56 protein-coding genes and 1 pseudogene (2 of these 57 running past the window's edge) are annotated in these 56,343 nt (G+C 68.4%); 30 read left to right on the forward strand and 27 right to left on the reverse strand.

Annotated elements, in window-relative coordinates; translation table 11 throughout:
- Positions 1-490, forward strand: the 3' portion of a protein-coding gene (locus tag ACFXK0_RS12760) for a fatty acid desaturase family protein (RefSeq protein WP_379410279.1). It extends 533 nt beyond the left edge of the window; 490 of the gene's 1,023 nt are visible here — the last part of the coding sequence; the start codon falls outside the window, past its left edge; it ends in the stop codon at positions 488-490.
- Positions 491-498: 8 nt separating this feature from the next.
- On the opposite strand, the pseudogene hpnE reads toward ACFXK0_RS12760, so the two are convergent.
- From hpnE to ACFXK0_RS12785, 5 genes and pseudogenes are all read right to left on the reverse strand, one after another.
- Positions 499-1,862: pseudogene (gene hpnE / locus ACFXK0_RS12765) on the reverse strand (hydroxysqualene dehydroxylase HpnE).
- 44 nt (positions 1,863-1,906) lie between these two features.
- Complete coding sequence (locus ACFXK0_RS12770; protein WP_379410280.1) at positions 1,907-2,752, reverse strand: crotonase/enoyl-CoA hydratase family protein; 846 nt, start codon at positions 2,750-2,752, stop codon at positions 1,907-1,909.
- A gap of 35 nt (positions 2,753-2,787) precedes the next feature.
- Positions 2,788-3,399 carry a UdgX family uracil-DNA binding protein gene (locus tag ACFXK0_RS12775; RefSeq protein WP_379410282.1) on the reverse strand — a complete coding sequence of 204 codons (612 nt, stop codon included), beginning with the start codon at positions 3,397-3,399 and terminating at the stop codon, positions 2,788-2,790.
- Positions 3,396-4,160, reverse strand: a complete 765-nt coding sequence (locus ACFXK0_RS12780; RefSeq protein ID WP_379410283.1) for a DUF72 domain-containing protein — start codon at positions 4,158-4,160, stop codon at positions 3,396-3,398. The genes ACFXK0_RS12775 and ACFXK0_RS12780 overlap by 4 nt, the downstream gene beginning before the upstream one ends.
- A gap of 55 nt (positions 4,161-4,215) precedes the next feature.
- Positions 4,216-4,506, reverse strand: a complete 291-nt coding sequence (locus tag ACFXK0_RS12785) for a plasmid stabilization protein (protein WP_379410284.1) — start codon at positions 4,504-4,506, stop codon at positions 4,216-4,218.
- Between the two features lie 174 nt (positions 4,507-4,680).
- Between ACFXK0_RS12785 and ACFXK0_RS12790 the strand changes: the two genes are divergently transcribed.
- Both ACFXK0_RS12790 and ACFXK0_RS12795 read left to right on the forward strand, forming a co-directional pair.
- Entirely contained in the window at positions 4,681-5,307 is a 627-nt protein-coding gene (locus ACFXK0_RS12790) for a saccharopine dehydrogenase NADP-binding domain-containing protein (protein WP_379410286.1), read from the forward strand.
- Between the two features lie 105 nt (positions 5,308-5,412).
- Positions 5,413-5,772: a hypothetical protein gene (locus tag ACFXK0_RS12795; protein ID WP_379410287.1), complete on the forward strand. Its 360-nt coding sequence runs from the start codon at positions 5,413-5,415 to the stop codon at positions 5,770-5,772.
- A 76-nt stretch (positions 5,773-5,848) separates the two neighbouring features.
- Here the strand turns inward: ACFXK0_RS12795 and ACFXK0_RS12800 are convergent, their stop codons facing one another.
- On the reverse strand, positions 5,849-6,193 hold the full coding sequence (locus ACFXK0_RS12800; RefSeq protein ID WP_379410288.1) for a MarR family winged helix-turn-helix transcriptional regulator: 345 nt from the start codon (positions 6,191-6,193) through the stop codon (positions 5,849-5,851).
- A 62-nt stretch (positions 6,194-6,255) separates the two neighbouring features.
- On the opposite strand from ACFXK0_RS12800, the gene ACFXK0_RS12805 reads away from it, so the two are divergent.
- From ACFXK0_RS12805 to ACFXK0_RS12825, 5 genes are all read left to right on the forward strand, one after another.
- The gene (locus ACFXK0_RS12805; protein ID WP_379410289.1) at positions 6,256-7,182 is read left to right on the forward strand and encodes a zinc-binding dehydrogenase; all 927 of its coding nucleotides are present in this window, start codon (positions 6,256-6,258) and stop codon (positions 7,180-7,182) included.
- Between the two features lie 256 nt (positions 7,183-7,438).
- Complete coding sequence (locus ACFXK0_RS12810) at positions 7,439-7,993, forward strand: hypothetical protein (protein ID WP_379410291.1); 555 nt, start codon at positions 7,439-7,441, stop codon at positions 7,991-7,993.
- A gap of 118 nt (positions 7,994-8,111) precedes the next feature.
- Positions 8,112-8,594 (forward strand): hypothetical protein, encoded by a 483-nt coding sequence (locus tag ACFXK0_RS12815; protein WP_379410292.1) that lies wholly within the window; start codon positions 8,112-8,114, stop codon positions 8,592-8,594.
- Between the two features lie 31 nt (positions 8,595-8,625).
- A complete protein-coding gene (locus ACFXK0_RS12820) occupies positions 8,626-9,369 on the forward strand; it encodes an ABC transporter ATP-binding protein (protein WP_379410294.1) in 744 nt (247 codons plus the stop codon).
- The gene (locus tag ACFXK0_RS12825) at positions 9,366-10,157 is read left to right on the forward strand and encodes an ABC transporter permease (RefSeq protein ID WP_379410295.1); all 792 of its coding nucleotides are present in this window, start codon (positions 9,366-9,368) and stop codon (positions 10,155-10,157) included. Before ACFXK0_RS12820 ends, ACFXK0_RS12825 begins: the two co-directional genes overlap by 4 nt.
- Positions 10,158-10,210: 53 nt before the next feature.
- Here ACFXK0_RS12825 and ACFXK0_RS12830 read toward each other — a convergent pair whose 3' ends face one another.
- The 6 genes from ACFXK0_RS12830 to ACFXK0_RS12855 all read right to left on the reverse strand — a co-directional run bounded on the left by ACFXK0_RS12830 (position 10,211) and on the right by ACFXK0_RS12855 (position 15,831).
- Complete coding sequence (locus tag ACFXK0_RS12830) at positions 10,211-10,552, reverse strand: LGFP repeat-containing protein (RefSeq protein WP_379410297.1); 342 nt, start codon at positions 10,550-10,552, stop codon at positions 10,211-10,213.
- A gap of 287 nt (positions 10,553-10,839) precedes the next feature.
- Positions 10,840-12,036 (reverse strand): ROK family protein, encoded by a 1,197-nt coding sequence (locus ACFXK0_RS12835; RefSeq protein ID WP_379410298.1) that lies wholly within the window; start codon positions 12,034-12,036, stop codon positions 10,840-10,842.
- Positions 12,037-12,062: 26 nt separating this feature from the next.
- Complete coding sequence (locus tag ACFXK0_RS12840) at positions 12,063-13,304, reverse strand: sugar ABC transporter permease (RefSeq protein ID WP_379410300.1); 1,242 nt, start codon at positions 13,302-13,304, stop codon at positions 12,063-12,065.
- Positions 13,301-14,068: an ATP-binding cassette domain-containing protein gene (locus ACFXK0_RS12845; protein WP_379410301.1), complete on the reverse strand. Its 768-nt coding sequence runs from the start codon at positions 14,066-14,068 to the stop codon at positions 13,301-13,303. The genes ACFXK0_RS12840 and ACFXK0_RS12845 overlap by 4 nt, the downstream gene beginning before the upstream one ends.
- Positions 14,065-15,147, reverse strand: coding sequence for a sugar ABC transporter substrate-binding protein (locus tag ACFXK0_RS12850; protein WP_379410303.1), 1,083 nt, complete (start codon positions 15,145-15,147; stop codon positions 14,065-14,067). Before ACFXK0_RS12850 ends, ACFXK0_RS12845 begins: the two co-directional genes overlap by 4 nt.
- Before the next feature lie 204 nt (positions 15,148-15,351).
- Complete coding sequence (locus ACFXK0_RS12855) at positions 15,352-15,831, reverse strand: hypothetical protein (RefSeq protein ID WP_379410304.1); 480 nt, start codon at positions 15,829-15,831, stop codon at positions 15,352-15,354.
- A 219-nt stretch (positions 15,832-16,050) separates the two neighbouring features.
- Here ACFXK0_RS12855 and ACFXK0_RS12860 point away from each other — a divergent pair, with 219 nt between their 5' ends.
- The 3 genes from ACFXK0_RS12860 to ACFXK0_RS12870 all read left to right on the forward strand — a co-directional run bounded on the left by ACFXK0_RS12860 (position 16,051) and on the right by ACFXK0_RS12870 (position 19,431).
- Complete coding sequence (locus ACFXK0_RS12860; protein WP_379410305.1) at positions 16,051-17,280, forward strand: acyl-CoA dehydrogenase family protein; 1,230 nt, start codon at positions 16,051-16,053, stop codon at positions 17,278-17,280.
- Positions 17,280-18,428, forward strand: a complete 1,149-nt coding sequence (locus ACFXK0_RS12865; protein ID WP_379410306.1) for an acyl-CoA dehydrogenase family protein — start codon at positions 17,280-17,282, stop codon at positions 18,426-18,428. The genes ACFXK0_RS12860 and ACFXK0_RS12865 overlap by 1 nt, the downstream gene beginning before the upstream one ends.
- Positions 18,429-18,579: 151 nt before the next feature.
- Entirely contained in the window at positions 18,580-19,431 is an 852-nt protein-coding gene (locus ACFXK0_RS12870; RefSeq protein ID WP_379410432.1) for a TetR/AcrR family transcriptional regulator C-terminal domain-containing protein, read from the forward strand.
- Between the two features lie 16 nt (positions 19,432-19,447).
- Here ACFXK0_RS12870 and ACFXK0_RS12875 read toward each other — a convergent pair whose 3' ends face one another.
- Positions 19,448-19,960 carry a hypothetical protein gene (locus ACFXK0_RS12875; RefSeq protein ID WP_379410307.1) on the reverse strand — a complete coding sequence of 171 codons (513 nt, stop codon included), beginning with the start codon at positions 19,958-19,960 and terminating at the stop codon, positions 19,448-19,450.
- 222 nt (positions 19,961-20,182) lie between these two features.
- Here ACFXK0_RS12875 and ACFXK0_RS12880 point away from each other — a divergent pair, with 222 nt between their 5' ends.
- From ACFXK0_RS12880 to ACFXK0_RS12890, 3 genes are read left to right on the forward strand one after another with little or no spacing between them, the layout of a single operon-like run.
- Positions 20,183-21,298, forward strand: coding sequence for a tyrosine-type recombinase/integrase (locus ACFXK0_RS12880; RefSeq protein WP_379410308.1), 1,116 nt, complete (start codon positions 20,183-20,185; stop codon positions 21,296-21,298).
- Positions 21,299-21,302: 4 nt separating this feature from the next.
- Positions 21,303-21,626 carry a helix-turn-helix domain-containing protein gene (locus tag ACFXK0_RS12885; RefSeq protein ID WP_379410309.1) on the forward strand — a complete coding sequence of 108 codons (324 nt, stop codon included), beginning with the start codon at positions 21,303-21,305 and terminating at the stop codon, positions 21,624-21,626.
- The gene (locus tag ACFXK0_RS12890; protein ID WP_379410310.1) at positions 21,623-23,839 is read left to right on the forward strand and encodes a hypothetical protein; all 2,217 of its coding nucleotides are present in this window, start codon (positions 21,623-21,625) and stop codon (positions 23,837-23,839) included. Before ACFXK0_RS12885 ends, ACFXK0_RS12890 begins: the two co-directional genes overlap by 4 nt.
- Positions 23,840-23,934: 95 nt before the next feature.
- Here the strand turns inward: ACFXK0_RS12890 and ACFXK0_RS12895 are convergent, their stop codons facing one another.
- From ACFXK0_RS12895 to ACFXK0_RS12905, 3 genes are all read right to left on the reverse strand, one after another.
- The gene (locus ACFXK0_RS12895) at positions 23,935-24,414 is read right to left on the reverse strand and encodes a hypothetical protein (RefSeq protein WP_379410311.1); all 480 of its coding nucleotides are present in this window, start codon (positions 24,412-24,414) and stop codon (positions 23,935-23,937) included.
- Positions 24,415-24,429: 15 nt separating this feature from the next.
- Positions 24,430-26,589 (reverse strand): LGFP repeat-containing protein, encoded by a 2,160-nt coding sequence (locus ACFXK0_RS12900; protein ID WP_379410312.1) that lies wholly within the window; start codon positions 26,587-26,589, stop codon positions 24,430-24,432.
- Between the two features lie 399 nt (positions 26,590-26,988).
- On the reverse strand, positions 26,989-27,267 hold the full coding sequence (locus ACFXK0_RS12905) for a hypothetical protein (protein WP_379410313.1): 279 nt from the start codon (positions 27,265-27,267) through the stop codon (positions 26,989-26,991).
- 181 nt (positions 27,268-27,448) lie between these two features.
- Here ACFXK0_RS12905 and ACFXK0_RS12910 point away from each other — a divergent pair, with 181 nt between their 5' ends.
- Positions 27,449-30,706: an arabinosyltransferase domain-containing protein gene (locus tag ACFXK0_RS12910; RefSeq protein ID WP_379410433.1), complete on the forward strand. Its 3,258-nt coding sequence runs from the start codon at positions 27,449-27,451 to the stop codon at positions 30,704-30,706.
- A 63-nt stretch (positions 30,707-30,769) separates the two neighbouring features.
- Here the strand turns inward: ACFXK0_RS12910 and tatC are convergent, their stop codons facing one another.
- Both tatC and ACFXK0_RS12920 read right to left on the reverse strand, forming a co-directional pair.
- Positions 30,770-31,678, reverse strand: a complete 909-nt coding sequence (gene tatC / locus ACFXK0_RS12915; protein WP_379410314.1) for a twin-arginine translocase subunit TatC — start codon at positions 31,676-31,678, stop codon at positions 30,770-30,772.
- Positions 31,679-31,764: 86 nt separating this feature from the next.
- Positions 31,765-31,890, reverse strand: a complete 126-nt coding sequence (locus ACFXK0_RS12920; RefSeq protein ID WP_379410315.1) for a hypothetical protein — start codon at positions 31,888-31,890, stop codon at positions 31,765-31,767.
- Between ACFXK0_RS12920 and ACFXK0_RS12925 the strand changes: the two genes are divergently transcribed.
- From ACFXK0_RS12925 to ACFXK0_RS12980, 12 genes are all read left to right on the forward strand, one after another.
- Entirely contained in the window at positions 31,889-32,242 is a 354-nt protein-coding gene (locus ACFXK0_RS12925; RefSeq protein ID WP_379410316.1) for a hypothetical protein, read from the forward strand. The two genes, ACFXK0_RS12920 and ACFXK0_RS12925, sit on opposite strands and share 2 nt — an antisense overlap.
- Before the next feature lie 45 nt (positions 32,243-32,287).
- Complete coding sequence (locus ACFXK0_RS12930; RefSeq protein ID WP_379410317.1) at positions 32,288-34,570, forward strand: FdhF/YdeP family oxidoreductase; 2,283 nt, start codon at positions 32,288-32,290, stop codon at positions 34,568-34,570.
- A 109-nt stretch (positions 34,571-34,679) separates the two neighbouring features.
- The gene (locus tag ACFXK0_RS12935) at positions 34,680-36,053 is read left to right on the forward strand and encodes an MFS transporter (RefSeq protein ID WP_379410318.1); all 1,374 of its coding nucleotides are present in this window, start codon (positions 34,680-34,682) and stop codon (positions 36,051-36,053) included.
- 46 nt (positions 36,054-36,099) lie between these two features.
- Positions 36,100-36,759, forward strand: a complete 660-nt coding sequence (locus ACFXK0_RS12940; protein WP_379410319.1) for a response regulator transcription factor — start codon at positions 36,100-36,102, stop codon at positions 36,757-36,759.
- A gap of 16 nt (positions 36,760-36,775) precedes the next feature.
- The gene (locus tag ACFXK0_RS12945) at positions 36,776-38,206 is read left to right on the forward strand and encodes a sensor histidine kinase (protein ID WP_379410320.1); all 1,431 of its coding nucleotides are present in this window, start codon (positions 36,776-36,778) and stop codon (positions 38,204-38,206) included.
- A complete protein-coding gene (locus ACFXK0_RS12950) occupies positions 38,203-39,117 on the forward strand; it encodes a TAXI family TRAP transporter solute-binding subunit (protein ID WP_379410321.1) in 915 nt (304 codons plus the stop codon). The genes ACFXK0_RS12945 and ACFXK0_RS12950 overlap by 4 nt, the downstream gene beginning before the upstream one ends.
- 125 nt (positions 39,118-39,242) lie before the next feature.
- Positions 39,243-39,707 carry a pyridoxamine 5'-phosphate oxidase family protein gene (locus tag ACFXK0_RS12955; protein ID WP_379410322.1) on the forward strand — a complete coding sequence of 155 codons (465 nt, stop codon included), beginning with the start codon at positions 39,243-39,245 and terminating at the stop codon, positions 39,705-39,707.
- A gap of 86 nt (positions 39,708-39,793) precedes the next feature.
- Positions 39,794-40,744 carry an ATP-binding cassette domain-containing protein gene (locus ACFXK0_RS12960; protein WP_379410323.1) on the forward strand — a complete coding sequence of 317 codons (951 nt, stop codon included), beginning with the start codon at positions 39,794-39,796 and terminating at the stop codon, positions 40,742-40,744.
- Positions 40,741-41,556: an ABC transporter permease gene (locus ACFXK0_RS12965; protein WP_379410324.1), complete on the forward strand. Its 816-nt coding sequence runs from the start codon at positions 40,741-40,743 to the stop codon at positions 41,554-41,556. Before ACFXK0_RS12960 ends, ACFXK0_RS12965 begins: the two co-directional genes overlap by 4 nt.
- Positions 41,553-42,344, forward strand: coding sequence for an ABC transporter permease (locus ACFXK0_RS12970; RefSeq protein WP_379410325.1), 792 nt, complete (start codon positions 41,553-41,555; stop codon positions 42,342-42,344). Before ACFXK0_RS12965 ends, ACFXK0_RS12970 begins: the two co-directional genes overlap by 4 nt.
- 111 nt (positions 42,345-42,455) lie before the next feature.
- The gene (locus ACFXK0_RS12975) at positions 42,456-42,671 is read left to right on the forward strand and encodes a hypothetical protein (protein ID WP_379410326.1); all 216 of its coding nucleotides are present in this window, start codon (positions 42,456-42,458) and stop codon (positions 42,669-42,671) included.
- A 37-nt stretch (positions 42,672-42,708) separates the two neighbouring features.
- Positions 42,709-43,668, forward strand: a complete 960-nt coding sequence (locus tag ACFXK0_RS12980) for an alpha/beta hydrolase (protein ID WP_379410327.1) — start codon at positions 42,709-42,711, stop codon at positions 43,666-43,668.
- A 16-nt stretch (positions 43,669-43,684) separates the two neighbouring features.
- Here ACFXK0_RS12980 and ACFXK0_RS12985 read toward each other — a convergent pair whose 3' ends face one another.
- Both ACFXK0_RS12985 and ACFXK0_RS12990 read right to left on the reverse strand, forming a co-directional pair.
- Entirely contained in the window at positions 43,685-44,755 is a 1,071-nt protein-coding gene (locus tag ACFXK0_RS12985; protein WP_379410328.1) for an alpha/beta hydrolase family esterase, read from the reverse strand.
- Positions 44,752-45,375, reverse strand: a complete 624-nt coding sequence (locus tag ACFXK0_RS12990; protein WP_379410329.1) for a TetR/AcrR family transcriptional regulator — start codon at positions 45,373-45,375, stop codon at positions 44,752-44,754. Before ACFXK0_RS12990 ends, ACFXK0_RS12985 begins: the two co-directional genes overlap by 4 nt.
- 213 nt (positions 45,376-45,588) lie before the next feature.
- On the opposite strand from ACFXK0_RS12990, the gene gdhA reads away from it, so the two are divergent.
- The gene (gene gdhA / locus ACFXK0_RS12995; RefSeq protein ID WP_379410330.1) at positions 45,589-46,938 is read left to right on the forward strand and encodes an NADP-specific glutamate dehydrogenase; all 1,350 of its coding nucleotides are present in this window, start codon (positions 45,589-45,591) and stop codon (positions 46,936-46,938) included.
- Positions 46,939-47,025: 87 nt separating this feature from the next.
- The gene (locus ACFXK0_RS13000) at positions 47,026-48,045 is read left to right on the forward strand and encodes a crotonase/enoyl-CoA hydratase family protein (RefSeq protein ID WP_379410331.1); all 1,020 of its coding nucleotides are present in this window, start codon (positions 47,026-47,028) and stop codon (positions 48,043-48,045) included.
- Positions 48,046-48,047: 2 nt separating this feature from the next.
- On the opposite strand, the gene ACFXK0_RS13005 is transcribed toward ACFXK0_RS13000, so the two are convergent.
- The 7 genes from ACFXK0_RS13005 to ACFXK0_RS13035 all read right to left on the reverse strand — a co-directional run bounded on the left by ACFXK0_RS13005 (position 48,048) and on the right by ACFXK0_RS13035 (position 55,716).
- Entirely contained in the window at positions 48,048-48,890 is an 843-nt protein-coding gene (locus ACFXK0_RS13005) for an acyl-CoA thioesterase (protein ID WP_379410332.1), read from the reverse strand.
- Positions 48,891-49,012: 122 nt separating this feature from the next.
- Positions 49,013-50,092 (reverse strand): alkaline phosphatase family protein, encoded by a 1,080-nt coding sequence (locus ACFXK0_RS13010; RefSeq protein ID WP_379410333.1) that lies wholly within the window; start codon positions 50,090-50,092, stop codon positions 49,013-49,015.
- A gap of 108 nt (positions 50,093-50,200) precedes the next feature.
- Positions 50,201-51,742 carry a class I adenylate-forming enzyme family protein gene (locus ACFXK0_RS13015; protein ID WP_379410334.1) on the reverse strand — a complete coding sequence of 514 codons (1,542 nt, stop codon included), beginning with the start codon at positions 51,740-51,742 and terminating at the stop codon, positions 50,201-50,203.
- 140 nt (positions 51,743-51,882) lie between these two features.
- Positions 51,883-52,716, reverse strand: coding sequence for an LLM class F420-dependent oxidoreductase (locus ACFXK0_RS13020; protein WP_379410335.1), 834 nt, complete (start codon positions 52,714-52,716; stop codon positions 51,883-51,885).
- Positions 52,717-52,781: 65 nt separating this feature from the next.
- Positions 52,782-53,555 (reverse strand): hypothetical protein, encoded by a 774-nt coding sequence (locus ACFXK0_RS13025; RefSeq protein WP_379410336.1) that lies wholly within the window; start codon positions 53,553-53,555, stop codon positions 52,782-52,784.
- 71 nt (positions 53,556-53,626) lie between these two features.
- Positions 53,627-54,391, reverse strand: coding sequence for a DUF4239 domain-containing protein (locus ACFXK0_RS13030; protein ID WP_379410337.1), 765 nt, complete (start codon positions 54,389-54,391; stop codon positions 53,627-53,629).
- A 140-nt stretch (positions 54,392-54,531) separates the two neighbouring features.
- Positions 54,532-55,716 (reverse strand): SMI1/KNR4 family protein, encoded by a 1,185-nt coding sequence (locus ACFXK0_RS13035; protein ID WP_379410338.1) that lies wholly within the window; start codon positions 55,714-55,716, stop codon positions 54,532-54,534.
- Between the two features lie 234 nt (positions 55,717-55,950).
- Between ACFXK0_RS13035 and ACFXK0_RS13040 the strand changes: the two genes are divergently transcribed.
- Positions 55,951-56,343: the beginning of an FAD-binding oxidoreductase gene (locus ACFXK0_RS13040; protein WP_379410339.1), read on the forward strand. Its footprint extends 822 nt past the window's final position; 393 of the gene's 1,215 nt are visible here — the first part of the coding sequence; its start codon is at positions 55,951-55,953; the stop codon falls past the right edge of the window.

The raw sequence follows: 56,343 nt of genomic DNA on the forward strand, positions 1-56,343 counted from the left end.
GATGCGAGCGCTCCGGAATCGATCGGTGAAGCACCGTGGTTGGGAGGCCGCGCTGCTGTTCGGCCATGCCGCCCTGTATCTGGCGGTCTTGTTCGCGGTGCTGCCCGCCGACAAAGCCCTGGTGTTCTTCGCTGTCCACCAGGGCCTGTTCGGCCTGTACATGGGCTGCATCTTCGCCCCGAACCACAAGGGCATGCCGACCCTGACCGGTGCCGATCGCCCGGACTACCTGCGTCGCCAGGTGCTGACCTCCCGCAATGTCCGTGGTGGCGCGCTGACCGATATCGCTCTCGGCGGGCTCAACTATCAGATCGAGCATCACCTGTTCCCGAGCATGCCGACGCCGAATCTGCGCCACGCTCAGCCGATCGTGCGCGACTACTGCGCCGAGATCGGCGTGCCGTACCACGAGACCGGGCTGTTCTCGTCCTACCGCGAGGCACTGCGGCACCTGCATCATGTCGGCGCTCCGCTGCGCGCCGACCGATAGGCCGAGCGCTACCGCGGCTGGTCGAGCAGCGCCCGCACCGCCCGTTCGGCGCTCTGAGCGGCGCTTTCCATCGTCGCCGACCAGTCGGTGCGGGTCCAGTCCCCGGCCAGCATCAGATTCGGGACCGAGGTGCGCTGTCCGGGGCGCAGGTTGTCGGTGCCCAGGACCTGGGAGAAAGTCGCCTTCGGCATCTTCACCACATGGCCGGTCACGACCTTCGCCTCGGCGGCCTCGGGATAGTAGCGGCGCAGCAGGTCCATCTGCTCGGCGACGATCTCCTCGTTGCTCTTGTGGATCTGCTCGTAGGCGCCGCTGGTGGTCAGACAGTACAGCCAGGTGCCGTCGGGGGTGCGCTGGTGCATGCGCTGGCGATCGAAGACCTCGTCGATCACGCCGGTGCCGCCGATCAATGCCTCCATGGCCGATTCGGTCTTCAGCGGCCGGTCCAGGTACAGGTTCGTGCTCACGATCGGGGTGACGCCCAATTTGTCCGCGGCAGCGTAGATTTCGGGTGTTCGGGCAGTTCGTCGAGGAGCCCGTTGATCGCGGAGTTCGGGACCGCGCAGATCACCGCGTCGGCCTCGACCACCGAGCCGTCGGCCAGCTGCACCCCGGTCGCGTGGCCGTCGGTGATCAGGATCTTGCGGGCCACCGCCCGGAAGCGCACGTCGACCCCGTGCCGTTCGAAGACCCGCTCGGCGCCGGTGATGTAGAGGGTGTCCAGGTCAACGGTGGGATAGCCGATCGTGACGCCCATCCGGTCCTGCACCCCGATCCGGACCCCGGTGGCCAGCACATCGGCGAACACCTTCGCCGACTCCCGGTCCACCGGTTCCGCCGCGATACCGAGTGCGAGCCAATCCCACAGCGCCTCACGCGCTTTCGCCGGCATCCCGACGCGCTGGAACCACTGTTCGGTGGTGAGGTCGGCGAGGTCCTTCGGCTGCCACAGCGCCTGCTTGACCAGCAGCAGCGCCGCCCGCAGCGCCCGCAGCCGATCCAGCGGGCTCGCGTCCGGATGCGCGCCCATCAGGGTGCGTACGGCCCGGAAACCCGTGGTGTGCAACATGACCGCGCGTCCACCCGGCCAGCGCAGGCTCCCGGCGCCAGGGAACTCGATGTACTGCCGGGTGCCGACGCTGTCCAGATACCGCCACAGGCTGCGGTAACCGCTGGCCACCACGTGCTGGCCGTTGTCGGCGAGGTCGTCCACCTCGGCCACCCGCATCGCCTGCGTGCGCCCGCCCAACCGGCCTCGCCGCTCGAGCAGGGTCACCTGTTTGCCCGCCTCGGCCAGCCACACCGCGGCGGCGAGGCCGGCCAGGCCACCGCCGACGACGACGAATCGGCGCGGATCACTCGTGTCCACCATTGAGACAATGTAACGCCAAGTCTCTCTTTGTTTCTAGGATTCGCTCAGTCCCGGTACCGGGGCACCGGCAGGTCGGCACCGAAGATGTCCGGATACTCGGTGGCCACGCTGCCGGGGAACTGCGCCGCCCGCTTCTGCAGGAACGACGACACGCCTTCGCGAGCATCGGCACTGAGCCCGCGCAGGTGGACCCCGCGCGACTCGACCCGGTGCATGATCATCGGATGCTCGGCGCCGAGCCCACGCCACAGCATCTGCCGCGACAGCGCCACCGACACCGGCGCGGACTGCCCGGTGAGCCGATCGGCGAACGAATACGCCTCCGCCAGCAGCGATTCCGGCGAATGCACCGCGTAGAACAGTCCGGCCTCATACGCTTCGGCAGCCTCGACCAGCCTGCCCGAATACACCCAGTCGAGGGCCTTCTGCATCGGCACCAGCCGGGGCAGGAACCAGCTGGAGCAGGATTCGGGCACGATGCCGCGCCGGTTGAAGACGAAGCCGACCTTGGCAGTGTCGGCGGCGAGGCGGAAATCGGCGGCCAGGGTCAGGGTGACGCCGACCCCGACAGCGGGCCCGTTGATCGCCGCGATGATCGGCTTGCGGCATTCGAACATCCGCAGCACGAGCTCCCCACCGGCATCGCGCGGCGCCTCGACGGCCTGCGGCGCGGCGAAGGTCTCGGCTCCCCCGGCCAGATCCGCCCCCGCGCAGAACGCGCGACCGGCGCCGGTGAGCACCACGGCGCGAATGCCGTCCTCGGCATCGATCGTGTCGAACGCGGCGATCAGTTCCTCGCCCATCGCGACGGTGAACGCGTTGAGCTGGGCGGGACGATCGAGGGTGATGGTGGCGACGGAATCGGAGACATCGACGCGAATATCGGCCATACCGGACATCGTGACACCTGTGCGCGCACCGTGTCTCAGCGTGCCTCGAAGATCGCCGACAAGTCGTCGACGAAGGCGGTATAGGCCTGCTTGCGGTCGGGTGCGCGCAGGACGGCGGACGGGTGCACGGTGATCCCTGCGGTGAAGTCCGCGAGTTCCACCGTCCGGCCACGCAGGTCGGTGACCTTCGCCTGCGGCCCCAGCACGGCGCGGGTGGCGATCGCACCGAGACAGATCACCAATTCGGGCGCGATCAGGTCGAGTTCGATGTGCAGCCAGGGCGCGCACGCGACGATCTCGGTCCGGCGTGGCTGCTGATGGATGCGGCGCTTGCCGTGGCGCACGAAGCGGAAGTGTTTCACCGCGTTGGTGAGATACAGCGACCGGCGGTCGATGCCGATGTCGTCGAGCGCGCGGTCGAGCAGGTGACCGGCCGGGCCGACGAAAGGATGCCCGTCGAGGTCTTCGTCGTTGCCCGGCTGTTCGCCGACCAGCACCGTGCTCGCGTGTGCGGCGCCGTCGCCGAAGACGGTCTGGGTGGCGTCACGGTAGAGGTCGCATCCGTGGCATCGGGTCGCCGCGGCGCGCACCGCGTCCAGGTCGTCGGTGTCTGGCACGTAGCCGGCGGCGCCGGGGAAGCCGGTCATGACGTCACCGGCAGATCGGGCACCCGCGTCACCTCGGCGCCCGCACCGCGGGCCTGCCGGGCGAAGGTGACCGCGTCTCGGACGGCGGCGCCGCCGTGGTCGTTGCTGAAGTAGACATAGCTGTCGCCCGGCGCGCTGTCGAGTAGCCGATCCACCCAGCCGGCCAATGCCTGGCGGCCGTAGTGCGGTGCGGGCGACGCGCGGCCCGCGTGCAGGCGCAGGTAGACCCAGCCGGTGGTCCGCCACAGTGGCGTGACCGGCCGGGAGTCTCGATCGGCCCAGACAAGCGCGGCCGAACGCGACCGCAACACGTCCTGGATCTCGCCGGTCCACCACGAGTCGTGCCGAGGTTCCACCGCCACCCGCACCGACGCGGGGAAACAGCGCAGACAGTCGTCGAGCAGGGCGGGGTCCGCGCGCAGGGTCGGGGGCAGCTGGAGCAGGATCGGCCCGAGCCGATCGCCCAGGCCGGTGACCCGGTCGAGCAGCCGTTCGACCGGTTCGGCGGGCTCGCGCAGGCGCTTGACATGGGTCAGATACCGGCTGGCCTTCACCGCGACGACGAAATCACCGGGCGTGCGCTCGCGCCACCCGATACATGTCTCCCGGCTCGGCAATCGGTAGAAGGCATTGTTCGACTCGACCGTCGCGAATGCCCGGGCATAATGCTCGAGCCACGAGCGGACGGGCACCGCAGGCGGATACAGCACCCCGCGCCAGTCGCGGTACTGCCAGCCGGCGGTGCCCACCCGAATCACCACGCGACCTCCTCCTCAGCCGACTGTGCTCGTCGCCTGGCGGACCTCCCGTGGCAGGTCAGGAGCGGCCGAGGGCGTTGGCCAGTTCCTGCTTGTTCATCTTCGACCGGCCGTCGATATTGCGGCGGCGGGCCTCCTCGTAGAGCTGGTCGCGGGTCTTGCCGCTGCCTTGTGCTTGCTGACCGCCGCGCCGGGAGGATTTCGTCTCGCCGTGCCGGGCGCGGGTCTTGTTCACCGTGGCCGCGGCGATCTCCTCGGCGCGCTTCTCGCTGCGGCCGCGCGCACGCTCGGACTTCTTGATGTCCTTGTACTGCCGTTCACGTTTGTCGCTCCACGCTTGCTGGGGCATGTCAGGTACCTCCTCGAGTCGGGACGACGTGCTGTTTGGCGCCTACCCGGAGATCGGGCGGGGAAACAGGCGAGGAATGTTTTCCGGTCCGCACCGCTGACGCACCGTCGAGCACCGAGTAGTTTCAGCATCGGTACGGTTCGTCGATCGAGTAGAAGTGCGGGTGTAGCGGGCATGGCGAAGATCGTTCTGTTCGGGGCCACCGGGTACACCGGGCGCCTGACCGCCCAGGCCCTGATCGCCCGTGGCGCGGCGCCGGTGCTCGCCGGGCGCAGCGCGGAGTCCCTGGCTGCTCTGCCGGACGAGCTCGGAGGTGCCGCGACCGCGGTCGCCGATGTCGGCGAGCCCGCCACGGTCCGGGCCCTGCTCGAACCCGGCGATGTCCTGATCACCACGGTCGGCCCGTTCCTGCGCTACGGCACTGCCGCGCTGGATGCGGCGATCGACGCGGGCGCGCACTACATCGACTCCACCGGGGAAGGCCCGTTCATCCGCTCGGTCTTCGACCGCGACCAGCGGGCGCGCGCGGCAGGCTCGGCGCTGCTGAGCGCGTTCGGCTTCGACTACGTACCGGGGAATCTGGCCGCCGGCTTGGCATTGCGGGCAGCACCCGCGGCGACGCGGGCCGACATCGGCTACTTCATGGACCGACCCGGCACCAGCGGCGGCACCCGCACCTCCATGGCCGGCATGCTGTTCGAACCCGGTTTCGCCCTGCGCGACGGCGCGATCACCCCGGAGCAGACGGGCGCGAAGGTGCGCTCGTTCACCGTGGCCGGATCGAGCCGCAGCGGTGTGTAGATCCCCGGATCCGAGCCCCTCGCCCTGACTCGCTCCCATCCCGGCCTCCGCGATGTCGATGTCTACCTCGGCCTGCCCGCGGGCGCGGCGTACGGCCTGCAGGCGGTGTCGCGACTGGCGTCACTCGCCGGAAAGATCCCCCCGCTGCGCCAAGGTCTCGAAGCCGTCCTCGAGCGGACGGTCACCGGCTCCACCGGCGGACCCGACGCCCGATCCCGCGCCCGCACCAAGGGCTGGGCTGTCGCCGAAGCCAGCGACGATGCCGGAACCACCTTGGCGACAGTCACTCTCGGTGGCGGCAACCCCTACGATTTCACCGCGCAGATCATGGCATGGGCGGCCCACACCGCCCTGAACGGCGGACTGCTCGACACCGGAGCCCTGGGCCCGGTCGACGCGTTCGGCCTCGACGCCCTCACCACGGCCGCCCTCGACGCCGGGTGGCAGCAGTATCCGGCCGCTTGAGCGGCTGATTCAGCGCGGCCCGGGAAGGCCGCGGTACTGCGCCGGGCGATGCCGCCGTGCTGGTCGATCGTGGCGGTCACAGTGTTCCACGCCGTAGGCGGTGGTCGTCGGCAGCCGTGACGAGTAGCTGCGTGAGAGCGTCGCGGTCGTCGGCGGACAGAACGTCGATGTAGGGACCGAGAGCCACCCGGATCTCGGCCTGCAGACGCTCGGCGAGTTCGCTGCCTGCCGGGGTGATGAACACATCCACCGCGCGGCGGTCCTGCGGCGACTTCCCGCGTTGCACGAGCCCGCGGCGTTCGGCTCGTTCGACCAGCCCCGACATCGTGGACTTGTCCAGGCCGAGGAAGTCCGCCAGTTCGGTCATCCGCGGACGGCGGTCGCGCAGCAGGCCGAGCAACCGCAGCTGTGTGAGCGACATGTCGTGTTCCGCCCCGATGCGGGTGAGCACGGCCATCACCCGGAACGACGGAGGAGTCCATCATGCACGCCGCCGTTGTCACCAGCTTCGACACTCCACCCCGCTACGGTCCGCATCCCGATCCGATCGCCGGCGGGGCCGACGAGATGGTCGTCGATGTTCTCGCCGCCGGCCTGCACCAATTGGTCAGAGCCCGTGCGAACGGCACGCACTACAGCAGCTCCGCCACCCTGCCGTCGGTCCCGGGTGTCGACGGCGTCGTCCGCGATCAGGACGGGAAACTCCGCTACGCGGTCCTCGACGACACCCACCTGGGCATGTTCGCCGAGCGAACGGTGATCGACCGCCGTCGCAGCGTGGTCCTGCCGGGCGATATCGACCCGGTGCGGATCGCGGCCGCGATGAACCCGGCCATGTCGTCGTGGATCGCGTTGCGCCGCCGCATCACCTTCCGCGCGGGCCTGCGGGTCCTCGTGCTCGGCGCCACCGGCACGGCGGGACGCATGGCGGTGCAGATCGCCAAGCAGTTCGGTGCCGCGCAGGTCATCGCGGCGGGACGCAACCCGGCCCGCCTCGCCGAGTTGCCGAGCCTCGGCGCGGACGAGACGGTGACCTTCGGGCAGGCCGACCGCGCCGCCGATGTCGACGTCGTCATCGACTACGTCTGGGGCGAGCCGTCGGCCCGTGCGATGACCGCCATGCTCCTCGCGCGCCGCGATCGCAGCACCCCGCTGGACTGGATCCAGATCGGTTCCGTTGCCGGCCAGACCATTCCGCTCGACTCCGCGCTGCTGCGCGCGGCCCGCCTGCAGATCTGTGGCAGCGGCATCGGCTCGGTCCCGGCCGGGGACATCATCGCCGAGCTGCCGGATCTCGCCGCCGCGATCCACAGCGGCGCGATCGATGTCCGAGCGCGCCCCGTCCCCCTGGCGCAAGTCGCCGAGACGTGGAACGCGGCGACCGACGAGCGCCTCGTCTACGTCCCGTAGACGACGCGCTCGTCACCATTGATCGAACGGATCGGCGGAGGTCGGGGGCGGCTGAAGCGCCGGGCCTTCGCTACTGGACAGTACGACGACGGGGCGACGGCACCCCTGACCAGTTGGACGGTGTCTACCGCGTGAACAGCCGTACTCTGTTGAGTGCCTGCATATTTGGTGGGCGCAGCTGCCCGTAGGATGGAGCCCGATGGACCACACGGACCCTTACCCCCGCCCTGTTCCGTTCACGGTACCGAAGCTGCTCGTGCTCTTAGGGTCGGCGTTGGTCGTCGCCGCGGCCATCGCGTCGTTCACCTTCACCTCCACCCTGGCGCGGGCCGCGGGGATTCCCGAGCACCTCACCTGGATGTGGCCGGTGGTGGTCGGCCTCACCGTCGCGCTGGTCGCCTGCACCTTCATCACACTGGTCGGGATCCAGGACGTGCGGACCACCTCCCTCGTCAGGGTTTACGAGCTGCTGCTGGTGGCGGCCGTGCTGGCCAGTGTCTTCGGGAATGTCCTGGCCATCTCCCGCGGTCCGATCGAGATGGGCACTTTCGGCGTCGCCACCGTGGTATCGATTCCCCCGATCTGCCTGATGATCTGCGTGGGCAACTACCTGCTGCTCACCGCGGTCGTCCCCGTCCGGATCGTGGCCGCGATCCGGGAGGACGACTGGCGGCTGCGGGTCCTCGGCATCCCCAATACGCCCGCACCACAGAAGGACCCGAGCCCCGCACCCCAGGACGGCGCCGCCTGGTGGGACCAGTACCGCAGCGAGGCCCGCACACCTCCGCCGACGCCGGTATCCCGGACGTAGCAGCAGCACTTCTTAGGTTTGACTAACCTCATCTCGGGGAAGTAGCGTGCAGAGCACTATCGGAGGTAACCGACGGCAGCCGACGCGTGCCCGTCTCGATTGTCCGCGAAGGAATGTCATGAAGAAGATCGCCGGATTGTTCGCCGTGCTGGGTCTCGCCGGTCTGCTGACCGTGGGCACCAGCGCGCCCGCGCTCGCCGACCGCTCGGTCCGCGACGCCACGGTCGCCGACCTGTACATCCGCGACGCCGACCCGTCGCTCGACGCGATCGCGGGGCAGTTCGCGGCGCTGTGGAACCCGAATCTGCCGATGAGCGCCAAGCAAGAGGTCAGCTACCACGGCTCGACCGTCGGGCCGGCGCTGCAGGGCATTCTGTCGCAGGGCGGGGTCTACGACTTCCTGTCCATCCAGGAACGCGCGACGTCGAAGAACATCACCGGCGACACCATGACCGCCACGCTGTCCGGCGTGATGGCCGGCTTCCCGGCCACCAGCGGAACCTACCTCTACGTCCGCGAGGACGGCCTGTGGAAGGTCGACTGGAAGGCCACCTGCGACGCCATGGGCGGCTGCACCGGCAACCCGGACTTCGGCTACTGACCGACGAACGCTGTCGAAGACTCGATCGCCGATGATCACAGTTTCCGGAATCACCAAACAATTCGGCGATCGGGTCGCCGTCAGTGATGTCAGTTTCGAGGCGCCCCGCGGCTCGATCACGTATCTTCTCGGACCCAACGGCGCAGGCAAGTCCACGACCATGCGCATGATCGCCGGGCTGACCACACCCGACGCGGGCACCGTGCGGATCAACGGGCGCGCCCTGCGCGAGCTGCCCGCCACGATGCGGGAAGTCCGCTTCACTCTCGACACCTTCGCCAGGAACCCCAAGCACACCGCCGAGCAGCATCTCACCTGGCAGGCGCGCCTCGGTGGCATCCCCACGGCCGAAGTCGGCGATGTGCTCGCCCGTGTCGGCCTGGCCGAGGTGGCCGACCGGCTGGTCGGGCGGTTCTCGCTCGGCATGCTGCAACGGCTCGGCATCGCGACCGCACTGCTGGGCGACCCGAAAACCCTTGTCCTCGACGAGCCGGACAACGGCCTCGACGTGGACGGCATCCTGTGGCTGCGCGAACTGCTGACCGGGCTGGCCGGTCAGGGACGGACGCTGCTGGTCGCCTCGCACAATCTGACCGAGGTCGAGATCACCGCCGACCGGATCGTGATCATGGGCCGGGGACGGATCCTGTCCGACGCCTCCCGCGACGACACGGTGGCACTGGGTTCGGGCCCGCGCCGGCTCGAATCGGCGTATCTGGCGGTCACCCGCGGCAGTGTCGAGTACGCCGGTGCGGCGGGCGAGGTGGGTCAGTGAGTACGGCAGTGGATCTGGGCCGTGCGGTCCGTAGCGAACTGGCGAAGCTGTCCTGGCGCAGCCCGGTCTGGTACGCGATCGTGCCGATCGCGGTCGCGCTGCCGATCGTGCTGAACGCGAGCGTGGCGATCGCCTCGCGGATGAACAAGCTCGACGGCAGCGGTGGCATGGACACCAACAACGCCGGCTACTGGGTGATGATCTTCTCCACCATCGTGCTCATGTCGGCGGGCGTCTCCTCGCTCAGCAACGAATTCAAGTACGCGACAGTGGAATTGGTCTACGGCGCGCAGACCCGGCGTTGGCTGCTGCCGGTGGCGAAGCTGATCGTGTTCGGGCTGATCGCCGCGGCGGCGACCCTGGTCACCGTGATCGTCCTGCTCGCCGGGTTTCCGGCGGTGTTCCCCGATGTGTGGGGACGGGTGGAGCTGACCTCCGCGGCCGGCCTCCGCCTGCTGTGGGCGCTGCCGGTCTTCACGTTCTTCGTCTCCGCGCTGGGGATCGGCATCACCGGTCTGATCCCGCGACCGGGCGTCGTGGTCGGCGTTGTCCTGCTGTGGAAGTTCGGCATCGAGACGTTCTCGGCCATGCTGCCGGTGAAGATCGGCAATGTCGTCGCGCAGTGGATGCCGTTCAAGAACGGCGAACTGGGCGCGGGCCAGTATCCGACGATGCGCCCGATCTTCGGCGGCGCCAACGGTTCGCTGGCGTATTTCGCTGTTGTCGCTGCGGTGTTCTTCGTTCTCGGCACGGTCCGGCTGTCGCGCCGCGACTTCACCCCGGACTAGGACACCGTGCCCGGTGGGCACCGGCCGACAGCCGGTGCCCACCGCGGCGAACCTCAGTTCGCGTTGACCGTCACCGCGTCGTCGGCGATCGAGTAGCTGATCGACCCGTTCTCGAAGTGGCTGATCTTGCCGCCGTCGATGTCCAGCTCGTCGGAGGTCGGGTAGCCGAGCCGGCCACCGGCGCCGCCCTCGGCCTCCCACGCCTGACGGATCGCGCCGTAGACGGTCTTGGTTCCGGTCGCGAGGTTGAAGTAGATGACACCGCCAGCGAACTCCTGGTACTTGCCACCGTTGGCGGCATCCAGCTCATCCGTGATCGGTTCACCCAGCGGGCTCGACGCGCCACCCGCTTCGTTGTAGTGGTCGCCGATAGTGCCCTTGACTTCGAATGCCATCCCACAAACCCTTTCGTACAGATATCAACTGGCAAATGCCAGCGGCGACGCTATCGCATGAACAGCACTCCGTACAGAGGTTCGTCCAGCAGTTCATTCAGCGCACACGCGCCGTTCGCCGCGGGAGATCCCTTCCGGCACGGCACAATCGAGAACCTCGCCAGCTACCTACCAGCATCGATGTGTTCGAGCCACGGCCGGGTCGGCGATTCCAGCGATAAGCAGTACCCAGCCGACGCGACATCACACCTCGACACGCCGCGAATCCGGCCGATGTGAGGATGTCCTCAATCCGGCGACGAGCCGACCCGCGCCAGCGCTTCCAGTGGGTCGTCGAGCAGGTCGGTGAAGGCCAGTTCGGCCGCGCCGACGAGTGGCGCGTCGTCGGCCAGCGAGGAGGTCCGCAATCTCACCCGTTCGCGGACCGCGGGCAGCCCGTTCTCGGCCAGCCTGCTGCGGACCTGGGCCGCGGCGGCCAGGTAGATCTCGCGCAGCACACCGCCGAAGACGACCATCGTCGGATCGAAGATGTTGACCAGATTGGCCACTCCGTACCCGAGCCAGTCGCCGACCCGGTGCAGCCCGTCGCGGGCGACGGAGTCACCGCGCGCGGCCGCCTCCACGATCGCCGCCACCGCGGCCCGCCCGGTGCGGTCACCGCGCCCGGCCACCGCGATCAGCGCCAGTTCACCCGCCTCCGCCTCCAGACAGCCCCGCGCACCGCAGCCGCACGGCCGCCCACCGGGGTTGACGATCATGTGGCCGACTTCGCCGCCGTACCCGCCCGCGCCACCGAGCAGCTTGCCGCCCATGATGATTCCGCCGCCGATCCCGACCTCCCCGTGCAGGTAGATCAGGTCGGCCACGCCCGCGCCAACGCCACGCGCGCGTTCGGCCACCGCACCGAGATTGGCGTTGTTGCCGACCGCGACCCGCATGCCCAGCCGCTGCGACAGTTCCGCCCCGAACGGCACATCCACCCAGCCGATATTCGGCCCGTAGCGCACGACCCCGTCGGCCTCGCGCACCATTCCGCAGAAGGCGACCCCAGCCCCGACACAGGTCGTGCCAGCGCTGTCGAGCAGGGACCGGCCCATCGCCACCAGCGCGGTGATCACGTCCTCGGGATCGAATCCGCCACCGGGACGCGGAGTTTCGCGCCGGTCCAGGATCATCCCGCCGAGGCCGACCTGCGCGGCGGCGAGCCGGTCGGCCCCGACATCGAGGGCCAGCACGGTGACCCGTTCGGACTCCGGACGCACCACCAGCGACGGGCGCCCCGCCTTGCCGGTCTGGCCCGGCAGTTCCTCGGTGACCAGACCGGCGGCGGCGAGATCGGTGGTGAGGCCCAGAATCGTGCTGCGGTTCAGGCCCATCCGCTCGGCGAGCACAGCGCGCGAGAGCGGCCCGCTGAGGTGGATGTTGCGCAGCAGCGCGGCGAGGTTGCGACGCCGGGTCTCCTCGGGCGAGGGTGCTGCTCTCATCCGGCCCGAACCTTCCCCTTCGACGGTCACCGTCCTGGCTGTGCGCGCTTGCGCGAGAGCGCGTCCACCCCCGCCGCGAGCAGCAGGACACATCCTGTCACAACGAATTTCGTGCCCGCGCTGTAGCCCATCAGGCCCATTCCGTTGTTGATGACCGCGACCACGGCGGCGCCGAGGACGGCGTCGAGCATCCGCCCGCGGCCACCGAACAGGCTGGTACCGCCGATCACCGCCGCGCCGACCGCGGTCAGCAGCACATCGGATCCACCGGTGTTCGGGTCGACGGAGTTGGCCCGCGAGGCCGCGATCAGACCGCCCACCGCCGCCATGGTCGAACACAGCACGAAGGCACTGATCTTGATCCGGTCGACCGGAATGCCCGCGCGCCGCGCCGCTTCGGCGCTGCCACCGACCGCGTAGATATGGCGGCCGAAGCTGGTGCGGTCGAGCACGAACGTCCACAGCAGCAGCAACGCGACAATGATCGGCACGACGATCGGCATCCCCTGCAGCGAGTTGACCTCGGGGTTGCGGCTGCGCTCGTCGTTGAGGATCAGCACCACCGCGCCGGCGACGAGCGCGACCGCCCCGACCCGCAGCCAGACCACCGCGGCGGTCTCACCGGTCAGGCCGAGGGTGGTGCGGGCCCGCAACTTCCGGTACTGGACGATCGCGTACCCGCCGACCAGCAGCGCGTACATCAGCCAGCCGAGCAGCGGCGCGACGTTCTTGTTGGCGATCGCCAGGATCGTCTCGTCGTGGATGGAGATGTTGCGCCCGTTGTCCATGATCTTCAGCGCGACACCCTGCAGGGCGAGGAACGCGGCCAGGGTGACCACGAACGACGGCACCCCGATCTTCACCACGATGGCGCCGATCGTCAGCCCGATGACCGCGCCGGCGAGCAGCGAGACGAGCACCGCCGCGTACCACGGCCAGCCCTTGTCGGTGAGCAGCACCGCCAGCACCGCGGCGCAGACCCCGCTGGTGAATCCGGCCGACAGGTCGATCTCGCCGAGCAACAGCACGAAGATCAACCCCATGGCGATCACCGCGATCGCGGCGCCCTGGGTGAACAGGTTCGCGATATTGCCCTGGGTCAGGAACACCGGCCGCGCGAGCCAGAAGAACAGCGACAGCACCACCAGCGCGATGACCGACGGCAGCGCGCCCATGTCGCCGCCGCGGATCCGCCCGAGGTATCCCGAGACCGCCGCGGTGACCGGTGCCACGGCGGGTGCCGGCTTGTCCGTGTCGACGATGCTCATGCCGTGACTCCGTTTCCGAGACTCCCGCTCCGCCCGGCGGTGATCAGTTCGACGATCTGCGAGTGCGTCACCTCCGAGGTCCTGACCTGGGCCGCCATCCGGCCCAGGTACAGCGCCGCGATCCGGTCCGACACCGCGAACACATCGTTCATGTTGTGCGAGATCAACACCACCGCGAGACCTCGGTCGGCGAGTCGGCGCACCAGTTCGAGCACCTGCTGGGTCTGAGCCACCCCGAGTGCCGCGGTGGGCTCGTCCAGGATCACCAGTTCGCTGTTCCACAGCACGGCTTTGGCGATGGCCACGGTCTGCCGCTGCCCACCGGAGAGGCTGGAAACCTTCTGCCGCACCGACTGCACCGTCCGCACCGACAGTCCCGCCAGGGTGCGTCCGGCGAGTTCCTCCATCCCGTACTCGTCGAGCACCAGGCCGCGCTTGCGTTCCCGGCCGAGGAACATGTTCTGCACGATATCGAGGTTGTCGCACAGCGCGAGGTCCTGGTAGACGATCTCGATCCCGAGCGCGGCCGCGTCGCGTGGGCTGCCGATCTGGACCGGGGCGCCGTCGAACAGGATCTGTCCCGCGTCGATCGGATGGGTGCCGCCGATGCATTTGACCAAGGTCGATTTGCCCGCGCCGTTGTCGCCGACCAGCGCGGTCACTTCGCCGCGGTAGGCGGCGAAAGCGACCTCGTGGAGCACGTGCACCGGGCCGAAACTCTTTTCCAGACCCCGGATTTCGATGAGCGGCTGGTCGTCGGTCATCGGACGCCGTTGTCGGCGCAGAGCTGGGCGAACTCCCCGGCGCAGAGCTCGTTCTTGTCGACGAAGCCGTCGGCGACGACCTCGTGGACGTTGTTTTTGAAGATCGCCTTGGGCTCGAGCAGCACCGCGGGCACCTTGCTGCCCGCCTCCGGGTCGTCGACGGTGGTGTTGGTCTGCCCCTTCTCCCCCTTGACCAGCGAGATCGCCAGTGCCGCACCGGCCGCGGCCTCCTGCTCGATCGCCTTGTACACGGTCAGGCACTGGTCGCCGGCGAGGACGTTCTGCAGTCCCTGCACCGTGGCGTCCTGCCCGGTGACGGGGATCTGGCCGTTGAGCTTCTGCTTCTTCAGCACCGCGATGGCGGCGTTGGCCAAGCCGTCGTTGGCCGCGACCACGCCGCCGAGGTTCGGGGTGCCGGTGAGCATCTGCTCGAAGATGGTGCCCGCCTTGGTGTTGTCCCACTCGGGCACCGCCTGGTCGGGGCCCTTGACGAACTCACCGGAGTCGAACTTCGGCTTCAGCGCGCCGTCGTAACCGTTCTTGAACAGGGTCGCGTTGTTGTCGGTGGGTCCACCGTTGAGATAGGCCACGACCGGCTTGTCGGCCTTCTTGTCGGACAGGCATTTCGCCAGACCGGAGCCCATGAGCTCGCCGACCTTCACATTGTCGAACGACACGTAGTACGGCGCGCCACCGCCGAGTGTCAGCCGGTCGTAGTCGATCACGGTGACGCCCTGCGCCTTCGCCTTCTGGATCACGGCCTTGCCGGTGCCGCTGTCGAGGTTGGTGATCATCAGGACCGAGACCCCGTTGGTGATCATCTGGTCCGCGATGGTCTGGAAGGAGGTCTTGTCGCCCTGCGCGTTCTGGATATCGGCCTTGACGCCTGCGTCGTCGAATGCCTGCTGCAAGTACTTGCGGTCGGCGGTCTCCCACCGTGCCGAGGTCTTGCTGTCGGGCAGGATCACACCGACTTCGGCGCCTCCACCCCCGGACGCGGCGGTGTCGTCACCGCAGGCGGTCAGCGTGGCGAGGAGTGCGACCGATACGGCGGCGATGCCGAAGAAACCCTGACGCATGAGGGTGGGCCTTTCGTTGAGCCCCTGCCCGCTCGATGGCGAGCCGGACGTGAATGTTGCTGCACGCAACATATTCCAGCGCGGCCGCCCCCGCAGCCGATTCGGCGCGGTATTTGTTGTCGGCGATAACAATCCAGAAACGGACATACCACACCGGCTCCGGAGCGCGAAAGATGCTGCCCCGGAGCGGAAAAGCCGGAAAGATTACCGACCGGACCGGTCGGGTGGTGCGGCGTCGCCGCCCGGTGCGTGTTCGCCGGGTCCGATCCGGCGTGGTCGCACCATCGGCCGGGCGCCGCCGGGCGCCCCGTCCGCGCCGGCGCGCTTGCGGCGCGATGCGCCGAGGTCGATCACATTGCGTTCGTGTTCGGTGTCAGCACCGGCCGGAGGCACCGCGTCGATCGGCCAGGTGCCGGTCTCGGACTGCAGTTCGGCCCGGGTGACCGGGCGGGTGGGTGCGGGGTCGTAGACCGCCTCCGACGGCCACGGCCGGTGCCGGGGATCGCCGATGTCCTCGCGACCGCGTCGCGGCCGCCGCGGCAGCCGCACGACGTTCGACGCCCCATCGGCGGCCGATCCGGTACCGCTCTCGCCGGTCTTCGCGGCGTCCCACCGGCGACGCAGCCGTTCCACCGCGTCGAATCGATCAGCACCAGGCCCCGACCCGGCTTCCTGGTCCGACATCGAACTAACCGCGGACAGGCGCCGCGACACCCATCGATCGCACAGCGGACGGCACCCCGAAAATCAGCAACGGTCTAACACTCACTACCCCATTCTGCCTCACGGCCGCCCCACAGGCCGGGGACGGGGTTGCCCCTGGCCGGGGTTCGGGCCTACATTGAGGGCGCGTTGGCGCCTCGCCAATAGTGGCGCACCGTCGCATGCCCGCCGGGAGGACAGATGGATTACAACTGGTCAGCGGCCGATCTGGCCTTTCGCGACGAGGTGCGGGAGTTTCTCGACGCGAAGCTGACACCGGAGCTACGGCGGGCCGGGCGGCTGGCGACCAGCGTCTATCCCGATCACGAAGCCAGCATGCAGTGGCAGCACATCCTGCACGAGCGCGGCTGGGCCGCGCCGCACTGGCCGGTCGCACACGGTGGCTGCGACTGGAGCCTGACCCAGCACTACATCTTCAGCCGGGAGGCGACCCTCGCCGGCGCGCCTGCCCTCTCGCCGATGGGCATCCGGATGGTCGCACCGGCGATCATCGCGTTCGGCACACCGGAGCAGAAGAACTACTTCCTGCCGCGCATCCTGACCGGTGAGATCTTCTTCTGCCAGGGCTACTCCGAACCGGAGGCCGGCTCGGACCTGGCCGCGCTCAGCATGGCGGCCGTCGCGGACGGCGACGATTTCGTCTGCACGGGCAGCAAGATCTGGACCACCCACGCCACCGAGGCGAACTGGATCTTCTGCCTGGTGCGCACCTCGCGCACCGGCCGCAAGCAGCAGGGCATCACGTTCGTACTCATCGACATGGACACACCGGGCATCGAGATCCGCCCGCTGGTGATGACCTCCGGCGAGCAAGTGCAGAACCAGGTGTTCTTCGACAACGTCCGGGTGCCCCAGCGCAATGTGCTCGGCCGCGTCGACGACGGCTGGACGGTCGCGAAATACCTGCTCGTGCACGAACGCGGCGGTGCCGCGGCGCCGACGCTACAGGTCATCGGCCAGGAACTGGCCGAGGCGGCGGCCCGGCAACCCGGCCCCGACGGCAACCCGCTCATCGACGACCCCGGCTTCGCCCTGCGGCTGGCCGACGCCCGCATTCGCACCGAAGTACTGGAAGTGCTGGAGTACCGGACGATTTCGGCGATGGCCCAAGGCAAGGACCCGGGCCCGGCATCGTCGATGCTGAAGATCCTGGCGACCGAACTCAGCCAGCAGCTCACCGAACTCGCCCTGGACGCGGCGGGCCCGCTCGGTCGCGTCTATCAGCCGCACGCCACCGCGCCCGGCGGCCCGATCGCCGAGTTCACCGCGCCCGCCGACAGCTACCACAGCGGCGCGGACTGGCAGGCCGTCGCGCCGCTGCGCTACTTCAACGACTGCGCCGGATCGATCTACGCGGGCAGCAACGAAATTCAGCGAAACATCCTCGCCAAAGCAGCATTGGGGCTCTGATGGACTTCACACTCACCGAGGAGCAGCAGCAGCTGCGCGACGCGGTCGCCGGATTCCTCGGCGCCCGCTACGACCTGGAGAAGAGCCGGGCCGCGGCGAAATCGGCGCTGGGCTGGCAGCCCGCGGTCTGGCGCGGATTCGCCGACGAGCTCGGGATTCTCGGCGCAACACTGCCCGAGCGGGTCGACGGAATGGGCGGTGGCGCCGCCGAACTGATGGTCATCGTCGAGGAACTGGGACGGGCACTGGTCGTCGAACCGTTCGTCGATACCGTCGTCGTCGGCGCGGGCCTGCTGGAACGTTCCGGTGGCGCACACACCGACGAGGTCCTGCGCGGCATCGTCACCGGCGCGGTCCGCACCGCGTTCGCGGCCCTCGAACCCACCGGGGGCGCGACGCTGCACGACGTCACCACCGTGGCCCGGCGCGACGGTGATGCGTGGGTGATCGACGGCACCAAGTCCGTGGTGACCAGCGCTCCGCTGGCAACCCATCTGCTGCTCACCGCCCGCACCGCGGGCGATCGGCGCGATCAGGCCGGAATCTCGTTGTTCCTCACCGCGTTCGACGCGGCGAACCCACCCGCGGGCATCGAGGTGCACTCCTACCGCACCATCGACGACCGGGTCGGATCCGATCTGGTGTTCACCGGGTTCCGGTTGCCCGCCGACGCGTTGCTCGGGATCGAGGGCGGCGCCTGGGACGTCATCGAGTCGACCGAGGCCACGGCGATCGCCGCGATCTGCGCCGAAGCGGTCGGCTGTCTGCGGAAAGTCCTGGCCGACACCGTCGACTACGCCAAGCAGCGCCAGCAGTTCGGTGTGCCCATCGGCAGTTTCCAGGCCCTGCAACACCGCATGGTCGACATGTACATGGAACTGGAACAGGCCATCGCGGCGTCGCAGCTCGCCGCGCACGCCCTCGCCGCCACCCCGGCCGACCGCGCCCGCGCGCTGTCCGCGGCCAAGGTCACCGTGGGCCGCGCCGCCCGCTTCGTCGGCCAGAACGCCGTCCAGCTGCACGGCGCCATGGGCATGACCGAGGAACTCGCCATCGGTCACTACTTCAAACGCCTCACCGCACTGGAACGCGAATTCGGTACCACCGACTACCACCGCGCTCGGTACGCACGGCTGACCAGGCCGTAGCCGATCCGGTGGCGCGCACCCACACCGGGCGGCGCGCCACCGGCGGCCCGCGATCGGCACTCCGGCCGGGAAGCCGATAAAGTACCTCCCGGTAGTATTTACTGTGACGGTTCCAGCAGACCCACAGAACTTCCCGGAGGTGGACGCGCACATGGCCAAGCAGGTGGCGACGGAGAAACGGCAGCGCCGCGAGCGGGGCTCGCTCAACCCGGAGGACATCCTCGACGGCGCCTTCGAACTCGCCGAGGACGTCTCGCTCGACAACCTGAGCATGCCGATGCTCGGCAAACACCTCGATGTCGGCGTCACCAGTATCTACTGGTACTTCCGCAAGAAGGACGACCTGCTCAACGCCATGACCGACCGCGCCTTGCAGCAGTACGAGTCGGCGGCGCCGTTCATCGAGGCCAGCGACTGGCGCGAGACGCTGCGCAACCACGCCACCACCATGCGCGAAACCTTCCTGGCCACCCCGATTCTCTGCGATCTCATCCTGATCCGCTCCGCGCTCAGCCCCCGTGCCGCCCAGCTCGGCGCACAGATGACCGAACAGGTGGTGGCCAACCTCGTCGAGGCCGGGCTCTCGGTCGACGACGCGGTCGACACCTACTCGGCGATCCAGTTGCACACCCGCGGCGCGATCGTCCTGCAACGGCTCTACGACAAGAACAAGGAATCCGGCAACGAGCGGGGCGCCTACTACGAAACCCTCGCCATCACCGCCGATACCACTCCCCTGCTCGCGGAAGCGGGAACCCGCGGCCACCACAGTGGCGCTCCCGACGACCACAATTTCGAATACGGCCTCGAGGCCATCCTCGAACGCGCGAGCCGATTGATCGATGCGGGCACGCGGCCGGCCGGTGCCGCCCCCGCGAAGAAGGCCGCTGCCCGGCCGGCGAAGGCCACGGCGGCCAAGAAATCCGCGCCGGCGAAGAAAGCGGCACCGGCGAAGAAAGCCGCCGCGCCGCGCCGTCGGCGGTCCGCACCCTCGGCGGAGTGAACCGCTCGGCTCGCGATCACAGGGGCAGCATGTCCTGGCGCAGGGCATGCCGCACCCGCCACTCGGCGTCCGAGCCCGACGGCCAGGGGAACCCGCCGTTGTCGAACACCCAGTTCAGGTAGGACACGAACGGCATGGTCGACTCGGCGCTGAACAGCCCGTCGACACATCCGTCCGGCAGCGCGATCCCGTACGGGCCACCGCCACTGACGTTTTCCTTGTGCAGCCGGTCCGGCGCGAGCGGCAGGACGAACCGGGTTCCAGGGTGCTCGGCATCGCGTTCGCGCCAACGGCCGAATTCCTCGGCGAAGTACCCGCGGATCGATGATCCGGGATAGTGCGACCCCTCGACCTGGATCACCAGCGGATCACCCGAGGACGACTCCGGCCAGTCCGGATGCGTACCGACCAGCCACACATCACCGACCAGCCGAACCCAGGACAGCAACGTCATGGGCACAACACCGAACTGCGCCCCGAGCCACTCCGCCTGCTCGGGGGCACCCGCGGTGGCCGGGATGAACGGCACCACGGGTGTCTGATCGTCGTCGTTGCTGTGAAACCGATAGCCGCTACCGGAAAAATTGGGATTTATTGCATCGGATACAACATCCGATGCAATTCCCAACTGGCTTGAATGCCAGTTGAACTGCGGTCGGACCCACTGGTCCGAGCTGTCGCCAAGTTCGTGACCTGGGTAGATACCACCACCTCTAGCCTGATTCAACTTTGTTGTGTTAGATGCAACATCATGGCGGAGCGAATCGACGTTCCCGGCGCGGCCCATCTGGTCCTCGTCGACGGTGTCGCACACCTGGACCCCGCCGCGGCGGTCCACGAGGCGATGCTCGAAGGCTGGGCCCGTCAGCAACGGGTCCGGTTCCTCAAAGCCGACACGATCAACGGTCGCCTGCGACTCGTGCAGCGAGTGGTCGAGTTCTCGAATCTGTATCCATGGCAATGGAACTACGCCGAACTGGAAGCCTTCATCGACAGCCTGCGCAGCGGCGCGAGACCAATCGCGATGTCGACTGGGCGCGGCTATCTGATCGAGCTGAAATTGTTCCTCGAATACGTCACCGACGCCCGCTACGGCTGGACCAGGATCTGCCTCGACCGTTTCGGTGAAGCGCCACGTCAGCTGCTCGGCGAATGGAACATGGTCGCCCATGTCAGCGACTACGAGGGCCGTCCCGGCCGCCGTCCGCTGACCTACGACGAGGTCCAAGCCCTCTTCGACGCCGCCGATGCTCGCGTCGACACGATCCGGTCGCGCGGCCGCAAGGGTGCGCTCGCCGCGATGCGCGACGCAACGGCGCTCAAAACGGTCTACGCCTACGGGCTGCGCCGGCGTGAAGCCTGGGGGCTGGACCTGGCCGACCTGCGTCGCAACCCGAAAGCACCTCAGTTCGGAGGCGTCGGCGGCCTATTCGTGCGGTGGGGCAAGTCCTCCAAGGGCAGTCCGCCCAAGCGGCGCACCGTGCTCACGGTCCCAGAAATGGACTGGATAGTCGATGAACTCGAGCACTGGATGGAGGAGGTGCGGCCTGTGTTCGCACCAGGAAACCATCCCGCTCTGTTCGTGAACGAGCGCTGCGGGCGGCTGTCCAAGCGGGCCATCAACAATGCGTTCGTGCAGGCCCGCGTCGACGCCGAGTTGCCCGAGGAACTGGACCTGCACAGCCTGCGCCACTCCTACGTCACCCACCTGATCGAGTTCGGCTACCCCGAGCGGTTCGTCTCCGAACAGGTCGGTCACGCCTACGCCGCGACGACCGCGATCTACACCGGCGTCTCCGACGAATACCGAAACCGGTTGCTCGCCAGAGCGATCCGGGCCCAGCACGCCGAACTCTGGGAGGAGTGAGTCGATGATCCGCAAGATGGGAATCACCTGGCACCTGCGGCTGAAAATGGCCGAGAAGGGCATGTTCCAAACCTCGGACCTGGTCCCATACCTGGCCGAACGCGGCATCCACCTCTCCCGCGAGCAGGTGTTCCGGCTGGTCACCCAGGACCCACAACGGCTGTCGATGGACACCCTGGCAGCCCTGTGCGACATCCTCGCCTGCACCCCCAACGACCTCATCGAGGTCACCACCGTCAACGCCGAGGTCGCCAAGACCGCCGACCAGGCGCCCGCCACCAAACCCGTGCCGCGCCGCACGACGATCCGGCGACCGAACCTGTCGTGACCCGCCGAGGACTGACCGAGCCGACCGACGTGGTCCGACAGCGGCTCATCACCCGGCTCGCCGAGGCCGTCGACGGCCTCGACACCGAGACCGCACACACCGCGCTCGATCACACCGGCGGCCTGCGGATGCCGCGCCCGTTCGAGACCTACCTGACCCGATTTCCCACCACGTTGACCGACCCGCACATCCTCGCCCGGCCCGCCGCCGACGTCCCCGCCGGGCTGATACGGCTGGCCAATCACCTGATCGAACTCGGCTACGACACCGTCACCGCTCCACGCTGTAGCGTCTGCTCGGCACGCAAACCGGTGTTGCCGTTGACGACCTCCGCCGGGCGCGTCTGCGAGCGTTGTTACCGCCGAGATCCCCGCGCCCGCACCGAATGCGGCGGCTGCGGGCGCCTGCGGCCCGCCGCATATCGGCTCGACGACGGCACCGCGCGATGTTCGGCCTGCCACCACGCTCCAAGGCACACCTGCTCTCGCTGTGGGACCTCCGCGCCCGCGCACCGCCGCGGCCCCGACGGTGCCGCAATTTGCAAGCGCTGCTACCGCTCGCCCGAACGGCTCTGCGGGAGGTGCGGACGAATCGGGGTCATCGGACGACGGGCCACCGAGACCGAACCCGACATCTGCAACAACTGCACCCACCGGCGGCCCGCGCTGTGCACGGTCTGCGATCGCGTCCGGCCCTGCACCCGGATCCGCAGCGGCGCACCGGTCTGCGTCACCTGCCGCGACATGCCCCTCCACCGCTGCGGAATCTGCGCCAACGACCGCCCCGCCCACGCCACATGGCCGCTGGGCCCGGTCTGTCTGAACTGCTACAGCCAGGTGCGCAACGAACCCACCGAATGCCCGGACTGCCACCAACGCCGCCCCCTGATCGGACGCGGAACCGCCGGGGTCAGGGTCTGCGGACCCTGCGTCGGCGTCGACATCGTCTTCGCCTGCCACCACTGCGGCGCCAGCGGCGAGCTCTACCGCGCGAACCAGTGCGCCCGCTGCGTCCTCACCGAACAGGTCGACGCGCTGCTGGCCCGGCCCGACACCACGATCCCCGCCCACATCGAACCGATCCGCAACGCACTGATCAACACCGACAACGCCCGCAGCATGCTGTTCTGGCTGCAAAGAAGCCAGGCCCCCGCACTACTCGCCGAACTGGCCGCCGCGAACGAACCCATCACCCATGCCACCCTCGACGCGAGACCATCCACCCCGGCCGGCGACTACATCCGCGAGCTACTGGTCACCATCGAAATCCTGCCCGCCCGAAGCGAATACATCGAAGCCATCCCTGCCTGGGCCGACACCATCGTCGCCGCGACACCCGCACACCACCGCCAGCTACTCAGCCCATTCGTCCATTGGTACTTGCTGCGCCGCGCCCGCCAGTACGGCCGACAAACCCGCAGCTCCGCCGACTTCCTCCGGTCACGGCTACGCCGGGCGATGGAACTACTCACCTGGATCGACGACCAACACCTCACCCTCGCCACCCTCACCCAGGGCGAACTCGAGCACTGGTTGAGCCAGGGCGCGACCACGCGCCTCAATGTCGGCGCGTTCATCAGCTGGGCGGTAACCCGCGGCCTCGCCGCCGACCTCACCGTCCCCAGCAGATCCAGCCACGAACCCGTCGGCTTCCTCGACGAAACCGAACGGCGCGGACAGCTGACCCGATGCATCAACGACACCGCGCTACCGGTGCCTGTGCGCGTCGCCGGAGCACTGATCCTGCTGTTCGGGTTGCGAGGAACACTCGTAGCCCACCTGTCGCGCACAGACCTCGACGACGACGGCACCCGGGTCCGGCTCGCGATCGACTCCCACCAACTCGAGCTGCCACCCAAACTGGCCATCCTGATCCGACAACTGCGAGACCAACCCGGCAGCCAGTGGCGGATGAACCGCGCCGTCGGCGGCTCGCCCTGGCTGTTCCCAGGCCGCTACCCGTCACGGCCGATCGCACGCCCAACCTTCGGGAAAATGCTCAACCAGCACGGCATCACCGTCCGAGACGGCCGCAACAGCGCTCGCTACGCCCTGGCCAGCCACCTACCCGCGTCCGTCCTGGCCGACCTCACCGGCACAAGCATCGGCAACGCCGTCGAATGGACCAACTGGGCCAAACGCAACTGGCTCGACTACCTCGCCACCCGAGCCGAAACCCAAACTAATCCCGCACCGTTCGAACAACGGCCCTGACTCGATGAGTCAGGGCCGCCGGGAGTGCATCGACCTTTCAGGCGCAGCCCCTGTCGTTCAATCGCCCGCGTGCCAGCCTTTCAGATTCGCCGGCGTCAGGCGCTCGGTTCCGACCACAGATGCAGAAGCAGATGCTCGTTGACCGGCACCATTCGTGACTCGTATCCCGGCGCACTCGCGTGAAACGGCTCGTGTGGACCTGGGACCTGGTAGAGCCGCACATGTATCCGAGCCGGACCAGGCGGGGTGAGCGTGCCGTTGAGTTCGCCGCGGCATTCTGCGAAGTAGCAGTCACCGATGCGCTGGCTGCCGAGCTCGGTGGAGTAACTGATCTCGTCGATGAACTCGGCATCGGTCGGCTCGGGTGGGAATTGCCCGTCGCCGACTTCGACGCTGACTCGACCCAGATTCCCTCGACTTCGATCCTCGGAGGTCTTGATAGCGAGCGCGCCGGTGCCGGGACGAAGTCGACCTCCAGCGATCGCGGTGATCGTGTCCGTCTGGTCGCTCAATTGATTGTCGAGCAGGTAGAACGCGCCACCGTCGTAATCGATGATGTCAGTCGACCTCGCCACAGTCCCTACCTCCGTTCACATTGCAGGATCGGCCCTTACGAAGAACTGTTCTCCGTCCTTGATGCGATTGTAGTAATAGAACCTCGCGATGACCTTGGCCTGTTCACCGTTGGCATCGATGGGCGTTGTCGGCACCATACACACGCTGTAACCTGACGGCCCCGTCCGCGACGGCTCTACGCGCGGCGGATCGGTGATCTGGCAGCCCGGGAATGTCCGACCGTTCGGCGGCAATACCGCGCCCGGCGGTTGCGCCGCTCCTTGGTTCGTCGACCGGAACGGATACTCGTCACAGGAGAACCCCGGTGTCGAGTACCGGCCGGAGGGGCAAGCTCGGTTGCCGTTGCGCTCTCGTTCGGTGAAGTTGGTCATTCGGGTCAGCGGACCTGTGTAGTACAGCCTGGGAGCACCAGGCAATCCGGATTGCTGCGCTCTCCGGACGTGGTCGGCGATCGTCGCCAGGTCCGGGATCGAGGCGAAGTCCATGACCGCGTCACGGTCGGGGAATACGCACCCTTGGCTCGGCAAGCTGGCGGAGATTCCGGGGACGCCTCGGTCGTCGTCGCATCGGATGTCCGGCGTGACCGCTGAGGTCTTTCCGCTTCCGGGAAATGTGTCCTGACCTCCTGGCGTGTTCCACTGGAGCTCTGTGTAGGTGGCCAGCATCAAGATCTGACCGGGGGACAGCACTCCCGGCCCGAACTCGTAGAAGCCGAAGATCGAGCCTCCGAGCACCAGAGGTTCGTTCACGATCTCGTCGTGGACGGTCACCGAGCATGTGGGGGCGCTACACGCGAGATTGCCCGTCACCGTGATCACACTGGCCGACATCTTCTCGACGGTGAACCGCACCCGGTACTGCGTCGACCTGGTATCCCCGCGAGTGATGAGCTCCTGTTCCAGTTTGCCCGATGCCGTGCCGATGATCTTGCCCTGCGGGTCACGCACCACCACGGTGTTCGGGTTGACTCCACACGCGTAGAGACGATCGATCTGCCAGTACGGTGTGGTCAGATCGGCACCAGCTAAGGCTTCCTGGCGTTTGGACTCATAGTCCTTGTCACAGCCCGGTTTCAGGCTGATGGGCTCATCAAGTGCCTGGGGAGGCGCTGGCGCCGTTGCCGGCGGTGTGTCGGTGTAGCCCGGACCCGCGCAGAGGAAGACCTCGCCGGTGTCGGGAACGGTGTCATCGCGACACCGATTCCATTGCGAACTGCCCGAGCGCGGTGACAACCCGGTGCGCCAGCTCGCGTTGGGCGCGTAGTCCGTGCCGCCGGGGCCGGGCTCGGTGACGGCATCCTCGTCGGCATCGTCGCCGCCGCTTAGCGGGTTCGGCACACGAATGGTGCCTTGCTGGAAATCCTGCTCACGGCCGTCGGCGAAAGCGGTGGTTCCTCGTTCGTCACCGATCGGGTATCCGAACATGCCGGACTCGTACTGTTCACTGCCCCATTCGATTTCGATCTGGCCGGCGACCGGGTGCGCGCCGGTCGACGGTGACCAGTAGATGCGGCCGTGTTCGAACTTGTTCATCCGGCCTTGCCCGTCGGGCAAGACGGTCTCGTCGGAGGTCGGGTAGCCCAGCCAGCCACCTTCCCAGCCGGTTTCGCCCCACTTGTCACGGATCGCGCCGCCGACGAAATAGGCTTCGTTGAGTTTCCAGTAGATGGTGCCGCCGTCGAAGTACTGGCGACGGCCGAGACCGTCGGGGTTGACGATCTCGTCCGACGTCGGATACCCGAGCACGCCTTGTTCCCAGCCGTTGCGTTGCCAGCAGGCATAGAAGTGGTTCACGACCGGGTGTGCACCGCCCCATGGCGACCAGAAGATGGGACCGTTAGTGAAAACGGTTCGTTTCCCAATTCCGTCGGGCTGAGTCAGTTCATTGGTCGTGGGCCACAACAGAAAGCTGTTCGGCCCGCCGAGCTCGTTGTATTTGTCCTTGATCGCCCCGCACACTTCGTAGGGCGCTGGCCAGTAGACCTGACAGTCCGCGGCCGCGAGGGCTGGGCCGCCCTGCTGCGCCTTGGCCTCCATCGTCTCGGCCTTGTCGGCGTCGGCCTTGGAGAATCCGCCCGGTACGTTCTCGCGGTCTGAGCGCATCTCGCCAGGAACGACAGCCGCGTTGGGGTTTTCGGTGGGAGTCCATGCTCCATCGCTGGGCTTGCGCTCCACCTGCGACGGTGCGGGCGCCGGCGGTGAGGACGGGCTTGTGATGGACGGCTGCGCCGCAACAGTCCCGACAGCGACCGTCCCGGAAACCGCCAGAACTGCCACAGCAAACGCGACCGCATACCTCGGTGGCGAGCTACGCCCGGACCGGTCTCGGCGCGAAATTCGAGGTAGAAGCATGCCAACCCTCCCTGTCGAGCGAAAAACATTGCCGTTGAGAGCAATCCAGCAACGCTGGTGAATCACCCCCGCATCCAGTCGAACATACGTTCGGCACATTTCAGGCAAATTGACAGACACTCTTCCAAGATGATGCTGGTCCGTTACCGGCGTCGGCCGACCTGGCTGGCCAGATGCGCTCCTCCGCCCTAGCCGACCCCTCCGGCACAAGCATCGGCCGCATCATCGAGTGGACCAACTGGGCTGGCCGGAATGGTTCGACTGCGTCACTTGAGCCCAGAACGAAACGAATACTGCACAGTTCGAATAGTGACCGTCCACCGGTTGCCGATCGACAATCACCTCGATATTGCGCCGCGCCCGCAACGCCATCTCGTCACACACCAACTGGGCCTCCCGAGCCAGGCCGGCATCGACCACGCCACCCAACTGACGCAGTTCGTGCCACACCTGTTCCCGCTGACCGTCCCGATACCGGCTGACCCACTCCGGCGATGACATCGTTCCCACCTCCGGAATTCTGCCACCCGCCCCCGACACCTCCCCGCAGGAAACGTGACACCGCAGGCCGGAAGATTCATTTCGGGTGACTCACCCAGTTCGAAGCATGCTGCCGCAGAGGAAATTCGGGGCAATCCGACGTGGCTTGGACGGCTGGCTAGGATCGGAAATCGTGACCTTGTTGCTCAGCCGACGGCGGCCGTCCGACGATCAACCATTCGATTCCCAGGAACAGCAGCAAGAATCTGGCCGTTCGTGGCGAATTGTCGCGATTGTCGCGGGAATTGTCGGTGTGCTGCTCGCGATTGCGGTGCCGCTGCTTCCCGTGCAACAGCAACAGGCGTCTTTCTCGTGGCCGCAGGACGGTCGCGCGACCAGTGTGACGTCGCCGCTGGTGTCCTATTCGCCGGTCAGCGTCGACGCGACGATTCCGTGCAGCGCGACTTCGGCATTGCCTGCCCAGGGCGGGTACTTGTTCGCGACGGTGCCCCCGGCCTCCGGACAGGCGTGGCATTACGGCTTGAACGTGCTCGTCTCGCCGGCTGAGGCAGGTAGTCGTCTTCAGGTCGTCTTGCGCGACAAGACACTGGTCGATACGGCCGTGACGGATCTCGCCCGCGATTGTCGGGTAGCGATCGTATCCACCAGTGCCCGAACCACTGTCGAGGTCAGTGGTGTCGATCCCGTGATCGTCGACGGCGATTTCCGTCCGCAACTGGTCGGGATATTCACCGATCTCGCCGGTGAGGTTCCGGCCGGCATGCGAACCGAGGTGGAGATCGATTCCCGGTTCACGACCGCACCGACGGTGCTCAAGCTGATCGCGATCATCGGTGTCGTGTTCGCCGCCGCGCTGGCGCTGTTCGCCTTGCATCGCCTCGATTGTCTCGACGGGCGCCGCAACCGCCGGGTCCTGCCGCAGCGCTGGTGGCGGCCCCGGTTTGTCGACGGGATCGTGGTCGGCACCCTGATCGTGTGGTATTTCATCGGTGCCGGTACTGCCGATGACGGCTATATCCTCGGCATGGCCCGAACTGCCGGGCACGCAGGATATCTGGCGAACTACTTCGCCTATTTCGGGGTGCCCGAGACACCGATCGGAATTCCCTACGACCTCGTCATCGGCTGGCTGGCACAGCTGTCGACCGCGAGCATCGTGGTGCGATTGCCGGAGTTGGTCTTCGGGATCGTGTGCTGGTTGCTGATCAGTCGCGAGGTGGTACCGCGACTGGGTATCGCCGCGCGGCGCGAGAAGGCGGCGATCTGGGCCGGTGGCCTGGCGCTGCTCGCCTTCTGGCTGCCGTACAACAACGGACTGCGCCCCGAACCCGCTGTCGCCCTCGGCGTCTTGCTGACCTGGGTGTCGATGGAGCGCGCGCTGGCGACACGGCGGCTCGCGCCCGCCGCTGTCGCGCTGCTCCCGGCCGCGTTGGCGGTTGTCACCAATCCCGCAGGGGTGATCTGTTTCGCGGCCCTGCTCGCCGGTGCCCGCCCACTCGTGCAGATCATCGTCGAGCGGGCTCGTCGCGTCGGATACCTGGCGCTGTTGGCTCCGGCGGGGGCGGTCGGTGTCTCGATTCTTGCCATCGTGTTCGCCGGCCAGCCCATCGCCGAAGTGACGGCGATGAGTGACGCGCACGCCGTGGTCGGACCGATTATGCCGTGGTACGACGAAACTTTCGTCTACCAATCCCTGTTCCAGACCGGCCCCGACGGTTCCATGGCCCGCCGATTCGCCATGCTGCTGCTCTTCCTGGCATTGGCGGTTTCAGTGCTGGCGCTGTTGCGCCACGGCGGCCGAATCCCCGGTCTGGCAGCCGGTCCCACGCGCCGCATTCTGGGCACCACCATCGCCACGATTCCGTTGATGGCGCTCTCGCCGACGAAGTTCACCCATCACTTCGGTGTCTTCGCCGGGCTCGCTGGCGCGGTCGCGGTCGTCGCAGCAGTCGCCGCGGGCCCCCGGGTCGTGCGATCACCTCGCAACCGTGCGCTGTTCGCGGCCCTCGTCACGGCGGTGTCGGCGCTGGCATTCACCAGCTCGAACAGCTGGTGGTATGTCGCCAGCTACGGAATACCGTGGTGGGACAAGCCGATCTCGGTCAACGGCATCGGCGCGGGTACCACCCTGCTCGTCGTCGCGCTCGCCCTGCTCGGGTACGCGGGCTGGTTGCATATCCGCGAACCGTTCCGCACTCGGGAACACCGGACACACCGTCGCATTCCGGTGCTGACCATCGTGGCCGGACTGGTGGTGGCCTTCGAGGTCGCGTCGTTCGTCAAGGCCGGAATCGATCAGTATCCGGCGTATTCACTGGCGAAGTCGAACCTCTCCGCGCTCGCCGGCTCACCGTGCGCGCTCGCCGACGAGGTTCTGGTCGAGCCCGATCCGAATGCCGGGATGCTGCCACCGCTGTCCGGCGACCGAGCCACCGCCCTGGGCGTGGCGGCCGAGGGATTCACGCCCAACGGCGTCAATACCAACGACCTGGTCCCCGATGCCTCCGACGCCGCCGCGGCTTCGGTCGGCCAATCGCTCGGCAGTGCGGGAACCACCACCGAATCCGGCTCGGCCGGCAGTGGTGCGCCCGACGGGGCAGGCCGCCACGGCATCAACGGCAGCACGATCGCGCTCCCGTTCGGGCTGGATCCAGCCACGACACCGGTGCTCGGCAGCTACGGCAGCCCGGGTGTCACCAAAACGCTTGTCTCCGGCTGGTATCGGCTCCCGGCACCCGACTCCGGTGGTAGCCGCGGACAGATTCTCGCGATCGCCGCCGCTGGTCGCATCGCCGGCACCGATATCGACGGCCTTCCCGTGCACGGTCAGAGCGTGCAGATCGAATACGGCACCACGCACATGACCGGGGTGCAGCCGCTCGGCCGAATCATCCCGGACGACGTCAGCGTGCTTCAGCCGTCCTGGCGCAATCTCCGGGTCGCGTTGGGGCAGTTGCCGCCTCACGCCGACACCGTTCGCATCGTCGCCACCGTCGACAGTTCCGACGCGGAGCAGTGGGTCGCCGTGACCCCGCCACGGGTGCCCGAGCTGCGTACCCTCGACGAATTGGTCGGCCACACCCGACCGGTGCTCCTCGATTGGCTCGTCGGCTTGCAGTTCCCCTGCCAGCAGCCGATGCAGCACCGCTACGGCGTGGCCGAAATCCCCGAATACCGCATCCTTCCCGAGTTCTCGGCGGCGATCATGACCAGCAACTGGCAGAGCCACTCCTCCGGCGGCCCGCTCGGCTACACCGAACTCGTGACCCGCGCCGAAGTGCTGCCTTCCTATCTGCGGGACGACTGGAAACGCAACTGGGGCGAGATCCACCGGCTCGTACCGTTCGACCCGACCGCGACACCGGCACGACTCGACACCGTCACCGTCGAACGCTCCGCGCACTGGACCCCTGGTCCACTCAACTTCGGGGTCCGGTAGCGCAACTCTGCTGGTACTCGGTCGCGGTAGTGACGGTGCGCGCCACCAGGTGGGCGATCGCGCCTACTCGGGTCGGAGGGGTTCCGGTGGGGTGATGGGGTCGGGGGTGGTGAGGAAGGAGGCCTGGTCGTCGATGAAGGCGGCGAGGTCGGCGGCTTCGCGGGCGGCTCGGCGGGTGTCGTTGAGGCGGGCGACCTGGACGGCGATCTCGAACAGGACGGTGAGGGCGAGGGCGAGGGCCAGCATGGAGAACGGGTCCTGGGGGGTGACCACCGCGGCGAAGACGAACATGCCGAAAGTCGCGCCCCGGCGCCATTCCTTCAGTTTGGCGTAGGTCAAGACGCCGATCAGGTTCAGGCCGATGATCAGGACCGGTGTCTGGAAGCTGACGCCGAAGATCACCAGCAGCTGGACGATGAAGCCGAAGTACTGCGTACCGCTCAGGGCGGTGGTCTGGACCTCGTCACCGATGCTGAGCAGAAAGTCCAGCGCGTGGGCGACGACGACGTAGGCGAGGACAGCACCCGCCACGAACAACACACTGCCGCTGCCGACGAACGCGATCAGGTAGCGGCGTTCCCGCTGCCGCAGGCCCGGGGTGATGAAGGCCCACACCTGGTGCAGCCAGATCGGCACGGCCAGCACGATGCCTGCGGTACAGGCGACCTTCAGGCGGAGCATGAACTGCTCGAACGGACCGGTCGCGAGCAGCCGGCAGCTGCCGTCGCCGGTGAGCACGGCCCGGGATTCCGGTGGCAGGGCGCAATACGGTCCGCGCAGGACATCGCCCAGTGAAGTCACGCCGAGGAATCCGTGGGAGTACCAGACGAATCCGGCGGTGCTCGTCACGGCGATCGCCACCAGGGCGATGAGCAGCCTGCGGCGCAGCTCGTAGAGGTGGTCGGTCAGCGACATCGTGGCGTCGCGGTTCGGTGCCCGCAGGGCGCGTCGGAGAATTGCCTGTGCTCGCATGCTTCCGCCTGGCGGTAGTGGGGTGCGGTCGGCGGCCCCGGCCGCGATGGCCGGGGCCGCCTTCCGGTTAGGTCAGGACGTCGGGATCAGAATCGGTAGACGTCCTTGGCGGCGTTCTCCATCGCGCACCAGCTGGAGAACTCCTTCTCGAAATGCACGTCCGCGCCGTTCCAGGTCCCGCGGCTGATGAGCGTCGAACCGGAGGAGGCCATGACCTTCTACACGGTGCGTGGTCAGCAGATGGTCGAGGTCGGCATCGTCTATATCACCGACTTCGCCCGCCGGGGCCAGAAGCGCGGCGATCTCGCGCCCTACGATCCCCGCCCGGTCGCCGAACTCCTTGCCCGCCTGGCACATTCCCTCATGCTCACCCCGACGGGCGGCATCGATTTCGACGACGAGGAACAGGCCCGCTCGTTCGTCCGCTCGGCGATCGTCCCGCTGCTCGTCCACGGCATCAGCACACCACCCCCCGCGAAGCCGAAGAAGCAGGCAGCGAAGAAGTCCACCACGAGCAAGACCACCGCGGCGCGCCCACGCAAGACCGCGGCCGACAAGGCCTGACTTCCACCTACAATCCATCTGCACCCTCACCACCCGAGGAGCGATATGGACGAGTCGACAGCCGCCGACGGGTCAGACCCCGAGTTCGCGCCGTATCACCATCCGGCCGCGGGCTGGGGTGCCGCGAAATCGGTCACCGAATTCATGATCGGCCAGGAGAAGGAACCACTGCTCGGCACGCGTGCCATCGTCAAGATGAACCACGAGAACGGCGGTTTCGACTGCCCCGGCTGCGCGTGGCCCGATTCGATCAAGGGCATCCATCTCGACATCTGCGAGAACGGCATCAAACATGTCACCTGGGAGATGACGCACAAGCGGGTCGGACGCGAATTCTTCGCCCGGCACACGGTCTCGGAGCTGTCGACCTGGAGCGAGCACGACCTCGAGAACCAGGGCAGGCTCACCGAGCCGATGAGCTACGACCCGGCGACCGATCACTACGTGCCGATCAGCTGGGCCGACGCCTTCGACCTGGCCGGCACGGCGTTGCGCGAGCTCGACGACCCCGATGCTGCCGCCTTCTACACCTCGGGCCGGCTCGGCAACGAAGCGACCTTCCTCTATCAGCTGATGGCGCGCGAGCTCGGCACCAACAATCTGCCCGACTGCTCGAACATGTGCCACGAAGCGAGTGGGCGCGCGTTGCAGGCCGCATTGGGAACCGGCAAGGGAACCTGCGACCTCGCGGACTGGGAAACCACCGATGCCCTGTTCATCATGGGCGTCAACGCCGCGTCCAACGCGCCACGCATGCTGACGGCGCTGGCCGAGGCCGACCGGCGCGGCGCGCAGATCGTGCACATCAACCCGCTGGTCGAGGCCGGGGCGACCCGCACGATCATCCCGCACGAGTTCCGGAACATGGCCACCTTCCACGCCACCAAGACCTCGACGCTGAACCTGCAGCCGCGCATCGGCGGTGACTTCGCCCTGATCCGCGGCATCGCGAAGGCGGTGTTCGAGGAATCGGAGTCCGACCCCAAGGCGCTGGATCGGCAGTTCATCGAGCGCTACACAGTAGGATTCGACCGATACCGTGCCGTGGTCGAAGCCACCCCGTGGAAACTGATCGAGGAGCAGTCGGCGCTCACCGAAGCCGAGGCGCGCCAGGCCGCGCGCGTGTACTGCGACGCGGACCGCAGCATCATCAGCTGGTGCCTGGGCGTGACCCAGCACGAGCACGGCGTCGACACCATCCGCGAGATCGTGAACCTGCTGTTGCTGCGCGGCAACCTCGGCCGGGAAGGCGCAGGCCCGTCACCGGTGCGCGGGCACAGCAATGTGCAGGGCAACCGGACCTGCGGCATCGACAACAAACCGCCCGCCCGTTTCCTCGACCGGCTCGACGAGGTCTGTGGCATCACCTCGCCACGCCACGACGGCTACGACGTCGTGGGCACCATCGAGGCGATGCGGGCCGGGAAGCTGAAGGTCTTCCTGGCCATGGGCGGCAATTTCGCGCTCGCCGCACCCGACACCGCCTACACCTTCGACGCATTGCGCAGCTGCGAGCTGACCGTTCAGGTGAGCACCAAACTCAACCGCAGCCACCTCGTGCACGGCAAGCGCGCCTTGATCCTGCCGTGCCTGGGACGCACCGAGAAAGACATCCAGCGCGGCGGCTTACAGCAGACCTCCGTGGAGGATTCGATGGCCATGGTGCATTTGTCGAAGGGCATGAAGAAGCCCGCCTCACCGCATCTGCTGTCCGAACCCGCCATCGTCGCAGGCATCGCCGGTGCGGCCCTGCCCGACAGCACGACGCCCTGGACGCACTATGTCGAGGACTACGACCGGATCCGCGACACCATGTCCCAGGTGCTCGACGGTTTCGAGGATTTCAACCGGCGGGTGCGGCTGCCGCTGGGCTTCCGGATCAAGCAGCCCGCGCGCGAACTCGTCTTCCTCACCCCGTCGGGCCGGGCGGAGTTCTCGGCGGCGAGCCTGCCGGATCTGACCCGCGAGCCCGGCACACTCTCGCTGGCGACGGTGCGCTCGCACGACCAGTGGAACACCACCATCTACTCCGACAACGACCGATATCGCGGCATCAAGAACCTGCGCACCCTGGTCTTCATGAATCGCGACGACATGCGCGAGCGCGGTCTCGCGGAATTCGACGAGGCCGACATCACCAGCATCGCCCGCGACGGCACCACCCGATCGGTCCACAACTACAAGGTCGTCCCCTACAACATCCCCCGCGGTTGCGCGGCGGGTTACATGCCCGAACTCAATGTGTTGTGCGCGATCGGCGACTACAGCACGCAGAGCGACCAGCCGATCATGAAGAACCTGACGGTCACCATCCACCGCTCGCTGTGATCGTCCTAAGGGAACGTTAGGAACCTCCCGCGCGGCTTCCGCGCGGCCTGTGACAGCCGACACAGTGGTCTCCGACAGCGCATTGCCGCGCTGATACAGGAGGTCCAAGGTGACAACGACACCGGCAGTCGGTGGTGAACGGCGAGTGGTGGCGAACGTGCTGCGCGGCTCGATCGGCAACCTCGTCGAGTGGTACGACTGGTACGTCTACGCCGCGTTCAGCGTGTACTTCGCGAAGGCGTTCTTCCCCGACGGTGATCCCACCGCGCAATTGCTTTCGACGGCGGCGGTTTTCGCGGTCGGGTTCATCATGCGCCCGATCGGTGGCTGGGCGCTGGGACGTTACGCCGACCGCTTCGGCCGCCGCGCCGCGCTCACCCTGTCGGTCACCGTGATGGCCGCCGGATCGCTGATGATCGCGGTGACACCCGGATTCGGCACCATCGGCATCGCGGCGCCGGTGCTGCTGCTCATGGCGCGGCTGCTGCAGGGCCTCTCGGTCGGCGGCGAGTACGCCACCAGCGCCACGTACCTGTCGGAGGTGGCGTCTCCGGGCAGGCGCGGCTTCTACTCCAGCTTCCAGTACGTGACCCTGGTCGCGGGGCAGCTCACCGCCCTCGGCGTGCAGATCATCCTGCAGCAGGTGCTCACCGCCGAGCAGATGTACAGCTGGGGCTGGCGCATTCCGTTCCTGATCGGCGCCTGCGGCGCGATCGTGGTGATGCTGCTGCGCCGGGGCATGGACGAATCCGACTCGTTCAAGGCCGTGGCGGACGCCTCCGAGTCCCCCGCCGCGGCCGCGAGCAGCTCGCGCGGATCGCTGCGGGTGCTGCTGCAGTACCCCAGGGAATGCCTGCTGGTGGTGGGCCTGACCATGGGCGGCACGGTCGCGTTCTACACCTACACGACCTACATGCAGAAGTTCATGATCAACACCTCGGGCATCTCCAAGGACACCGTGGCCTGGATCAACTTCGCCGCGCTGCTCATCTTCGTGGTGCTGCAGCCGATCGCCGGCGGGCTGTCGGACCGGATCGGCCGCCGCAAGCTGCTCATCTTCTTCGGTGTGGCCGGCACGCTGCTGACGGTGCCGATCATGTCGGCGCTCGCGCACACGGCCAACCCGTTCGCGGCCTTCGGCCTGATGATGACCGCGCTGGTGATCGTCACCGGTTACACCTCGATCAACTCGATCGTGAAGGCCGAACTGTTCCCGACCAAGATCCGCGCACTCGGCGTCGGCCTGCCCTACGCGCTCACCGTCGCCGTGTTCGGCGGCACCGCCGAGATGATCGCGCTGGCGTTGAAGAAGGCCGGGCTCGAGTCGCTGTACTTCTTCTATGTCGCCGGATGTGTCGCGATCTCGCTGCTCACCTACTATTTCATGCGGGAGACCTCGGCGGAGTCGACCATCGACGCCGAAGCCGCCGTCGAGGCCGAGCCGGTCGAGCCGGCGCCGGCGATGGCCGCTGTGCGTGGCTGACCGCGCGCCGCACCTGCCGGTCCTGCCCCTGTGGGAGGATCGGCGCGTGCGGCTTGCGGTGGTCGAGGACGACGACGGAGTAGGCGATGCCCTGGTGGAAGCGCTCACCGCGCGCGGCTACCGGGCCGAGCGCCTGCGCCGCGGCGCCGACCTGCTCATCGCCCACCGTGCCTACGACGCGGTCCTGCTCGACCTCGGCCTGCCCGATGCCGACGGATTGCAGGTGCTGCGCCGGCTGCGTGAGGTGAGCGCGATCCCGGTGCTGATCCTGACCGCCCGCAGCGACGAACGGTCCATCGTGCGCGGCCTGCGTGGCGGCGCGGACGACTACGTGATCAAGCCACCCCGCATCGCCGAGTTGATGGCGCGGCTCGAGACCGTGCTGCGCCGGGCCACCGCCGTCGCCACCCGGGCAAGGACCGAGGTCGTCACCGGCGATGTCCGGGTGGATCTGCGGGCCCGGGTGGTCGAGGTGGCCGGCACGCCGATCGCGCTGACCCAGAAGGAATTCGAGCTGGTCGAGGCCCTGGTGGAGCGCCCGGGCGCCGCGGTGAGCAGGCAGCAGCTGATGGACCGGATCTGGGGCGACGCGTTCGTCGCGGTCTCCCGCTCACTCGATGTCCACATGACCGGCCTGCGCGCCAAACTCGACCGGCCCGGGCTGATCACCACGATTCGCGGCTACGGATACCGGTGGGGCGAGTGAGCGCGGGAGCACGGGCATGCGGCGCAGACTGCTGATCGCGCTGACCGTGTTCGCCGCGCTCGCGGTGCTGGCGTTCGCGGTGCCGTTGTCGCTGACCGCCGCCACCAGCCGGACCCAGCAGCTGGTGCTCGGCCGGTCCGGCGACGCCGACCGTTTTGCCACCCTCGCCGACGCGACCGGGTCGGCGGGCGGGACGCGGGCACTCGCCGACGAGGTCACCCGCTATCACGAGCTGTACGGGGAGAACGTGCTGGTCGTCGACGCGCGTGGGGCGCCGATCGTCAATGCCGGTGTCGCGGTGGACGATCCGCGGATCAAAGCAGCGGTCGCCGCCGCGCGGCGCAATCAGCGCCCGCAGCAGGAGGATCGGCTGACGCCGTGGAGCGCACCGACGATGCTCATCGCGCGACCGGTCGGCACCGGCGTACAGGTGAACGGCGCCGTCGTGATCGAGGCGTCGACCGCGGCCGCACGTTCGGCGATCGGGCGGGTGTGGGCGGTGATCGCGATCGGGGCGCTCGGCGCGATGGCGGTGTTCATGCTGCTGGCGCTCGTGCTGAGCCGCTGGGTGCTGCGCCCGCTGGCCGCCATGTCGGGCGCGGTCGCCGAGCTCACCGCGACGCTGCCGAAGCGCCGTGGCCGTGCCCCGATCACCAGGAGGTACGGCGGGCCGGCCGAGGTCCGCGCGCTGGCCGAATCCGTCGACGCGATGGCCACCGCCGTCGCCGATTCCGCCGACGCACAACATCAGCTCGTCGCCGACACCGCCCATGCGATGCGTAACCCTCTCGCCGCCTTGACGATTCGGCTCGACTCACTGGAGTCGGCCGTGCCCGCGACCGCGTCGGCCACCTTCCGCGGCGCCACCACCGAGGTGGAACGGCTCACCGCGCTGCTCGACGATCTGCTGCGGCTGGCCGTCGCCGAGGCGCCCGCCGCCTTCGGCACCGCGGCGTCCACCGAGGAACACTGCGATCCCGCGCAGGTCGTGGCCGACCGTATCGATGCGTGGACCTCGGCCTTCGACGAGGCGGGGACACTGCTGACGGCGACACCCACCGACGAGACCGTTCGCGCTCCCCTGCCCGGCGCCGGGAACGTCGTGGCCGCGATCAGCGCGGCCGCTCTCGCCCAGATTCTCGATGTGGCGCTGAGCAATTCGTGCCGGTACGCCGGATCCGGAGCGCACACCACCGTGGCTGTCTCGGGCGGGCACGAGTCGTTGACGGTGCGCGTCGCCGATGACGGCCCGGGTGTCGCACCCGATGAACTCGACCAGCTCACCGGCCGGTTCTTCCGCGGTTCGTCGGCGGTCGCCGGCGGAACGGGCCTCGGCTTGTCGATCGCGCAGGCGCTGGCCAAGGCACGCGGCGGTGGTGTGACCGTCGAGGCGGTACATCCGCAAGGTCTCGCCGTCGTGGTTCGTGTTCCCGTGGTGGCGCGATGAGCGGCCCGCCGATCAGCAGGCGCCGGTTGCTGGCATTGGCCGCACTGGTGTCGGCGGGCGCGTTCGGGTGCGCCGGCACCGATCCCGCGACGGTCCGGCTGGCCTCCGGCGAGGACGGCGGCTTCTACTTCGCCTTCGCCCAGCTGCTGGCCGCCGCCGCGCACGCGACCGGGTTGCGCATCGAACCGGTGGAAACCGCGGGCTCGCAACAGAATCTGCGGATGGTCGCCGACGGCGAGGTCGAGATCGCGCTGGCGCTGGCCGATTCGGCGAGCGACTTCGGCGGGCGCGTGGTGGCGCTGGGCCGCGTCTACGAGAACTACCTGCAGCTGGCCGTTCGCGCCGACGGCCCGATCACCCAGGTCACCGAGCTGCGCGGGCACCGCGTCAATCTCGGCGCCGCAGGCTCGGGTGCCGCGGTCACCGGTGAGCGCCTGCTGCGCACGGCCGGTCTCGACCCCACCGATGTCGTGGTCGAGCACCGTCCGCTCCGCGCGGCCGCCCAGGCACTGACCGAGGGCACCATCGACGCCCTCCTGTGGGCCGGTGGTGTGCCGACCGGCGTGCTCACCGTCCCGGACCGGATGCGCCTGATCGACCTCGGCGCCCTGGCCGCCCCGATGCGCGAGACCTACGGACCCGTCTACGACCACGTCACCATTCCCGCCGACGCCTATCCGGGCGGCCCGGCGGTCCACACGATCGGCGTCGCGAACCTGCTGCTCGCCACCGCGACCCTGCCCGAAGCGACCGCCGCCGCCATCGTCGACCTGCTGATCCAGCACGCGGACGCCCTCGTCCCCGCCGAGGCCGCGGGCGCCCAGTTCCTCGACAGCCGCTTCCTCATCGGCACCGGCACCATCCCACTGCACCCGGGCGCCGCCGCGGCCTACCGCCGCAGGCACGGGTGACCGTCACCGCCACGAACCGCCGGATACCCCGGGCCGACGACGGCACCCACGGCAAATGACCCGGATGCCGGCGTGGATGTGGGATGCTCGCCCTCCGGAATGTCCGCGACAGGAAGGCGAAGACGATGGGAAACGACGGCCCGGGTGTCACCGAACTCGCTGTCAACGAATGCTGGGCGCTCCTGCGCAGCGTGGACGTGGGCCGGCTCGCGGTGATCGTGGACGACCATCCGGACATCTTCCCGCTCAATTACGCGGTGGATCACGGAACCCTCGTCTTTCGATCCGCGCAGGGCACCAAGGTGTCGGCCGCGTTGTCGGATGCGCCGGTCGCGCTGGAGGTCGACGGCTACATCGCGCGGTCCCACGAAGCGTGGAGCGTCGTGATCAAGGGGCGTGCCGAGGGGATCCGCGAGATCGGCGAGTTGATGGACACCGTGGATCTCCCGCTCTTTCCGTGGCAGGCCGGGCCGAAGAATCTCTTCCTCCGGCTGGTCCCCAGCGCCGTGACGGGCCGCCGGTTTCCGGTCGCCGACCAGGCCGCGTGGCAGAACCCCCTCTCGAACGTACGGCGCTCGCCGTCGGAGTAGCTCCGGTGGACAACGCGTCCGGCGCCGATCGTTGTATTCCCTTGCAGCCTAGCCAATTCGGGTTAGGTTAGGTTAGGTTAACCTCCATGGTGGACTATGCCGTGGAGGCAGAAGGTCTCGTCAAACGGTTCGGCGGGGTGACGGCGCTCGATGGGCTCGGTTTCGCGGTGGAGCGGGGCACCATCGCGGGGGTGCTCGGACCGAACGGGGCGGGGAAGACGACAACGATCGACGTACTGACCACACTGCTGGTTCCCGACGCGGGGCACGCGCGGGTCGCCGGTCACGATGTGGTGGCCGACGCGGGCGCGGTGCGATCGGTCATCGGCCTGACCGGGCAGTTCGTGGCCCTGGACGAGAACCTGACCGCGCGCGAGAACCTGGCGCTGTTCGGGCGCCTGCTCAAACTGGGCAGGCGGCGGGCCGCCGAGCGCGCCGCGGAACTGCTGCATCGCTTCGACCTCACTGACGCCGCCGACCGGCGCAGCGGCACCTTCTCCGGTGGCATGCGGCGCCGGCTCGACCTGGCGGCATCGCTGATCGGTCAGCCGGAGGTGCTGTTCCTCGACGAACCGACCACCGGGCTCGACCCGCGCAGCCGCGCGGTGCTGTGGGATGTGGTCCGCGACCTGCGCGACGACGGCATGACCATTCTGCTCACCACCCAATACCTGGACGAGGCCGACGAACTCGCCGACCGGATCGTGGTGGTCGACCACGGCCGCGTCATCGCCGACGGCACCGCCGACGAACTCAAGGACCAGGCCGGAGGTTCGGTCTGCCACATCACCGCCGCCGAAGGCGACCGCCCCCGGATCGCGGCCGCGCTCGCGGACATGACCGGGCTCGCCGAACTGGGCGACGGTGTCGCCGTCGCCGCGTCGGGCGCCGCGACGCTGGTCGACGTCGTGCGCAGACTCGACGCGGCCGAAATCGCCGTCGACGACATCGCCCTGCGCCGCCCGACCCTCGACGACGTGTTCTTCCGCCTGACCGGTCACCCGAGCGTGCCCGGCGAGCCCGAGGACACCCCGTGACAACCACCGCCGCCACCTCGGAAACCGTTGCCGCGGCGTCTCGTCCCTATCCCTCGATGCGGGCCGACACCGCGATCCTGGCCGGTCGCCACCTGCGGTTGATGAGCAGGCGCCCGGCCTCGGTGATCAGCGCGGTCGTGCTGCCGCTGGTCTTCGCCACGATGTTCTATGTCGTGTTCGGCACGGTGGTCGAGCGCAGGATCGGCAGCGAGTACGGCCAGTATCTGCTGCCCGCGGTGATCCTGCAGGCCATGCTGTTCACGGCCATGTCGGCGGCCATCCTGTCGGTCGAGGACGTGACCGGCGGCATGATCCGCAGGCTCCGCTCCATGGCGGTCTCCCCGATCGCCCCGGTGCTCGGGCTGGTCGGCGCCGAGTTGAGCCGGGCGCTGCTGACGATCGTGGTCCTGTTGCCCGCCGGTGCGGTCATGGGCTTCCACCTCGGTGGCGGCGTGGCCGCATCGATCGGATTCGTGCTCGTCGCACTGCTTTTCGCGGCGGTGGTGTGCACCGGGTTCATCGCGATCGGGTTCGCGGCGGGCAAGGTGGACTCGGTGCAGGTGATCACCAATGTCATCTTCTTCCCGTTCCTGCTCGTGTCGAATGCCTTCACCCCGACCGAGGCGTTCCCGGACTGGTTGCAGCCGTTCGTGGCCAACCAGCCGCTCAGCCGCACCGCCGACGCGCTGCGCGCCCTCGCCGACCCGGAGGCGGCCATCGCCCGGCCGGTCACGATCGCGCTGCTGTGGTTGGCCTGCGGGTTCGGCGTGTGTGTCGCGATCGCGGCCCGGACCTATCGGAGGTCACTGTGACCGAGACCCGCACCGTGCCGGGACCCCGCCCGCATGTGCTCGTCGACGGATGGGCACTCACGATCCGCGCCATCCGGGTGACGCTGCGCAATCCCGTCCTGCTGATGATGGCGACGTTCTTCCCGCTGATCCTGCTGGTGCTGATCACGGTGTCGTTCGGCTCGCTGGTCGCCCCCGGTGGCAGCCGGGCCGACTACGTGAATTTCAGCCTGCCGTTGTTCGCGGTGATGGGCATCATGTTCGCCGGGCTCGGCACCGCGATGACAACCTACGACGACCTGCAATCGGGTTTCGACCGCCGGCTGCGGGCGATGCCGATCAGTCGTGCGGCACCACTGATCGGGCGCATCGCCGGTGACGCGGTGCGCAACCTGATCACCCTGCTCGCGGTGATCGGCGTCGGCTACCTGCTCGGGTTCCGTTTCACCGGCGGCCTGCCCGGCGCGATCGGATTCCTCGTGCTGCCGCTGGTCTTCGGCACCGGTGTCGCCTGGATGATGGTGGCGATCGCGGTCCACGCCAAGTCCGGGGAGGCGGTGGGTTCGGCGCTCAACGCGATCCTGCTGGTGGCCTCGTTCCTGTCGACCGGCTTCGTCCCCCGCCAGGACCTCCCCGCGTGGATCCAGCCCGTCGCCGCCGCCAATCCGGTGTCCTCGGTGGTCGAGGCCATGCGTGGACTGGCGTCCGCCGGCCCCGTCGCCACCCCCACGTGGCGCGCGCTGGCCTGGACAGTGGCCCTGACCGTGGTCTTCGCGACACTCGCGATCCGCGGATACCGCCGACGCTGAAATCCGACCGCACGCGGGGCATCGACCGAGGCCGATCGGGACCGGAAAGCCGAGCGGTGCCCCAAAATTCGGGGGCGCTCGGAACTCGTAGTCCGTCCGTACGATTCCGGTATGACTCTCTCCTCCCGGGCAGTGCGCACCGGCACCGTTGTTCTCGCCATCACCGCCGGACTGGCCACCGGCGCCGGTACCGCCGCCGCCGAATCTCCGTCGGATTCGGGTAGCGCGCTGGGCACTGGTTCCGCCGAGCTGGCGCAGTCGCTGTTCACTGCGATCGGATGCTATGTGGGCGCCAACAACTGCGGGTCCATCGTCATCCCGACATAGGGTACGAACAGGGCGCAGGGCGTTTATCATCGGCGGCATGGGGACCTCGGATCACGAGCGCGCAGTACCCGTGTGGGCACGGCTCCGGGCCAGGTTCTCGCCACACGATTTCCATCCGGATCTGCGTGCGTTGGCGGCGGTCGCGCCGAGCCGCGCCGTCTCCCGGCGGTCGCTGCCGGTGTTGCGCGGGCTCGTCCGGATGCTGCGGCTGCGCTCCTCGCCCCATGCCACCGAGGTGATCACCGACGCGGGAGTCCGGATCCGGGTGCACCGCCCGCGTGACCCGGTGGCCGGTCCCCTGCCCGCACTGCTGTGGATACACGGCGGCGGGTATGTCTTCGGTCTGCCGGAACAGGACGACGCGGTGTGCCGTGGCCTCGCGGAGTCGCTGGGCATCATGGTTGCCGCAGTGGACTACCGGCTCGCCCCCGAGCATCCGTATCCCGCGGCGCTCGAGGACTGCTACGACGCCATGACCTGGCTCGCGCGCCACGCCGATGTCGACGCGCGCCAGGTGGCGATCGGGGGTGCCAGCGCAGGCGGCGGCCTCACCGCGGCCCTGGCGCTGCTCGCCCGCGACCGCGGCGAGGTGACGCCCACGTTCCAGCTCCTGGTCTACCCCATGCTCGACGACCGGACCTCGGCGCGATCCGACCTCGACGACACCCGATGGCGGCTGTGGGACCGGCGCAGCAACCACTTCGGCTGGGCCGCCTACCTCGGCGACGCCGACCCCGAGATCGCCGTCCCGGCCCGCCGCACCGACCTGTCCGGTCTCGCCCCCACCTGGATCGGCGTCGGCACCGCCGACCTGTTCCACGACGAGTCGATCGCGTACTCGAAGCGGCTGGCCGAGGCCGGCGTGCCGTGCACCGTCGAGATCGTCACGGGCGCATTCCACGGTTTCGACCTGGTCATGCCGAGCGCACCGGTTTCGCGATCGTTCTTCGCGAGTCAGCGCGAAGCACTACGCGCGGCACTCACCGTCCGGGACTGACGGCCGGTCGGCGGGTTCACGAGGGAATCGGACCCGGGTGGGGGTGATCCCGGAAGAATTCCCAGATGATCCGGTTGGCTTCGATGGTGTGGGTGACCGGGCCGGTGATGGCGACCGGAACGAGGGTTGGGTCGCCGCCGGGCCAGGTGTGGCCACCGCCGTGCACGGTGTAGAGCTCGACGGAGGCGTCCGGGTCGCAGGGGTAGGTGGTGCGGGTGACATCTGCGGTGACCTGCTCGGTGGCGGGTTCGGGGCCACATCCGTTGCGGGCGGCCCAGGCGGCGGTCTGCGCGGGGATCGGAGCCGTGCTGGGGAGGTTGTCGGCGGCGGGATTCTCGGCACGTTGCTGGAACATCAGCCGGGAGGATCCGTCGGTGGCGGGGAGCAATTCACCGACCGGGCCCACGCCTCCGGTGTAGCTCAGGAACTGGTCGCCGGTGCCGTGGAAAGCGACGACCGGGACGCGGCGTGCGGGCTCGCACCAGGGAAAATCCTGGATGCCGGCGACCGGCGCGACGGCGGCGAATCGGTCGGCGAGCTGACAGGCCACCGAGGAGGTGGTGAACGCGCCCATCGACAGCCCGGTCATGTAGATGCGGCGCCGGTCGACGCACAGGGTCTGTTCGACCTGGGTCAGCATGGCCGACAGGTAGGCGATATCGGCACCGCCCCGGCCGTATTCCCATCGCGGGAGCAGCCCGGCGTCGGCGTCGGGAGTGATGGTGACGAAGCCGTGCCGGAGACCGAAGCCGGCGATGCCGCTCCACTGGGATTGCAGCAGTCCCGGTTGCAGGTAGCCGTGGATATCGAACACGACCGGCATCGGGATCCCCTGCGCGGCAGGAACATCCTGGATGTATCGGCCGGATCGGGCATCGGTGCGGAACAGATGCATTGTTCGCCCAGCCTCGACCTGCGAGGCGGCGCAGCCTGCCGAGGGCACCGCCGCCGGCGAAGCGGTCGCGGCCGGGCCTGCCGTCGCGACCGCGTGGGTCGACAGCAACACGGCGACGACCGCGGCCGCGAGGGCACCGAGTACGCGTGTGGCGCCGCGGATCTTGCGCAGGCGGGATGGAGCGTCGTTCACAGAACACCTTCTCGGGCTGTCAGGTCGTCGTCGGACGGGGCCATGGCGCGCAGCGACGCGGCCAGTTGGAGGACCTCGTCGGTGATCTCGTCGAGGTCGGCGGGGTGCCTGCCGTCGACCAGCCATCGGGTGAACACCGCGAACATGCCGCCGACGACGAAGGTGGTCAGCATGTCGCCGCTGCGCAGATTCAGCGGCCCGGTCAGCGGTGGATCGGGTTGGTTCAGCCAGGAGCGCACCGCGTCGAGCACGGCTTGCTGGACGCGATAGGCGCACGCGCCCATGGCCAGCGCGCGGTAGAAGTCCCGGTAGTGGGCCAGGTGTCGCACCGCGAGGTACGTCATCTGCCGGCTCGAACCGGCGGCGCGGGTCAGTTCGGGGAACAGTTCCCGCTGGATCAGGTCGATCCCGGCGGCCACGAACAGCGATTCCCGATCCTCGAACAAGCCGTAGATCCCCTGGCGGCTCATGTCCGCGGCCTCGGCGAGTTCGGTGACCGACACCGCGGTCGTGCCGCGTTCGGAGATCAGCCGCACCGCGACTGCGAACAGCGTCGCTCGTGACCTGCGTACTCGTCGATCCTGACCGGCCGGGTCAGGTATGTCGCGGGGTGATCGCACACCCGAATAATAGACAGGCGACCGCTAATTGACAACTGTCCATTATCAGTCGGCGACCTCGGACGCCGCATGGGTGCGTGCCGTGCGGTCGAGGGCCGGTCAGTGGACATGTGGTCCAGACCTCACAACCCCTGCGGCTACGGTGTGAGGCAAGGCCGTTCCGGTGACCGCAGGCGGTCCGGGGCGGAGGCAACGACGACGAGGAGTCCACGGGTGGCTGTCCTGCACACGAAGCTGAGCGACATCTACGACGAAGTGCTGCGGCGCAACCCGGGCGAAACCGAGTTCCACCAGGCTGTCCGCGAAGTACTCGACAGCCTGGGCCCCGTGGTCGCCAAGCATCCGAGCTATGCCGACGCCGCGGTCATCCGCCGGCTGTGTGAGCCCGAACGGCAGATCATCTTCCGGGTGCCGTGGGTCGACGATGCCGGCGCCGTGCAGATCAACCGTGGTTTCCGGGTGGAGTTCAATTCCGCGCTCGGCCCCTACAAGGGCGGGCTGCGCTTCCATCCTTCGGTGTATCTGGGCATCGTGAAGTTCCTCGGATTCGAGCAGATCTTCAAGAACTCGCTGACCGGGCTGCCCATCGGCGGCGGCAAGGGCGGTTCGGATTTCGATCCGAAGGGCCGCTCGGAAGGGGAGGTGATGCGGTTCTGCCAGGCGTTCATGACCGAGCTCTACCGGCACCTCGGCGAACACACCGACGTCCCGGCCGGCGACACCGGGGTGGGCGGCCGCGAGATCGGCTACCTGTTCGGCCAGTACAAGCGCATCACCAACCGCTACGAGTCCGGCGTACTCACCGGCAAGGGCCTGACCTGGGGCGGTTCCCAGGTACGCCGGGAGGCCACCGGGTACGGGGCGGTCTTCTTCGTCAACGAGATCCTGGGTGCGGCGGGCCGGTCGCTGGAGGGTAGGCGGGTGGTGGTGTCGGGCTCGGGCAATGTCGCCATCTACGCGATCGAGAAGGTCCATCAGCTCGGCGGCATCGTGGTGGCGTGCTCGGATTCGAGCGGCTATGTCGTCGATGAGCACGGCATCGACCTGGACTTGCTCAAGGAGATCAAGGAGGTCCGGCGCGGACGGATCGCCGAATACGCCGAGACCCGTTCGGGCACGGCCCGATTCGTCTCGGGCGGTTCACTGTGGGAGGTGCCCTGCGATATCGCGCTGCCGTGCGCGACCCAGAACGAACTCGACGGCGTCGCGGCGGGCAAACTCGTCGCCAACGGCTGCCAGATCGTCGCCGAGGGTGCCAACATGCCGTGCACGCCGGAAGCGATCCGGCTGTTCGGCGAGGCCGGGGTGACGTTCGCGCCCGGTAAGGCGGCCAATGCCGGCGGTGTGGCGACCAGCGCGCTCGAGATGCAGCAGAACGCCTCGCGCGACTCGTGGAGTTTCGAGCACACCGAGGAGCGGCTGGCCGAGATCATGCGCGGCATCCACGACCGTTGCCTGGCCACCGCCGACGAATACGGCGTCCCGGGCAACTATGTGGCGGGCGCCAATATCGGCGGCTTCATCCAGGTCGCGGACGCGATGCTCGCCCTCGGCGTCATCTGAGCGGTACCGTCAGAGCAGCGCCCGGCGCCGGGCGGCGTATCCAGGAGGGTTCGCACGGTCCGCTGGCCGATCGAAAGGGGAAAGCCCTTGTCCGAGAATCCCGCACACGCGGGCGACCGACCGGCCGCCTGGTACGAGAACTGGACCGAGGTCCCCGATTCGCCGTGGCGGCACCGGCCAGATCCCGACTACGACCACGAGTATTCGACGCTCACCTACGAACGGGACGGACGGATCGCCCGGATCACCTTCGACCGCCCGGACCGGGGCAACGCGATCACCCCGGCGACTCCGCTCGATCTCGCGCACGCGGTCGAGCGCGCGGACCTCGATCCCCGGATCCACGTGATCCTGGTGTCCGGTCGCGGCAAGGGGTTCTGCGGCGGCTACGACCTGGACATGTTCGCCGAGCAAGGCTTCGCCGCCGGGGCCGGGCCGGACGAGATCACCGGCACGGTCCTGGACCCGGTCGTCAACGCGATGAACCACAACCCGTGGGGCACCTGGGATCCGATGATCGACTACGCGATGATGAGCCGGTTCAATCGCGGATTCGCCAGCCTGTTCCACGCGAACAAGCCGACCGTCGCCAAACTGCACGGTTTCGCCATCGCGGGCGGCACCGATATCGCCCTGTACGCCGACCAGATCATCTGCGCCGACGACACCAAGATCGGCTATCCACCCACGCGCACCTGGGGCATCCCGGCGGCGGGCATGTGGGCACACCGGATCGGTGACGCCCGCGCCAAGCGCCTGCTCTTCACCGGCGACTGCATCAGCGGCAAGCAGGCCCAGGAGTGGGGGCTGGCCATCGAATCCTGGCCGGCCGACGAACTCGACGAACGCGCCGAAGCCCTGGTGGCGCGGATCGCCCGGATGCCGGTCAACCAGTTGATGATGGCCAAGCTCGCCCTGAACTCGGCATTGCACGCGCAGGGCGTGGCCAATTCCGGGATGATCAGCACCGTCTTCGACGGCATCTCCCGGCACACCCGCGAGGGCTATGCGTTCCAGCTACGTTCCGCCACAGCTGGTTTCCGCGAAGCGGTCCGTGAACGCGACGAACCGTTCGGCGATCACAAACGGGCGCAGTTCGATCGCTGACCCTAGCTGTGTGCGCGCATCAGGCCTTGCGCAGTCACCGACGCCACCAATTCTCCTGCGCGCGTGAATATCTGCATCCGGCTGTACATGCGGCCCGCACCCGCGAACGGGCTCTCGCAGCGCAGCAGCAGCCAGTCGTGGACCGTGAACGGCCGGTGGAAGGTGACGGTCTGGGTCAGCATGGCCGAACGCCCCCGACCACCGCGGCGCGCGATCTCCGCCTGCGGGTACGGGCGCATAGCGACCGGGCCCAGGAAACCCTCACTGCCGTGGGCCAGCAGCGCCCGCGAGAACACCGGCAGCTCGGGGGCCTTCTCGCAGCGCATCCACACATCCAGCGACGGTGGACCCGCGAGGTCGAGTGCCAGCGCGTCCGCCCCGCCCAGCGTCCGGACCTCCCAGGGCAGCAGGGCGCACGGCAGGTCGGCGCATTCCTCTGGGCCGGGCACCTCGGGCGGCAGTGCGGTCTGGTGCGCGAGGAAGTCCGGCTCCTCGACGCTGAGCATGGCCAGCACCCGGGCGTGCTCACGCCCGTCCTGCCGGAACGACACCTGCGCGGTGGCCAGCGCCCGCCCCGACTGGACGACCTCGACATCCACCTCGACCGCACGATCGGCGTAGCCACCGCGCGGGAACACACCATGCAGCGACTGCACCGCCATCTGCGGCACCGTGCGCTCGGCCGCGACCACCGCCTGCGCCAGCGTCTGACTGCCCAGCGTCGTCGGCAGTGTCGAGGTCACGTTCCGCGCCCGGAATCGTCCGGGCGCGATCTCGGCGAGATCGAGCACGTCGAGGAGGTCGGCCAGGTCGACGACCGGCCAATTATCGGTTCCACCAGCCACCGCCGAATGCTCGCACATCCCCGGCTTCCGCCGAAACACCGTGATCGCTGAACGGGACACCGAGGGGGGCGGCGGACGATTTCGCTGCTCCGGAGCGGTGAGCAGTCGCAGCGGAGGAACCGTCACCGGTCGGACGAACCGCCCGCGGAGCCACTCCCCAGCAGGCACAGCGGATTCGCCACCATGGCCGCCTGTGCCGAACCGGACGACGAACCGGTGATCCCGGCGTCGACCGGAGGCGTGTTCGGCACCGGCGCCGCCGGGTCGCCCGAGCCGCCGGTCAGCATCGACTCGCCGTCGAGATTCGCGGGAGCCGCGACATCGAGCAGGTCCAGCACGGTCGGCGTGATGTCGGCGAGGGTGTAGCCGTTGTTCTGGGTTCCCGCCGCGAAGCCCGCTCCGCGCGCGATCACGAAACTGGCCGTCTCATAGGCGCTCTGCCCACCGTGGCCACCATCCGCCTTGTGCCCGTGGTCGGTGGTGACCAGAATCGTCCACCGCTCGTTCGCATGCGCGGCCGCGCGCGCGTCCACCGCGGCGGTGATCTCGCCGACCAGGCCGTCCACACGGCCGATGGCGTCGCGGTAGGCCTGCGGCCAGATTCCGCGCAGTGTGTGTCCGACGATGTCCACCTGATCGAGGTGGGTGAACACCAGATCGGTCCCGTCCTCGGTGATGGCCGAGACGACCTCCGCAGTGGCATTGGTATCGGCGATGGTCTCACAGACGCCCGCACCGGTGGGATCGATTTGCGTCACGGTCACCCGGTCGGCCTGCGGGTTGCCGGTGCGCGCGATCATGCCGATCGTTTCCCAGGTCCCGATGGAGGCCGTCGACAATGCCGGACGCTCCCGCTCCACCTGCGTGAACACCGTCGGGTACTGCGCGAAAGGTCCTGCGTTACAGGTGGATCCATTGTCCTGGATCCCGTGCTTGGTATCCCACACGCCGGTGAGCGCCGTCGCCCACGAGACGCACGACATGGTGGTGTGCGGGGCGATGGACGTGCGCGCGAGAGTGCCCTGCGCGGCCAGCCGGTCGAGGTTCGGCGCATCGGCCGCCGACACCTCACTCCACAGGGTGCCGTCGATACCGATGACCACGACCTTGTTCACGACCGGAGCCGCCGGGGCCGGCGCGGCGGCGGCGAGCGGGACAGCGGCCAGGGCGGCGGCCGCGAGGATGCGGTGTGTGCGAGTCATGCGCGGCACCGTAGTTGCCGCGCGGCTCCAGCGCCCAGCAAATTGGACAATTGACCGATAAAGTCCCGCACATCGGGACCCGCCCGGCAACGCAGCAGTGGCCCGCTGTCACCTGGTGCGGTCCCGTGCGAAAGCACGCACGGCGCCCTTGGCGACCTTGCCGCTGCCCGTCAACGGCAACTCGTCGACGAACAGGACGTGCCGTGGTCGTTTGAACGGCGAGATTCGTTGCCGGACATGGCTGATCAGCTCCTCCGGCGTCGGCAAGTGACCGGGGCGCCGGACAACCACAGCGCAGATCGCCTCACCCCAGTACTCGTCGGGCACGCCGACGACCGCGACACCGGCGACATCGGGGTGCGCCGAGAGCGCGTCTTCCACTTCCCGCGAGGAGACATTCTCGCCACCGGTGATGATGATGTCCTTGACCCGGTCGACGACGGTGAGGCGGCCGTCGGCACCGATGACGCCGATATCGCCGGTGCGCAGCCAGCCGTCGACGATCGTCCGGGACGTCGCGAGCTCGTCCTCCCAGTAGCCCGCCATCACCTGCTCGCCCCGGACGACGATCTCACCGGCTGCCCCCGGCCCCAGCAGCGCGCCCTCGGCGTCGATCACGCCGACCTCCACCGAGCTGTGCGGCATACCCACCGAGCGCAGGATGCCCGCGTCGCCGGCGGCCCCCGCGCGATGGTCGGCGGGCCCGAGAAAGGTGACGTTGCCGCCGGTTTCGGTCATGCCGTAGCCCTGGTTGAGATCGATGCCGAGGCGGGTCGTCGCGCGGTCGATCAGGTCCGCGGAGATGGCCGCTGATCCGTAGCCGACCTCCCGGAGGGTCGGTAGCGTCGCTCCGGTCCGGTCCAGGTGGGTCAGCAGCGCGTGCAGCATGGTCGGGGCCAGCGAACACGCTGTGACCTCGTGGCGACGGACGAGGTCGATGAACTCGCCGGGCCGGAAGTGCGCGGTCAGCACGACCGTCGACGCCATCGCGTGATGCACGAGAACGTTGTATCCGGCGATGTGGCACATCGGGAACGGGAACAGGTACACACCGTCGCCGGTGATGTGCCTGCCTTCGACGGTGCCCCACACCGCGGCGGTCAGCGAGCGATGGGTGTGGGCGACCGCTTTGGGGCGGCCCGTGGATCCGCTGGTGAACACCAGCCAGGCCGGGTCGTCGGGTCGCGTGTCGTCCGCGATGTCGCTTCCACCTGCGGTGATCGAGTGCCACCGCGCGGACTCGAAGGGGATCACCGTTTCCAGCGCCGGTACCCGCTCCGCCAGGTCACCGGCGAGTGCGTCGAGGTAGCGGCTGTCGCCGAGCAGGACGCGCGGCCTGCTCATCGAGATCGCCGCCAGCTGCTCGGACACGTCCAGTCGCTGGTTGATCAGGACGAGAACACGGCCGGCCCGCGGCACCCCGTAATAGGACTGCGTGTACGGGAGGCTGTTGTCGCCGACGATCGCGATTCGGTCACCGGGATCGGTCTCGCGCGCCAGCCAACTCGCGATCGAACGGCTGTGCTCGTCGAGTTCGGCGAAGGTGGTGGCGGATCCGTCCGGCGCGATCACCGCGGGGAGGCCGGGCATCCTCGCCGCCGCGCGGGTGAGCAGCCCGTGCACAGTCTGTGCTCGCGGATGTGTCGTCATCCGCCACCTCCACCACCACATCGACATCACGAACCCGGCCGTCCAAGCCGCTGTCCATACAAACACGCCCCATCGAGCGTGCGGACCCGACCTCCCAGCTGTCGGGCCGGCTCCGAGGCTGGCTGGAACCGGCGGTCAGCTCACCGGGTGAGCGGCAGCGCTGCCGCCAGGATGCGCAGGCCCGCGAGGTAGTCCTCGTTCAAGACCTGGATCGCGACGTGGCCCGCCCCCGCATCCAGATGCGCGGCCAACCCGGCAGCGACCTCATCCGGTTCGCCGTGGAGCGCGAGCGCGTCGATGAGCCGATCACTGCCCGGGGCCGTCAGGTCCTCGTCGGTGAAGCCGAGCCGGCGCAGATTGCTGACGTAGTTCACCAACCCCAGATACATCGGGACCATCTGCCGGGCGACAGCTCGCGCCCGGTCGGGGTCACCGTCGAGGACCACTTTCTGCTCGGCGACGAGCAGGGCGTCGGCACCGACGATCTCGTGGGCGAGACCGGTGTGCTGCGGCGGGGCGAGATACGGCAGCGCACCGGCGGTCCGGTCGCGGGCCAGTTCCAGCACGCGCGGCCCGAGTGCCGCCAGCGCCCTGCTGTTCTTCGGCACCCCCGCCGCGTCGAGGTCGTCCAGATAGCTCACCAGGGCGTCATACGGCTTGATCGCGTCAGCACCGTTCGCCTCGCGATGACCGGCGCCGATGCCGAGCAGGAACCGCCCGGGAAACCGCTGGTCGATCCGGTGGAAGGACTCCGCCACCGCATCGGCGCGCGCCGTCCAGATATTGACGATGCTGGTTCCGACAACCAGCGATTCCGTCGACTCCAGCAGCGATTCGGCGGCCGCCAGATCCGCCGGCGGGGAACCACCCAGCCACAGCGCCCCGAATCCCAGCTCTTCGATCTCCCGTGCGGCCTGCGGGGTGAACCCCTTGTATCCGCGCCACACACCGTATGTTCCGGCAACCTTGGTCATGCCGGACGCAACCGCCCACCCGCCCGTCCTATTCCGGGCGGGTGCAGAACGTGCGCGGCTTGCTGTCAGCGGCCCCGCAGACGGGCGCGCGCACCGGCGATGATCGTGATGATCATGACCGTCATGACCTGCAGCGCGGTGAGCGCGGGCGCAGGGGGTGGCTGAACGGGTGCGGCGTACCCGGCGGCGGGCGGCAGCGGCGGGATCACGCCGGGGATCGTCGGGATCACCTCCGGCAGGCGGGCTGGAACCGGCACGGCAGCCGGTCGCAGCGCTGCCGGCGGGATGGTCAGGGGGCTGCCCGGCGCGGGCAGACTCGGGACCGGGAGCAGCAGCAGGCAGGTCAGCGCCGCGCTGCCGGCCGCCGCGCTGCCGACGGCCACACTGCCCGCACCCGCCGAGCCCGAACCGGCACTTCCGCTCGAGCCGAGGCCGACCAGACTCGAGCCCATGCCACTGCCGGTGACGATGCCGGACCCCAGCGCGGCGCTGCCGACCGCCGCGCTGCCGACACAGGCGGGAAGCACGAGATCGGGGTCCGGATCGCTCGTCGGGCCGGCGACATCGATGCCGCCGTGATCGCTCTCGCCGAGGCCGAGCGCCTGCCCATCCGCCGGGTCCGGGGCGATCCCCGCCGCGCTGCCGGTCGGCACCGCCGACCAGCCCGAACCACTCTCGAGCCCCAGCTCCAGCTCCAGCCAACCACGCTGTCCGTCGCCCGGGGCAGTCACGGCGCCTGGAGCCGCACTGCCGCTGGCGATCTGATCGATCATCGGTATTTCCGGAGCACCGACGGCGAACGGCGCGGACACGGCCAGCGAAGCCGCTGCCACCGACACCGTCGCGAATCCTCTTACTGCTCTTCGCTTTCCGCATACGGTACCGCCGGAAACCCGGCGCTGATCGCTGGTCAACGCGGAAGGCTCTCGCTCGACGACGGTTCCGCGGCGAGGTCCTGGAAGCGTGCCAGCGCGAGTTCGTAGGCGTCCTTGGCGACGCCGCCGTCGAACGGCTGATCCAGTTGATAGACAGCCACGATGACCGCACCGATCACCAGACCGAACAACCCGGTCATGAGAATGCTGCGCTTGGTCACCACCACACCGGAGAACACAGTGCCGAACAGCAGCATGCCGGTGGCGAACCACAAGGCGATATAGAGGAAACCGGGTAACCGGTAACCGGCATCCAGGCCACGGTCGAACCGTGCGTCGGTGATCGCCGCGACGGCCGTGGTGGTCTCCTCGGGCGCGGAATCCACCGCCTCCCGCAATTCGTCCAGCGTCGCCTGCGTGGACGGGCTCAGCCGGCGCTGTTCGTCCATGACCCGCCACTCTTCGTCGATCACCTGCCGGGTGTAGGCGGTCACCAGGGTCCGGATCCGTTCCCGATCCGGCTCGGGCAGGCTGTTCGCCGATTCGTACACGCTCACCAGGGCTTTGCCCTCCGACACGGTGTGCGCGTGCGAGGTGTCGTACTGCTGCCACAGGATCACCACCACGAACGCCACGATGGCGGCGAAGAACATGTTGACCGTGTCCAGCATCATCGAACCGGCGCCGGAATCGTCGTGCCGCCACGACACGGGCCGCACCCTGTCCCCCAGCACGAAGATCCCGATCGCGGCGCCCGCGAACAGCGCCAATACCGCCAGCTGCAACAGAATTTCGAGCATTCCGCGACTCCGTTCCTGCCGGGGTGGAAGCGATCACAGGGTATTCGCAGCACCCACGCGGCTGGATGGAGATCCGAATCCCTTCCACCCCAAGGAGTTACAACCGAGGTGTCACCGCGGTCCGCGGAGCGAGTCCGACATCACGCGGCACCATCGTGCGGTGTACTCAACAGCGCGCGACCGCGTTCCGGGGTGAGGCTGTATGCCAGCACGGGGTCGGCGAGCAGAGCGACCGGGGCGATGTGATCCGGAGTGCGGGGCTGCCAATGCTTCATCGCGGCTTCGAGCGCCTGCCACAGCGCCGCCGGGTCGGTGCGGTGGTCAGCGAGCGCCTGCCGCACCGCGGTGTCGAAGGCCGGGTTTCCGTAGGTGTGGCGGTAGCCGGGCTGCTGCACCCGTGCCCGGTGCTCTTCGACAGCACGTCCTCTCTCGAACCCTTTGTCGTTCCCGGCGGTTACGAGGATCTGGACGACATCGAGCGCCGAGCCGTACCAGGGCTCTTTGTGCTCGTGTTGCAGGAACATACATGGCAGGAATTCGTCGGTGAACAGCGAACCGGTGAAGAATCCGTCCGGGACGGACTCCGGCGACAGCAGCTGTGACAGCAGCCGGGAGGCCTCGTAGGGCGAGGACGTGGCGAGGAACATCTGGAGCTGAACTCGCAGGACGGTGGTGCGTGGACGTCCGAACTCCTGAGCTTTTTCCAGGGCGGCCATGGCGGCGTCGACGTTCCCGGACAGCGCCTCGCCTCGAGCCCGTTCCACCACCAGATCCCAGCTGTCACGAGTCTTGCCCGCCGGCCGGAGAACCCGATGAAAGTCCTGGTACAGCGATTGCATGAGCGCCGTGAACGACGGATGCCGGTGCGGAGATTCAGCCCAGGAGAACACGCTGTAGGCGGCCCACTCGCCGTTCTCGTCACGGTCGCCCGGGTCGAGGAACAGCACCCCGACGTCGGCGTGGAGCGAGATCAGCAGCCCGCGGCCGAACGGGTCGCCCGGTACGCCGGTCGGCGCCTCGGTGACCAGGTCGGCCCACGATTGCCAGGACGGTTCGAGGTCACGGAGCCAGCCCAGATTGGTGGTGTCGCGCATCTGCCACACGAATTCCCCGGCATGACGCCATCCATCGGTGGTCAGCAGAAAGCTGCGATACGAGGGCGGCAATCGCAGGCCGAGCCGCTCCTCGACCGCTGCGATATCGGCCTCGGCGGCCGGGGCGTACCCGAGCCAGCCCTGGCGCACCACCTCGGGCGCCAGGTCACCGAGATCATCGGCGGCGATCCGCTCCTCGCTCCACAGCTCCAGCCTCGGTCTCCAGTTCACGCCACGAACGCTACGACCAGCCACCGACAAGTTTCGGCCTGCGTGCGGATCGGTTGGCCCGCAGATGTCACACTCGCCCGCGCCACGTCGTCGACCGATCAGCAACAGGCAGAACGACAACGAGTAAGGATGAGAACAGTGGGAATCGAGGAATTGCGTTCCGTGGTTCGCAGTCAGGTGCTGACACCGGGTGACACACAGTTCGAGCAGGCTGCCCAGCCGTGGAATACGGCTGTGACGCAATCTGTTTCCGCCGTCGTCACCGTGGCCGACGCGCAGGATGTGGCCGCTGTGGTGGAGTTCGCGGATCGAATCGGACGGCAGGTGGTGACGCAGCCGACCGGCCACGGCGCCACCGGCGATATCGACGAAGCCATCCTCGTGCGCACCACGGCACTGGACTCCATCGAGATCGACGCCGAGCGCCGCGTGGCACGAGTCGGCACCGGCGCCCAGTGGGGCAAGGTGCAGGCCGCGGCCGCCGCGCACGGTCTCGCCGGGCTGTCGGGCAGCAATCCGGTGGTCGGTGTCACCGGCTACACCCTCGGCGGCGGCTTCGGCTGGCTGGCCCGCAAGTACGGTTGGGCCTCGAACGCGGTGCGCGCCTTCGAGATCGTCGACGCGGCG

Origin of the sequence: Nocardia sp. NPDC059177 (assembly GCF_042755165.1) — a bacterium.
In the GTDB taxonomy this organism is placed as follows: domain Bacteria; phylum Actinomycetota; class Actinomycetes; order Mycobacteriales; family Mycobacteriaceae; genus Nocardia.

What these genes read in the sequence shown, in the direction of transcription:
- ACFXK0_RS12770 (WP_379410280.1), bottom strand. Translation starts at nt 2,752, where the DNA reads ATGGCCGATATTCGCGTCGATGTCTCCGATTCCGTCGCCACCATCACC.
- ACFXK0_RS12775 (WP_379410282.1), bottom strand. Translation starts at nt 3,399, where the DNA reads ATGACCGGCTTCCCCGGCGCCGCCGGCTACGTGCCAGACACCGACGAC.
- ACFXK0_RS12785 (WP_379410284.1), bottom strand. Translation starts at nt 4,506, where the DNA reads ATGCCCCAGCAAGCGTGGAGCGACAAACGTGAACGGCAGTACAAGGAC.
- ACFXK0_RS12790 (WP_379410286.1), top strand. Translation starts at nt 4,681, where the DNA reads ATGGCGAAGATCGTTCTGTTCGGGGCCACCGGGTACACCGGGCGCCTG.
- ACFXK0_RS12800 (WP_379410288.1), bottom strand. Translation starts at nt 6,193, where the DNA reads ATGTCGCTCACACAGCTGCGGTTGCTCGGCCTGCTGCGCGACCGCCGT.
- ACFXK0_RS12805 (WP_379410289.1), top strand. Translation starts at nt 6,256, where the DNA reads ATGCACGCCGCCGTTGTCACCAGCTTCGACACTCCACCCCGCTACGGT.
- ACFXK0_RS12815 (WP_379410292.1), top strand. Translation starts at nt 8,112, where the DNA reads ATGAAGAAGATCGCCGGATTGTTCGCCGTGCTGGGTCTCGCCGGTCTG.
- ACFXK0_RS12820 (WP_379410294.1), top strand. Translation starts at nt 8,626, where the DNA reads ATGATCACAGTTTCCGGAATCACCAAACAATTCGGCGATCGGGTCGCC.
- ACFXK0_RS12830 (WP_379410297.1), bottom strand. Translation starts at nt 10,552, where the DNA reads ATGGCATTCGAAGTCAAGGGCACTATCGGCGACCACTACAACGAAGCG.
- ACFXK0_RS12835 (WP_379410298.1), bottom strand. Translation starts at nt 12,036, where the DNA reads ATGAGAGCAGCACCCTCGCCCGAGGAGACCCGGCGTCGCAACCTCGCC.
- ACFXK0_RS12840 (WP_379410300.1), bottom strand. Translation starts at nt 13,304, where the DNA reads ATGAGCATCGTCGACACGGACAAGCCGGCACCCGCCGTGGCACCGGTC.
- ACFXK0_RS12845 (WP_379410301.1), bottom strand. Translation starts at nt 14,068, where the DNA reads ATGACCGACGACCAGCCGCTCATCGAAATCCGGGGTCTGGAAAAGAGT.
- ACFXK0_RS12850 (WP_379410303.1), bottom strand. Translation starts at nt 15,147, where the DNA reads ATGCGTCAGGGTTTCTTCGGCATCGCCGCCGTATCGGTCGCACTCCTC.
- ACFXK0_RS12855 (WP_379410304.1), bottom strand. Translation starts at nt 15,831, where the DNA reads ATGTCGGACCAGGAAGCCGGGTCGGGGCCTGGTGCTGATCGATTCGAC.
- ACFXK0_RS12860 (WP_379410305.1), top strand. Translation starts at nt 16,051, where the DNA reads ATGGATTACAACTGGTCAGCGGCCGATCTGGCCTTTCGCGACGAGGTG.
- ACFXK0_RS12865 (WP_379410306.1), top strand. Translation starts at nt 17,280, where the DNA reads ATGGACTTCACACTCACCGAGGAGCAGCAGCAGCTGCGCGACGCGGTC.
- ACFXK0_RS12870 (WP_379410432.1), top strand. Translation starts at nt 18,580, where the DNA reads ATGGCCAAGCAGGTGGCGACGGAGAAACGGCAGCGCCGCGAGCGGGGC.
- ACFXK0_RS12880 (WP_379410308.1), top strand. Translation starts at nt 20,183, where the DNA reads ATGGCGGAGCGAATCGACGTTCCCGGCGCGGCCCATCTGGTCCTCGTC.
- ACFXK0_RS12885 (WP_379410309.1), top strand. Translation starts at nt 21,303, where the DNA reads ATGATCCGCAAGATGGGAATCACCTGGCACCTGCGGCTGAAAATGGCC.
- ACFXK0_RS12905 (WP_379410313.1), bottom strand. Translation starts at nt 27,267, where the DNA reads ATGTCATCGCCGGAGTGGGTCAGCCGGTATCGGGACGGTCAGCGGGAA.
- tatC (WP_379410314.1), bottom strand. Translation starts at nt 31,678, where the DNA reads ATGCGAGCACAGGCAATTCTCCGACGCGCCCTGCGGGCACCGAACCGC.
- ACFXK0_RS12925 (WP_379410316.1), top strand. Translation starts at nt 31,889, where the DNA reads ATGACCTTCTACACGGTGCGTGGTCAGCAGATGGTCGAGGTCGGCATC.
- ACFXK0_RS12920 (WP_379410315.1), bottom strand. Translation starts at nt 31,890, where the DNA reads ATGGCCTCCTCCGGTTCGACGCTCATCAGCCGCGGGACCTGGAACGGC.
- ACFXK0_RS12930 (WP_379410317.1), top strand. Translation starts at nt 32,288, where the DNA reads ATGGACGAGTCGACAGCCGCCGACGGGTCAGACCCCGAGTTCGCGCCG.
- ACFXK0_RS12945 (WP_379410320.1), top strand. Translation starts at nt 36,776, where the DNA reads ATGCGGCGCAGACTGCTGATCGCGCTGACCGTGTTCGCCGCGCTCGCG.
- ACFXK0_RS12950 (WP_379410321.1), top strand. Translation starts at nt 38,203, where the DNA reads ATGAGCGGCCCGCCGATCAGCAGGCGCCGGTTGCTGGCATTGGCCGCA.
- ACFXK0_RS12955 (WP_379410322.1), top strand. Translation starts at nt 39,243, where the DNA reads ATGGGAAACGACGGCCCGGGTGTCACCGAACTCGCTGTCAACGAATGC.
- ACFXK0_RS12960 (WP_379410323.1), top strand. Translation starts at nt 39,794, where the DNA reads ATGGTGGACTATGCCGTGGAGGCAGAAGGTCTCGTCAAACGGTTCGGC.
- ACFXK0_RS12975 (WP_379410326.1), top strand. Translation starts at nt 42,456, where the DNA reads ATGACTCTCTCCTCCCGGGCAGTGCGCACCGGCACCGTTGTTCTCGCC.
- ACFXK0_RS12980 (WP_379410327.1), top strand. Translation starts at nt 42,709, where the DNA reads ATGGGGACCTCGGATCACGAGCGCGCAGTACCCGTGTGGGCACGGCTC.
- ACFXK0_RS13010 (WP_379410333.1), bottom strand. Translation starts at nt 50,092, where the DNA reads ATGACTCGCACACACCGCATCCTCGCGGCCGCCGCCCTGGCCGCTGTC.
- ACFXK0_RS13015 (WP_379410334.1), bottom strand. Translation starts at nt 51,742, where the DNA reads ATGACGACACATCCGCGAGCACAGACTGTGCACGGGCTGCTCACCCGC.
- ACFXK0_RS13020 (WP_379410335.1), bottom strand. Translation starts at nt 52,716, where the DNA reads ATGACCAAGGTTGCCGGAACATACGGTGTGTGGCGCGGATACAAGGGG.
- ACFXK0_RS13030 (WP_379410337.1), bottom strand. Translation starts at nt 54,391, where the DNA reads ATGCTCGAAATTCTGTTGCAGCTGGCGGTATTGGCGCTGTTCGCGGGC.